The organism is Chroococcidiopsis cubana SAG 39.79, assembly GCF_003991895.1.
In the GTDB taxonomy this organism is placed as follows: Bacteria; Cyanobacteriota; Cyanobacteriia; order Cyanobacteriales; family Chroococcidiopsidaceae; genus Chroococcidiopsis; species Chroococcidiopsis thermalis.
The window spans coordinates 1-57,671 of sequence record NZ_RSCK01000009.1; the positions used below are offsets into that span (position 1 = coordinate 1).

Here is a 57,671-nt window from a genome sequence, read left to right on the forward strand (position 1 = left end):
CTGTAGGGGGCTGCCATACTAATTCCCAATTGCTCTGCTATCCCTACTATAACGTCCTAATTTAACTTCGTAGTGCTATAACTGTTTATAGCGATTCTCGTTATGATGCGATACATTCGTAGGGGCGCACAGCTGTGCGCCCCTACAGATCTTGTATTTCATCGAATTGAAAAAGGCTATAAATAAAGCTTTTGACTGAGTTATTCTCTTCCTTTCAGTAGGTTTGAGAGAATCACTTTATTAGCTATTTTTTTAGTGAATAGCAGTATAAAAGTGAAAAGAAAATAATGTTGGCTAGCGTACATGCATTCCTTAACTTATATTAATGTTATTGCTGAAATATTGCATTTGCATCAAAACCTTCGCGTTAAAAATAATACCTGATTTCACCAATTCAAGCCAGTCGATTAGTTAAAATTACCAAAAAACAGCAATTTTGACAGAATTTTTTAAAAACCATGTGTATATTGTTGCCCGCTGTTTTATTTCACACCACCGTTAATCTCAAGTCAAATCACTACCTTGTTTCTACCCTTAGAGGGATAGGTTTAGCTCAAAGGTCGATCGCAATACAATATATGGTCAACCCGCTGCTGCAATCTCGATTGGTGGAGGTGTAAAATGGACGCGAGGCTATTTAATCAAAAAATAGAAACCACATATAAACAGGCAGCCCAACTATACAAGCGCACTCAAGTAGCATCGCCAGAGCAACGGGCAGAATTGCTAGAACAATCGCTAGAAGAACTACGGATAACTCTAGAGGAATTGCACGTAGCAGAAGAAGAAATATTAGCCCAAAATCAAGAATTGGCGATCGCTCAGAATCAAATTGAGATCGAGCGCCAGCGTTATCTAGACTTATTCGAGTTTGCTCCCGATGGCTACATTGTGACAGATGCAACGGGAAAAATTCGCGAAGCTAACCGCGCTGCTGCAAAGCTACTCAACGTACCACAGCAATTCTTAGTCGGTAAACCTCTGACTAGCTACGTTCCCTACGACCAACGACAAGTTTTTCGCACTCAGTTGCAAAAAATGTCTCAAATGCAACAGATGCAAGAATGGGAGTTGACAATTTGTCCGCGCCATGCTGTAGCTTTTGATGCTGCCGTGACGGTATCAAGCATGTACAATGCAAGTGGTATTCCTATGGGATGGCGGTGGCTGATCCGAGATATCACTGCCCGCAAACAGGCGGAAGCAACGATTCGCACCATTCAACTGCAAAACTTGCAATTACAAGAAGCCGCAAAGCTGAGAGCGCATTTTTTGGCAATTATGTCTCACGAGCTACGCAGTCCCTTAAATGCGATCGTGGGGTTTTCTCAGTTATTACTGCGTCAGACTCAAAGTGCCTTGCCTCACAACCAAGAAAATATGGTGTCGCGTATCCTTAGTAGTGGAAGGCATTTGTTAGTTTTAATTGAGGATATTCTCGACTTTTCTAAAGTTGAGGCTGGCAAGCTGACTCTAAAATTAGAGCCTTTAAATGTCGTCGATTTAGTTATAGCAACAACAGAAGAAATGCACTGTTTAGCCGAGCAGAAGCATTTGGAGTTACAGAGATCGTTTGCTATTCAATCCTCCATAATTACTAATGACAGCGTTCGCCTGCGGCAAATCTTACTCAATTTGCTATCGAATGCCATCAAGTTTACTGAAGTGGGTAAGGTTGAAGTTAGGGTGTGGGAATTAGGTTCAGACCGGATTGCGATCGCGGTAGAAGATACGGGAATTGGTATTGCTCCAGAAGACTTGCAATTGATTTTTCAACCATTCCGCCAAGGGAACCAAACTCTAACCCGCCAGCATGGAGGTACGGGACTGGGATTAGCAATTACAGATTCCCTAGTCAAGATGATGGGAGGAAAAATTTCGGTTGAAAGTCAACTAGGTGAAGGCACGACATTTTACGTCGAGTTACCCCGTCAGGTTGGACAGCAATAGACATCGGGTAAAACGCACAGTCCTTGGGAGATCCCCCAACCCCCTTCAAAAGGGGGCTATTGGTTCCCCCCTTAACAAGGGGGGCTAGGGGGGATCGAGATCTTCAACTTCAAACACAAGGGGGCTATTGGTTCCCCTCTTAACAAGGGGGGCTAGGGGGGATCGAGATCTTCAACTTCAAACGCAGAACTCCCACCGACTCTTGTACGGGCGGGTTTTTAAACCCGCCCCTACGACTCCCGACTCCCTTAATTAACAGAACTCAACTCTTTACCCACAACAGCCTCCGGCGTATCAACTTCAGAAGGTGGTACGACTTGCCAGAATTTAGGCAAATATTCCGACCAATTCGCTAGAATAGCTTGCGCTTTTGCAGAGTTTGTGCGTTCGGCGTGCGTTTGAATCAGCTGGCGTAACTGTCGTTCTCCCGCAGGCGAGCTGACTTTTTGCAGCTTGACGATTTCGTGGTTGACTAACTCCGAGAAATTCCCCTCTTCGTCAAGGAAGTAAGCTAATCCACCCGTCATCCCCGCACCGACGTTTCTGCCAACTTTGCCCAAGACGACAATCGTACCACCAGTCATGTACTCGCAACAGTGATCGCCCGCACCCTCAATAACTGCAACGCCTTTGGAGTTACGGACTGCAAAACGCTCGCCTGCAATCCCGTTAGCAAAAAGTACTCCACCCGTCGCCCCATACAAGCAAGTGTTACCGACGATAACGTTATCAGCCGCTGCATAGTTAGCTTCTGGAGGAGGCGTGATGACAATTTCGCCACCATGCATCCCTTTACCTACGTAGTCGTTGGCTTCCCCGACGAGTTTCAAAGTCATTCCCGATAAGTTGAATGCACCGAAACTCTGTCCGATTGCACCCGTAAAGTTAAGGTCGAGTTGTCCTTCAAATCCATCATCGCCATAAAGGGAAGCGATCGCCCCTGCAATTCTTGCGCCTACGGTACGGTCGGTGTTGACGACATTATAGGTTTTGCTAACGGCAGATTGATTTTGAATTGCGGCTTGGATTTCTGGATCGGCAAGAATCTCGTCATCCAGTACGTGTCCGTTGCTGTGGACGCTTTCATGCGACAACCAAGCGCGATCGCTTTTCGTATCGGGTAACTTGGTAATGCAGTCGAGATTTAAAGTTTGTGTCTTAGTTAAACGCACTTCTTCTCTCACTTTTAACAAGTCAGCACGACCGACAATTTCATCGAGAGAACGATATCCCAACCGTGCCAATAAGCTACGTGTTTCTTCCGCGATAAATAAGAAGAAGTTGACAACGTGTTCTGGAATCCCTGGGAAACGCTGGCGCAAGTCTTCCCGTTGGGAAGCAACACCCACAGGACAATTGTTGGTATGGCAGATTCTCGCCATAATACAACCTTCGGCAATCATGGCGATCGAACCGAAGCCGAATTCCTCTGCTCCCATTAACGCACCCATTAGCACATCCCAACCGCTCTTAATTCCGCCATCAACGCGCAGAATTACGCGATCGCGCAGACTGTTTTGCATCAGCGATCGATGCACCTCCGTCAGTCCCAATTCCCACGGCGTACCCGCGTGTTTGATCGAACTTAAGGGTGACGCACCCGTACCGCCATCATGACCAGAAATTTGAATGATATCGGCGTTAGCTTTAGCTACCCCCGCCGCGATCGTCCCAATGCCAATTTCGGCTACCAATTTCACCGAAACTTGAGCTTTGGGATTAATTTGGTGCAAGTCAAAAATTAGCTGCGCCAAATCTTCAATCGAGTAGATATCGTGGTGGGGTGGCGGCGAAATTAAAGTGACTCCTGGTTTAGAACGGCGCAGCATGGCAATGTAGGGGCTGACTTTTTTGCCTGGCAGTTGTCCGCCTTCCCCTGGTTTTGCCCCTTGAGCGATTTTAATTTCGATCTGCTTGGCGTTCATCAGGTATTCTGGTGTCACGCCAAATCGACCGGAAGCAACCTGCTTGATCGCGCTGGATGCTGTGTCGCCATTTTTCAAACCCTTGAGATGCGGTAGCAGCGAGGAACGCCCTTCGCTCACATCTTCTAGAACCTTGAACCGAACTGGATCTTCTCCACCTTCACCAGAGTTAGATTTACCACCAATCCGGTTCATGGCGATCGCCAATACTTCGTGCGCTTCCCGCGATAATGCGCCTAGAGACATGCCACCCGTACAGAAGCGCTTGACAATAGCGCTAGCTGGTTCGACTTCCTCAATCGAGATGGGACTGCGATCGGATTGGAAGTCGAGTAAGTCTCGCAAAGCAGTTAACGGACGGTTTTGCAAGTGTTTTTTGTAAATATTGTAATGATCCTGATTCTCTGGACTAGCAACGGCTTTGTGCAATGCTTTTGCCAGTTCGGGGCTATTCATGTGATATTCGCCCCCTGGACGGTACTGGACGAAACCGAAGTTTTCCAGCTTCTTCACCGTCACTTCTGGGAAGGCGCGAGTATGGAAGGATAGCACTTCGCTTGCCAATTCCTCAACGCTCAAACCGCCCAAACGCGATGTCGTGCCGTAAAATCCAATCGCGAGTAGATCGTGTCCGATGCCGATCGCCTCAAAGATTTGCGCTCCTTGGTAGCTCGATAGCAGCGAGATCCCCATCTTGGAAAGAATCTTCAAAATCCCTGCTTCGACAGCTTTTTGGTAGTTAGCCAGGGCTTGTTGTAATGTCAAGCTCGTCATCTTACCCCGTTCCATCATCTGCTGGGTCTTCGGGTCGCCATGCCAACTTTCCACTGCGGCTAAGGTGAGATAAGGACATACAGCAGATGCACCGTAGCCAATCAGACAGGCAAAGTGATGGGTACTCCAACATTGTGCCGTATCGACGACTAGCGAAGCTTTCATCCTCATTCCAGCTCCGATCAGGTGGTGGTGTACTGCTCCTACGGCTAGTAGGGGCGGAATATAGCTAGTTTCGGCGCTAATTGGATTGGGCGTGCGATCGCTCAGAATTAAAATTTGCTTGCCAGTTTTGACGGCTGCAACTGCATCAGCTTGTAGCTTTTCTACAGCTTTTGCCAGTCCGGCGGGACCCGTTGTAATGTCGTATTGCGTCGAAAGCGTAGCGCACTCAAAACCAGATTGGGTAATTGCCTCTAAATCTGCTTGCTGTAATACAGGAGAATTTAACAGCAAGCGTCGGGCATCTTCCGCTTGCGGGTCGAGCAAGTTACCACGAGCGCCCAATTCTACTTTTAATGACATTACCAAGCTTTCCCGCAACGGATCGATCGCGGGGTTAGTCACTTGGGCAAACCGCTGTTTGAAATAGTTGTAAAGCAGGTGCGGCTTGCCTGAAAGGATGGCTAAGGGGATATCATCACCCATACAAAATGTCGGTTCTTTCCCTTCCGCCGCCATCGGCTGAATTGTCATTTCTACGTCTTCGCTGCTAAAACCGAAGGCGATTTGGTGACGCAGGAGAGTTTGTCTGTCGGTGTAGGGGTGAGGAGTGAGGAGTGAGGAGTGAGGGGAAGAACCGTTACCGTTGTCCTGGTTTGCGGTTTCTGTAGGGGCGCACAGCTGTGCGCCCTTACCTAGTTCCACGCGATATTGTTTCAGCCACTCGCCATATGGATGTGCTTTGGCAACACGCTGTTTGACTTCCCAGTTTTTGAGGATGCTACCTTTGTTTAAGTCTAGAGCAATGGTTTGTCCTGGTCCAAGTCTGCCTTTTTCCAGAATTTCGCTTTCTTTGAGATCTACCACTCCAGTTTCGGAAGCAACCACTAGCATTCCATCTTTAGTCACGACGTATCGCGCCGGACGCAAGCCGTTGCGGTCTAGCGTAGCTCCTATAGTTTTACCATCGCTGAATACGAGTAAGGCGGGACCATCCCAAGCTTCTTGGATACCGCTGAAGTATTCGTAAAAGTCTACAATTTCAGGATATTGTGCTAGTTCTGGTTGATTTTGGTAAGCTTCGGGAACCATCAACATCAAGGCTTCCGAGGGGCTGCGACCGGAACGCACCAGCAATTCAAATACGTTGTCTAAGGTAGCAGAATCGCTATTATCGAGCTGTACGATTGGATTCAAGGCATCCAAATTCCCTTGCCATACAGGGTGGTTCAAGTCAGCTTGTCTCGCCCGCATCCAGTTGATATTACCCAGTAGCGTATTAATTTCGCCGTTATGTCCCAACAAGCGCATCGGTTGGGCGAGGGGCCATTTGGGTAAGGTATTGGTGCTGAAGCGGCGATGATAGACGCAGAAAGCACTTTGATAAGCAGGGTTCGTTAAGTCTTGGTAAAATTCGCCCAAGACCTCGGCGCGTACCATACCTTTATAGACGATGGTACGGCAGGAGAAGGAACAGATATAACAGTGTTCCGACCATTGAAGTTGAGTTTGTTGCGCGATCGCCTTACCGATGCGACGGCGGGTAATATAGAGTTGTCGTTCCAGTTCTTCGCCTGTTAGCTCGGAACTGACAATTATTTGCTCGATTTGCGGTTGGTTTTCCCGTGCTTGAATACCTAAAATTTCTGGTTTTACGGGGACGACTCGCCAACCCAAGACTGTTAGTCCAGCAGCAGTAGCAACTTGTTCGATGACTTCTCTAACAGTTTGGGCTTGTTGTGGTTCTTGGGGTAAAAATACCATTCCAATTCCCGTGTTTTCCTGCGGTGGAATGGCAATATTTTGCTCTTTCATCCAAGCATGAAACAGTTCCCACGGGATAGCGCTTAAAATTCCCGAACCATCACCGGAGTCGTTATCGGCGCTGCATCCACCTCGGTGTTCCAAGCATCCCAGTGCTTTGAGTGCTGCACTTACGATACCGTGGCTGGGAATATTTTGCTGCTGGGCAATCAGTCCAACTCCACACGCATCTCTTTCTTCTACTAGCCATCTAGGTTCCACGTAGGAATTCACTGATTCAATAGTATTTGTATTATGTAGATCTCGATTCATACGCTTGCCATCCATAGACTAGTCCTAAAATGATGTTTTTATTGGTAATGGGTAATGGGTAATTGGTAGTTGGTAGTTGCTTGCTCAGTTCTCTTCTCCCCGACTCCCGTACGGGCGGGTTTGGGAACCTGCCCCTACTACGACTGCTGCATTTTCTCTCGTGCTGTTGCCAATGCTTTTCGTACTTGCTCGAATCCCGTACCTCCGTAACTATTACGGGCAGCAACGACTTGATGAGGAGCGATCGCCTGGTATATATCAGTATCAAATGCTGGATGTAATTCTTGCCATTCTGCTAAAGTTAAATCCTTTAAAAGTTTGCCTGCGGCGATACAGGTTTTAACGACCTTACCTACCAAGTTATAAGCTTCCCGAAATGGTACGCCTTTTGTAGCTAAATAATCGGCGACATCTGTAGCATTAGAAAAGTCTTCTGCTACTGCTTGAGCGAGGCGCGGAGTCCGAAACTCCAATCCTTCAGCAAACAAAATTGTCATTGCTTCCAGACTTGCTCTAACGGTACGAACGGCATCAAATAACGCTTCTTTATCTTCTTGTAAATCCTTATTGTAAGCTAAAGGTAAACCTTTCATCAGTACCAATAATGCCTGTAAATGTCCGCAAACTCTCCCAGTTTTACCCCGTACTAATTCCGGCACGTCAGGGTTTTTCTTTTGCGGCATGATACTAGAACCAGTCGCGCAGCTATCTTTGAGTTTGACAAAACTAAATTCTTCTGATGCCCACAAAATTACTTCTTCAGATAGTCGCGACAAATGCACCATAATGATGCTTGCTGCTGCTAAGAATTCTATGGCAAAATCGCGATCGCTCACTCCATCTAAGCTGTTAGCATAAACTCCATCAAATTCTAATAATTTCGCCGTGTAATGGCGATCGATAGGGAAGGTAGTTCCAGCTAACGCACCGCTACCCAAAGGAGAAATATTCACTCGCTTATAGACATCACCAAGTCTTTCTTTATCCCGTTGCAGCATCTCGAAATATGCTAGCAAATGGTGAGCTAAACTTAGAGGCTGAGCGCGTTGTAAGTGAGTATAGCCAGGAATCAGCGTTTCTATATTCTGTTCTGCTAGATCGAGCAAAACCGTTTGCATTTGCTCAATTTGAGCTTGAATTTCTTGAATTCGGTGACGCAGGTAAAGGCGAATGTCCGTACCGACTTGATCGTTGCGCGATCGCGCTGTATGCAGTTTTTTCCCCGCATCGCCTACAATTTCTGTCAAGCGTCGTTCTACCGCAAAATGCACGTCCTCTGCTTCAATTCCAGGCGTAAACTGTCCGTTACGATATTCTTGGCGAATTTGTTCTAAACCCGATACCAGTTGTTGCGCTTCCTCTTGGGTAATAATACCTGTATGCGCCAGCATTTGAGCATGAGCGATCGAACCTGTCAGGTCGTATTCAATCAGTTCGATGTCAAAGCCAATGCTAGCGTTAAAACGGGCGATCGCGGGATGCAAAGCCGTTTCAAATCGCTGACTCCAAGTTTGGTTGGTTGCTGCTGATTTCGGGAGGTGCGTATTCAACTTTCCTTGACCCTGTGTTACCTAAGTGTGAAGATGTATTGCGATCGTTACAGAATTACTTCCGACTCTAAAAAAAAGCTGTGAATATTTTGTGAATGAACCCTAACATTGCCAGTTTTGGATTTTAGATTTTGGGTTTTAGAAGGATTATTAGTTAATAGTTTTGTCGTTTCAGCTAACGCATAATTAAAACTGAAAAACTGTATTTAAAAATACAGTTTTTCCAAACAAGACAGAAAAACTGAAAATTTAGTTTGCAGTTCTTCATAAATATATTTTGCAGCTAATACCTGAAACTGTGTGCTTTGTCACAGGCAAGTCACTCTCTAGAGGTGTTCCATGTTTGGGGCAAAAATCAAAAGTTATATAACCCGACTGGATTGATGCGTTGAATTTCTCTATTCATCCTTTTGACTCCGAATAACAGATGGAATACATATGGTTCGTAGGAGCGCACAGAGAAAGCGCCCCTACTATCTGAATTGCGATCGCCAGCAATCCTATTTGGCAAAATCTTTTGAAACCACGTAAATCATGCAATACGAAATTCGTACTTGCCTTCACTTTCTAAAGATCTTTCGTTATAAACTAGAGTTTAAAAGACAAAACCAACTTTGTAAAGACTTTTTTTTATTTTCTGCCTCCTGCCCTTATCCCCATGAAAACCGAGTCACAAAATCAAAACATTCGTACAAGACGAGCGATTGTTAAGCTACTAAAACAAGAGGGGGCAATGGATGCGGCGGCGCTTGCCTCTCATTTTGGCATCTCAGCAATGGCAGTGCGTCAACATTTATATGCATTACAAAAAGAGCAACTAGTTACCTATCAGGAAGAACAACGGGCGATGGGTCGTCCGGCAAAATTGTGGCAACTCACACCCGCAGCAGACCGCTTTTTCCCGCACGGATATGCCGAGTTAACGTTGAGTTTAATCAATTCAGTCACAGAAGCTTTTGGATCGGAGGGATTAGAACGGTTGCTAGAAATTAGAACTCGCCAACAAATTGAAGCATATCGAGAGCAGATTCATACCACTAGCAGTATTCAGCAGCGGCTAGAAGCCCTAGCGAACCTACGCACCGACGAGGGGTACATGGCAGACGTTGAATCTCTCTCAGACGGCTCATTTCTCTTAATTGAAAATCACTGTCCGATCTGCGCCGCCGCCACAGCTTGCACGGGACTGTGCAGCCAAGAACTAGAAGTCTTTCAATCGACTCTAGGTGAAGACGTGGCGATCGCCCGTACCGAACATTTAATTGCAGGCGGACGGCGTTGTGTATATCGAATCAAACAAATGTAGAGACATGACATGTAACGTCTCTACATGTAACGTCTCTACATTTTGAGCGCAAAAATCTTCTCTACCACGTCAGCCACAACTTTATCGGGTGTGGAAGCACCAGAGGTAATACCTACGGTAATTTTGCCACTGGGCAACCAATCTTCTGTAGCTGTAATCTCGCCACTGAGTAAGCGATGCTCGATCTGATTCGCTGTACCGATTCGGTTGGCACTGTCGATGTGATACGAGGGAATTTGATGCTCGATCGCAATTTCTTGTAAATGAGTCGTGTTAGAAGAGTTGAAACCACCAATGACGACCATCAGGTCTAACTTTTCTTCAACTAACTGAAACATCGCGTCTTGCCTTTCTTGGGTAGCATCGCAGATGGTGTTAAAGCTGATAAAGTGTTGGTTGAGTGTATCGGGACCGTACTTTCGCATCATCGTGCGCTCGAATAGTTTACCGATTTGCTCAGTTTCGCTTTTGAGCATGGTGGTTTGGTTGGCAATCCCAACTTTTTCGAGATCTGTATCGGGATTGAATCCTGCCGAACAAGCACGGCTGAATTTTGCCATAAATTCGTCGCGATTACCACCATTCAAGATGTAATTGCACACGTATTCGGCTTGTGCCATGTTTAGCACGACTAAATACTTATTTGCAAAAGAACTGGTGGCAATTGTTTCTTCGTGATTGTACTTGCCGTGAATAATCGAGGTATACTCGCTTTTCTTGTGCTTTTCGACAGTATTCCAGACTTTAGCAACCCAAGGGCAAGTCGTATCGACAATCTTGCAATTTTTCTCTTGAAGCAGCTGCATTTCCTGCACGCTAGCCCCAAAAGCGGGTAGGATCGCCACATCTCCCGATTCCACAACTGAAAAGTCTTTAACTCCGGCGATAACTGGAATGAACCCAACCTGCATTTCCTGCAATCGCTGGTTAACAGAGGGATTGTGGATGATTTCGTTGGTAATCCAGATCCGCTGCGTGGGGAAATGTTGGCGCGTCTCGTATGCCATTGCTACAGCTCGTTCTACCCCCCAGCAAAAACCAAATGCCTCTGCTAAGCGGATCGTTACGTCACCTTGTTGCAGAGTATAGCCGTTATCTCGGATTTGCTGCACCAGATTGCTTTGATATTCCGACTGCAACATCCCAGAAACTTCAGCTTCATGACCGAACCCTTTACGATGGTAGTTTTCCGAGTGTTGGAGCGATCGTTTAAAAGCTTTCGTATCCATGCAGTGTTTCCCCATAAGCGTCTCTATTCTCGATCGTAAGCTGTTTAGCTACCTTTCTCAAAGCGCGATCGCTCTAATGTACCAATCGGACTGCTACATCAACTCATCGTAATTGCCGCGTTGTTTATCATCTAATCGATCGCATCCGTGTAGAAGAGAATTTACCCACGCTCTTTGTGAAGTTTATTACTAGTTTAAAGCGGATGAAAATCTGAAGCAATCCATTATAGCACCTGACCTGCTAATAGATTTGGACTGTCTATCCATTACTAAAAAAGTTAGTTTAGTAAAGTTTAGGTATAATATGATACTGTAGGACAAAAGTTATAGCGTTACAAAGTTGTAAAAACAAGTCCGTAATTACTACGAACTACTGGGGATTGCAGTCAAAATCTCCAAATTAGTTGAGGTAAATACTAATTCTGTTCTGAAATGAAGTTTATCGCGAGATAGCAGTGAGGAAAATTCTAGTAATTGATAATGATGCATATTCTCTACTATTAATTTCTGACTTTCTCGCCTTGAATAACTTTCAGGTTTTGACCGCAGATAATAGTCGCTCGGGCTTACAATTAGCCAGAGGAGAACAGCCAGACTTAATTATTTGCGAACTGGAGCTGCCAGAACAAAATGGATACGAAATTTTAAGACAGTTGCGTGATGAACCGATTACAGCTAGTATACCTATTTGGTTTCTTTCATTTGAAGCAGATATGGCAACTCGTCGCCGTGCTTTACAACAAGGGGCTGACGGTTACTTTCATAAACCAGTAAACTTAAACGAATTGCTCTTGGCAATTAACAATCTCTTAAGTGAGTAATGGGTAATTGGTAGTTGGTAATTAGTGGCTGGAATTACTCCCTTGTCCCCCTTGTCTCCCTTCGCCCCCTAATCCCCACTCCCTTCGGTCGTGGGGTCCCCGAGTTCCCCCTTGTCCCCCTTGTCCCCCTTGTCTCCCTTGTCCCCCTTATCTCCCTTGTACCCCTTGTCCTTCCCTGCTCGTGCGCTCGATCGCTCCCCATGATCTGGAATCGCCATCACATTTTGTCTCTAGAAGATTTTACGCCGGAAGAATACAACACGGTGTTGCAGACCGCTGCAAGTTTTCGAGAGGTGTTGACGCGGCGGACGAAGAAAGTCCCAACCTTACAAGGACAGGTGGTAACGAATTTATTTTTTGAATCTTCGACTCGTACCCGCAGCAGTTTTGAATTAGCAGCCAAACGTTTATCGGCAGATACGCTAAACTTTACCGCCTCTACCTCTTCTTTGACGAAGGGGGAAACAATATTAGACACGGCAAAAACCTACTTGGCAATGGGAACCGATATGATGGTGATCCGCCATCGAGAAGCGGGAGTTCCTCAAGCGATCGCATCTGAAATGGATCGCTTGAATGTCCGCGTCGGAGTCTTGAATGCTGGGGACGGACAGCACGAACATCCTTCTCAAGCTTTACTCGATCTATTTACAATTTGCACTCTGCTCGATCCCGATCGTCCGCGCTTGGAACTGTTACAGGGGAAAAAAATTGCGATCGTCGGGGATATCCTTCATTCACGGGTAGCGCGATCGAATATCTGGAGCTTAACCGCTAGCGGGGCAGAAGTCCACCTTGCTGCACCACCGACATTGTTACCGCAGATGTTTGGGGAGTTCGTTGATACGAGGAGTGAGGAGCGAGGAGCGAGGAGTGAGGGAGATCGGGGAAACCATAATCAACCGTCAACTGTAAACTGTCAGCCAAATCGCAAATTATTTTTACATTGGCAAATCGAACCCGCATTACAAGATGCAGATTTTGTGATGACGCTGCGGTTGCAAAGGGAACGCATGGCGCAGCACCTCTTACCCAGTATTAGAGAGTACCATCAGTTATTTGGAATTACGCGCGATCGCCTACAACTTTGTAAACCTGATGTTAAAGTTTTACACCCAGGTCCTGTCAATCGTGGCGTAGAAATTAGTTCCGATCTGATGGACGATCCCCAGTTCAGTCTAATTTCCCAGCAGGTGACGAGTGGGGTAGCGGTGCGGATGGCGCTGTTATATCTCATGGGTGGTGGTAAGGTTTAGATCCCCCAACCCCCTTAAAAAGGGGGCTAAGTAGTTTGGTCAAATCTATTGACATTCTTTTTATTTCGACTAAACTAGAAATATGGAAAATAAAGATACGGCTCAGTACGCAGATATTTTTGCGGCGCTGGGATCGGAACCTCGGTTGGAAATTATGCGGCTGCTGTTTGCTGCTTATCCAGAAGGGAAAACGGTAGGGGAAGTTCAAGCCGTGCTGAATATTCCTAATTCCACCTTGTCGCACCATTTGGAAAAGTTACGACATGAGGGTTTAGTAACTTCCAGACGCGATAAACAGTTTCTCTGGTATTCAGCCAATGCCGCAACGATGGAAGATTTATTGTCCTTTTTGTACAACGGTTGCAGTATTCGCCCACAGGCTTTATCTACAAATAAGGCTTACGAGACTGCGGAATTAATTCACAATGAATCTATTCAGGCAGGATTTATGTTTGAAGGATTTTTGCGATCGCTAGAAAGTTTTTTCGGCAGTGTCTTTCATAAAATTGCTCTACCTATAGGATTTGAAAGATTTACCCAACAGTCAATTCAAGCGATTATTTTGGCTCAGTACGAATCGAAGCGTTTAAAACATCATTATATCGGTACAGAGCAGTTATTACTCGGTATAATCGGCGAACAAAGTGGAATGACTGCAAGAGTTCTGACTGCAATGGGAGTCAATTTTGAGAATACTAGAGCTGAAGTAGAAAAAAGAATTGGTAGAGGCACGGGTTCGCCGCCAGAAATTCCCTTTACCCCAAGGGCAAGACAATGCTTAGAACTCGCCCTAACAGAGGCACGAGAATTCAAACATCGTCATATTGGTACGGAACACTTATTACTAGGAATTCTCCGTGAAGGGCAAGGAATGGCGGTAATAGTGCTGGGAAATTTAGGCGTAGATCTGCAAAATTTGGAACAGCAGTTGAGAACGGAAATGGGCAATTGAGAGAGACTAGAGGCTAGGGGAAGAATTACCAATTCACAATTCACAATTAATAAACCTCTTGCCTCTCGCCAACTACTAACTACCAACTACCAATTACCTATTGCGATCGCTCTTGAGTGACGGCGGCGAGTTTTGTTAAAGACTCTGCCATTGCCATTGCTTGGGCTGAAGTTTTGCTAGCGATGCTTGCTGCTTCGACAATAGCTCGCTCGGCTGAAGTTGAAACTTCTGACTGGTTAGCTGCAACTTGAGAAACTTGTTCAAAAAAGGCAATCATCTGTAGGCTGAAGGCAACAATTCGATCTAGCTTTTGCTGAGTTTCTGCCCTTAATTGCGGATTGAAAATTGCTTCCGAACCGTCAATTGCGATCGCGGCTTCTTTTGTTTCCGCTTGAATGTTGGCAACCAAAAGTTTAATTTGGCTAAATTCTGTCTCCAATTGCTGAAGTGAAGAGAGTATCTTCTCTGACATAGAAGTAAATTCTTCACCTCTGCCGTTGCTAGTGCGGGAGACAGCAAACTTAATATTCATCGTCTGCAACTGAAGTTGATACATCACCTGAGCGATCGTCTCCATCATCCTCGGTAGCTTTTGAGTGGCGCGATCGAGGCGATCTAACTTCTGGGTAACGTCTATAATTGCCGATTGGGCAGCAACAATCGTATCTACAGCTTGACTGACAACCCGATCGCCAGTTTCTACTGTTGGCTTGGCTTGCTCAACCTGCCGTTCTGTTTGTTGAACGGTAGCAACGATTTTTTCCGTGACTTGAGCCACAGCCTGGACGCGATCGTAGGCAAGTGTAACCGAATCCATTTGAGCGATCGCTTCTTGGGAAAGAGTTTTGACAGAGGTTTGGCTACTTCGCAGCAGTTCTGATATCTGACGCTGAAGTCCCTCTTTTTGCTGGCGTTCCTCTTGAGATGTCGCTGTAGCCGTTTGATAGGCTCGATCGATTTGGTTGAGCAACCTAGCATGGTCGAGGGCAAATCCGACTTGAGTAGCTAACTGGGTAAATAGATCGATCTCCCATTGCTGCCAATGGCGCGGCTTGGCACACTCATGAGCGATTAACAGACCAAATAAGCGATCGTCCTTCAAAATCGGGGCAACTAAATTCGCTCTGACGGCAAACGGTTCTAGTTGTTGCAAATAGCATTCGCTCAAATCCGCAGCATAGATATCATCGATCGCGTTTACCCTTCCCTGCTGATATTTTTCAACATAACCATGTGCAAAACACGGGTCTTGAATTTGCGCCCACATAGCTTTGGGAAATCCTGGTAAGACCGATTCGGCGATGACCGTACCGTACCAGTCAGCGTCAAAACCATACACCAGCACGCGATCTGTTTTTATCGCTTTACGGGCTTCCTCAACGGTAGTTTTGAGAATGTCCTCTTCGTTGAGCGAGGCTCGAATTCGGCGCGTTACCTGGGCGAGTAGTTGGCTGCGAGAACCCTCAGCATCGATACGTTGTAACAACCTAGCATGGTCGAGGGCAAATCCGACTTGAGCGGCTAACTGGGTAAATAAATCGATCTCCCATTGCTGCCAATGACGGGTTTTAGCACACTCATGGGCAATTAATAAGCCAAATAAGCGATCGTCTTTGAGTATGGGTGCAACTAAATTTGCCTTGACTGCAAATGGTTCGAGTTGTTGTAAATAACACTCGCTTAAATTAGCAGCATAGATATCTTCGATCGCATTTATCCTACCCTGCTGATACTTATCTACATAATCTTCAGCAAAGCACGGGTCTTGAATTTGCGCCCACATAGCTTTGGGAAACCCTGGTACGACTGATTCAGCGATAACCGTACCGTACCAATTGAAGTCAAAGCCATAAACGATAACCCGATCTGTTTTCATCGCTTTACGGACTTCTTCAACGGTAGTTTTAAGCATATCCTCTTCGTTGAGCGAAGCTCGAATGCGGCGGGTAATATCGATCGATAGCTTGGCTTGCTTGGCTTTCGTATCTATTTGTTCGAGCAAATCAGCGTGTTTGAGCGCAAACCCGACTTGTGTTGCTACATGGGCAATTAAATCGATTTCCGAGTGCTGCCAGGAGCGGGACTGCTTACACTGATTGGCGATTAATAAGCCATATAGCCGATTGTCTTTGATGATTGGAGCGCTCAATTGTGACGCGATCGCGAATCTCTCTAGTAGTCCAATCCGAGCATCAGGCAGATCCGCTTGATAAATATTATCAATTGCCTGCACGCGACCGTGGCGATATAACTCGATGTTTTCTCCTTGGAAAAAGTTTGTATCGATTGTCGCCCACAGCATTTTGGGATAGCTCGATGCTACCGATTCTTCTACAAAAGTTCCATCCCATAAAGAGTCATTATGACAGCGAAAGATCGCGACGCGATCGACTTTAAAGGCTTTACGGACTTCTTCTACAGTCGTTCTAAGGACATCTGCTTCCGATAGCGATTCCCCGATCTGGTGCGCGATCTTCATCAAGATTCTGGCACGTTCGGCTTCAGCTTCTTGCTGCCATAACAGTTTTGGCAATTGTTGTTCGATCGCACTGATATTTGACTCTAGGGCAACTAATTCGTCTTGACCAGCAACGCGATCGCGAGCATCTAGATCTTCTTGACTCAATCTATTGACTAATTTAGTAGAAACTGCTGTAGCATCTAATACTGGACGAATGGCACGATGCACTAAAAAAAATGCGATCGCCGCCGCCCAAGCTGCGATTAATCCAGTTTCCAGGACTTGCGATTGTAGTTGCCGTTGCAGGGCATTTTCTGTTGTGGTTAACTCAGTGACATTTTGCTGTCTGGCTTGAGTAACTTGTTTGTGAATTGCCTGAGTTCCCAAGTAATTCGTCGTACCAACTACTAGTGCTGGAAGGGCGCTAGCAACAACAGCCGCGATCGTTGCTTTCAATTTCAAATTCCACGATCGCATCTGCTGAATTGGTCGTACCGTGTTACTTTTCTTCAAGTCCCCTTGATGAGATTCTGTACCCAGAGTGTTACTAGAATTTGCCTTACCATTTTTGGACTGAGGAAAGGGATCTTGAGTCTTAGGCATATTCTTTCAGTTGTCAGTTACCAGTTATCAGTACAGACGTTACATGTAACGTCTGTACAAAGTTGTCAGGTGTCAGTTATCAGTTGGGATAATTCATGCTCAGTTGTTAACAGTCTTGACTTTTAACTTTTGACTTTTAACTTTTGACTTAAAAATAGCCTATCGCTTTAATCGGTCGCTGGTTATCAATATGGTTGTCGATTCTTTATTTGTTTGTTGGCAATTTTTTAGGTTAAACGACCGTCTTCCATATCGACAATGCGATCGGCAATATCGAGAATTCTGTTGTCGTGAGTCACCATCAAAATAGTACATCCTTGTTCTTTAGCTAGAGATTGCATCAGTTCGACGACATCGCGTCCCGATTGCTTGTCCAATGCGGCTGTAGGTTCGTCTGCTAGGACGATTTTTGGATGGTTTACCAAAGCACGCGCGATCGCAACTCGTTGTTTTTGTCCTCCAGAAAGATTGTCTGGATAGTAATCAATTCGATGACCCAAACCTACAGTTTGTAATATAGTTATCGATCTAGCCTCAGCAGATGATGGAGATAGATCGCGGTTTAATTCCACTGACATTTGTACGTTTTGTTTTGCTGTTAAAAATCCTAATAAATTGTGAGCTTGAAAGATATAACCAATTTGCCGACGAAATTTTACTAGCTGTTTTTCACTCGTACCAAAAAGTTCTTTGCCTAAAATTTTTAAACTTCCTTCTTGCACGGAACGCAAACAGCCAATTAAAGTTAGTAATGTCGTCTTACCCGATCCTGATGCTCCAGTTACAAGGGTAATTTCTCCAGGGTTAATTTCTAAATTAATATCAAATAATATCTGTTTTCTAAGCGCCCCTTTACCGTAGTAGTGATTGAGATTATGGATAGCGATCGCAGGTTCTTTTTTCATTTGCTTAGAAAATATCTGCTGGGTCGGCAGAACGTAGTTTACGCACCGCAATAAAACCAGAAATAAAACACATGAGAACCGTTAATAGAAATACCATGACTGCTCGACTAGCAGTCATAAAAATTGGCAGCAAAGTTGCGTTTCTAGCTAAATTGTATTGTAAAATTGCAAAAGCGAACCCAGGTACATAACCCAAACTGGCTAAAATCAAAGCTTCTTGAAAAACGACTAACAATAAATAGGTTTGCGTATATCCCATTGCTTTCAAAGTGGCGTATTCAGATAAATGATCGGAAACTTCACTATAAAGAATTTGATAAACGATGACGGTTCCGACAATGAAACCCATAATTGTTCCCAAGGTAAATATAAAGCCAATTGGAGTACTGCGCGCCCAGTAGTCTTTTTCGTAATCGATAAATTCTTGTTTAGAAAAAACTTTGACATCATCAGGTAAATATTGCCTTAGCTTTTCTAAAACTATCTCAGCATTTGCCGCTGGTTTTAATTTAATGACACCTAGATCGATTAAGCCATACTTTCGATTTTTGAATAAGCGCAAAAAATTTTGATCGCTGGTAATCAAATTTCCATCAGAACCAAAAGATGCTCCTAATTCAGCTATTCCTCCTACCTTAATTCGTCTTCCGCCTACCTCGGCTGTAATCTTTTTCCCTTGCTCGAACTCAGAAGCGATCGCGCCAAACTCCGGTCGAGAACCGCGATCGAAGAGGACGACATCGGGCAATTTAATTTTTTCTATATTTTGTTGTATCCCTGGTAAATTGAAAACTCGATCCCTGGGATTAGTTCCAATAACTAAAACCTCAGCTAGCGCTCTAGTCTCGGGGTTTTTCCATTCAGTCAAGCCTAAATATATAGGATGTACGGATGCAACTTCTGAAAGTGCTAAAGTTTGATACAAGCGTCTTTGAGAGAAGCTTTCTAAAAAATTGATGGCGTTAGATTGAGGGTTGATTAAGACAATTTCGCCATCTAAACTAGAATGCAAACGCACGTTACTATCAAATAAAGCTTGCTGAAAAGCCAGTTGCATAAACATGAGAATATCAGCAAAGGCAATTCCAGCTAATGCAACTAGCAGCCGAGGCTTTTCCCTAGTCAATTGCAACCACGCTAACGGAATTTTGCGTTGAATGAATTTTCTCATTGGTAATTGGTAATTGGTAATTGGTAATTGGTAAAATTCTGATGATTTGGGTATGAAAGGGTTTAAGTGCAAAACTCTTTGTTTTTTCAGGGATATTCGAGAAACTCGCTCCTACTTGGATAGGGTGGATTTACCACGCCTAATTCGCTATGAAAAGAGATTTTAGGTGAACCCGCCCCTAAGATTTCTTTCCCATTACCCATTACCTATTACCCATTTCCAAATCAAATATTAATTTTGACGATAACTTTGGCGTAGGTAAGACCGGAAACTCGTTGGCTGGCTTCTGGGGGTAGACCGACTTTGATTTCTACAACTCTGGCATCGACATCGGCGGCGGGATCGCTGTCGAGTGCATCTTGTTTACCGATCTGCCTGCCAACGTCAATGACTGTGCCTCTCAGTTCACCAGCGAAGGCGAGATTCTCGCTACTAATAGCGGCTTTTTGACCGAGGCGGATTTTACCAATGTCTTCTTCTAAGACTTCGGCAATGGCGATCATTTGCTCGGTGCGTCCCATTTCTGCAATGCCTGCGGAACTGATTTTTTCTCCGGCGCGAGTGTGAATTTTGAGAATTTCGCCGCCAGTTGGCGCGCGCACGTAGGCGAGTGCCAAGTCTGCTTGAGCTTGTTTCATCGCCGCGATCGCTCTGTCAACTTCAGATTGTGCCAGTTGTACGTCCACTGGACGAACTTCCTGAATTTTATTTAAAGTTGCTTTTGCTGCTTCAATTTGCCTTTGCAACGTCGCGATCGTCTGTTGGCGAGTCGATTGAGTTTCGTTTAATTGTTCGGTAGCAGATTTAGCATTCAAACTGCGGCGATCGAGTTCTTGAGAGGAGATCGCACCGTTTTGATACAACTGCTGGTATCGTTGCAAATCGATCGCGGCGTTACGCTGCTCGGCTTCTAGGCGGGCGATCGCTGCTCGTAAGATTTGCTGTTGTCCGGTGAGTTCGGCTTGCAGACGGGCGATTGTTGCTTGCTGTGCCTCAATTTCTCCAGTTTGCGCCCCTGCTTTGACTTTGGCTAAATTTGCTTGAGAGACTTTGACATCTTCCTTGGCTTTGGCTAAAGCTGCCAAAGCGCGATCGCGGTTATCTAAAACGGCTATAACATCACCGCTACGTACTCTTTCACCCTCTCTTACCATCAACTGAAGTACTCTAGCTCCTTCCAGAGCAAAGGAAGAACTAGGGGCAGATAATTGAATCACATCTCCACGCGGCTCTAAACGTCCCAAGGCACTAACAGCATTTATCTTTGGGGGTTTTTGAGTTACGGGTACAGGTGCGGGGGTTTGACTCTGCTGCAATTTACTCAGCGCCAAAGCTCCCGTTGCTATTCCCAGAATTAGAGCTAAGGCAATCCGCCACCAACCCTTGGGTTTCGCACCTGATTCCTCCTCGAACTGAGTTTTCTTTTCCCTAACGGTTGACATGATGGATCGATTGTTACGCTCGGATATTGTTTTCCCGCGCCACAAAGCTAAGATGAAGCAGGCTGCGATCGCTTCTGTCTCATCGTAGGGAATGTCTGACTACAGTAACTATGCAAATTTTTCTACCTTATTTGATATTTTTTTCGCTGTTGCGGAGGAACGCAGATAAATCCAGAGCCAATTACCAATTACCAATTACCCGTTAAGTGATAAGAACTAGAAAACAATTTGCCCAGCACTGGCTTAAGAGCGAGAAAGCTTTGGATCGGATCGTACAGGCGGCGGAGATTCAACAAAGCGATCGCATTTTAGAAATTGGTCCTGGTACAGGTGTTTTAACTCGGCGGCTTTTACCCCTCGCCTCATCTGTAGTAGCGGTGGAGATTGACCGCGATCTCTGTCAGTTGCTAACACAAAAATTAAAGAAAGTAGAAAATTTTTTACTATTGCAAGGTGACTTTCTAAATTTAGATTTAGCGACTTTATTAGCTCCACTGCCAAATTTTCAAAAGCCAAATAAAGTTGTTGCTAACATTCCGTACAACATTACTGGTCCAATTCTAGAAAAACTCCTGGGTACAATTGCCGAACCTAACCCAGAGCCATATGAATCAATTGTATTGTTGGTTCAAAAAGAAGTGGCAGATAGACTATATGCTAAACCTGAATCGAAAGCATTTGGGGCTTTGTCTGTCAGAGTGCAGTATTTAGCAGCCTGCGAACAGATTTGTATTGTCCCAGCAGGAGCTTTTCAACCACCACCAAAAGTAGATTCTGCCGTGGTACGGTTGCGTCCGCGAACGTTGTCAATTGTAGCCAACAATCCGAAGCAATTGGAAGCTTTAGTCAAAATCGGTTTTAGTGCCAAGCGGAAAATGTTACGAAATAATCTAAAAGCAATAGTCGATAGCGATCGCCTCAACCATTTACTGCAAGAATTGAATATAAACCCCCAAGCCCGCGCTGAGGATTTAAGCGTGACTCAATGGGTAAATTTGAGTAATGGGTTAGGTGATGGGTAGTTGGTAGTTGGTGGTTGGTAGTTGGTTGATGGTGAGTGGGCTTGTGGCTGGTGACTAGTGGAACCAGACTCAATTCTTGTCACTAGTTCCACTAGTCACTGATAACTGAATAACTGATAACTGATAACTGATAACTGAATGCGTTCCTATTCTCTGATTGCTCCGGCAAAAATAAATTTGTATCTGGAAATCTTAGGCGATCGCCCAGACGGATATCACGAATTGGTCATGATCCTACAAAGTATCGATCTGGCTGACAAAATCGATCTGCGGGCAATTAGTACCGATACAATCCGCGTTCACTGCGATAATGCCCAAGTTCCAGCAGATAAGAGCAATCTCGCTTATCGCGCCGCCGAACTGATGGCGAAACAATTTCCCGAAAGTTTTGCTCAATATGGCGGGGTAGAAATTACGATTCACAAAAAGATCCCAATTGCTGCTGGATTAGCAGGAGGATCTAGCAATGCTGCTGCCGTTTTGGTCGGCATAGATTTATTGTGGAAACTGGGACTCACGCAATCGGAATTGCAGGAACTCGCAGCCCAAATTGGTTCTGACGTACCTTTTTGTATTGCAGGCGGAACAGCGATCGCCACAGGACGGGGAGAACAGCTTTCTCCTCTCCCCAGTCTCGATAATTTATACATCGTTCTCGGTAAACACCGTAGTTTGGCAGTCTCTACAGTTTGGGCGTATTCAACCTATCGCGCCACCTTCGGTCATACCTACACGAGAAATATTCAAAACTTAGAATCTCGCGCTCAAGCCGTCCACTCAGGTTCGATGGTGAAAGCGATTATTCATGAAGATGGGGCAGAAATTGCCCAAAAACTGCACAACGATTTAGAAAAAGTCGTGTTACCAGAATACCCAAAAGTTTCGCAACTGCGACAAGCATTTCAAGCCAGCGGCGCTAATGGTGCGATGATGTCTGGTTCTGGTCCCACAGTATTTGCTTTATGTACTTCTTTAGAACAAGCTCAGCAGGTACACCAGCAAGTCCGCCAAATCATCCCCGATCCCGATCTAGACTTATGGATTGCTCGAATGTGTAGTGGGGGAATTCAAGTCAGTTAATAGGGAGCGCACGAGCGCACGAGCAGGGAAGAAGGGGACAAGGGGGACAAGGGGGACAAGGGGGACAAGGGAGCGGTCAACCAACTACCAATTACCAATTACCAATTACCAATTACCAATTCCAACTACCAACTACCAATGTCAGACGATCGAACCACACAAACGCCAGAACCCACTCCATTACGCTGTCTGAGTGGCGCAGTTATTTCGGCAGGAATTGCTTTTGCAGCCTATTCTCTCACAGCCGCGATCGCTCAAACGTTTGCCCGCAAACCAATTCATTCTGATAATTTTACTGTCGTTAATATTGCTGCTGCCGTCCGTACTCTGGTTGTAGGAATCATGGCACTAGGTACGGGTATATTCGGTATTGTCGCTATTGGTTTAGTTGCACTTGCGATTCAACTTTCAATTCAAAAACTGACGAAAAAAGAAGAGTTGTAGAGGCGCGTGCGCCCCTACAAGATGTTACTTATCTCATGTGCGTCTTTGCTCTTAGCCCCCTTTATAAGGGGGTTGGGGGATCGCAGCACTGCGCCACTCACGGAAAGAAGATCCCCCCTGGCTCCCCCCTTAAAAAGGGGGGAACAAAAGAAAGATGCCGCGTTACTTCCGAAAAAGCCGCATAGCATGATAGCAAACTTTTTCGCGCAGACGATAAACATCTTTAGTCGTTAAATTTAACTGAGAAGCGATCGCTTGCTGCGATTGTCCTTGGAGGTATAAGCTTAACCACTCTACGGCTAAACGTCCTAACTTCTGCTCTAAGTATTTCGATAGCTGCTGTTTGATTTCATCTCGCTGCTGCTGTTGTTCGACTGCTTCTTGTTGCTCGCGATCTTGCTCGATTGCTTGGGCATCTAACAAACTGAAACTGCGATCGCTGTCTTCTGTGGGAATTTGGGCAAAGACAATCCGAATCTCTCCATGTTTTGGAACTTGCGTGACTCCTCCTGGCGAGAGGCGGCGCATGTAATTGATCAAGCGATAAACGATCAGCGGTTGATTGCGAACTGGTCGCAAGCAGTATTCTTCAATCGTCGTAAATAGTAAGGCATGTCGTAGGCAAATATCGTCCGTACATTTAGCGATCGCCGTCATTTGTTGTTGTAAGTAGCAATCGCGTTGCAGTAAATCTTGCAAAAATTCTTGTAGTACTTCCGTTACCTGACGGCGGCGATCGCGGCTGAGATCTACCATCATCCGAATCTTATTTTGCAGCACGGCTAGGCTACCTAAGCGAGTCATGAGACGACAATAGCCTTGTTTTGGCGCTTGTCCCAAATAACGATTCTGCAAAATCCGATAGCGATATGCCATCCCTTGCTGGATCAGTCGGATTTGCTCTGCATCAAGCTGGTCGAATTGCGCGAAATGGTTTCCGATTAGCCAGCAAACAATACTGTCTCTAGTAGCTACACGGCGATCGGGATAGTCGAATGCCAATTGCCAGTGCCAAGCTTGCAATATATTTTCAAATGTAGCGTTTTGGCTAGCTGTAAATTTTGATTCTAAAGGTAATGTGACAACCTGCATTTGCGACTCCTTACTTTACTCAATACTGCTGGGTCAATCGTGCTTAGTTGGACGAATAGCGCGATCGCGGCAGTTGTATTCTGGTTTTTACCCCTATCGGGAGCGCAACAATTGCAGTTTTGTCGTTCCTAGCAATCCTCCCAAGGGTGGTCAGTTAACAGTGTAGAGACGTTACATGTAACGTCTGTACAAAAATCATTACTTGAAACTTTTGGTAACTGCTTCAAGGCTGATGTGACCATGAATACAGATTAAAATACGGCTTCGATTTTGCCAGCATGAAAAAGTCAGAAATAGACAGCACTTCGCCAAACGACGCTAAATGGCTCCCTAATTGACTAGTGAGGAAAGGTCTGAAAAAGTCAGATTTGTTAGTTGCTAGTTGCTAGTGACTGGTGGCTAGATGTTTCTCTAGTCACTAGTCGCAAGTCACCAGCCACTATCATTCATCTACTTGACCGACGCGGCGCAGGTCGATAATGTCGCTCATTTTGCGGATTTGGTTGAAGATCTGTTCGAGTTGATGGCGATCGCGAATATCTAAGCCTAATTCAATGATTGCTGGCTGACCGTTGGCTGTTTTGACGGAAGCGTGACGAACGTTGATACTTTGGTCGCTCAGGCGCGATAGTATGTCTTTTAATACGCCGACGCGATCGATCGCTTCAATTTGGACGTTGACCTGGTAAGTCTGCGGACGGGGATTGCGATCGCCGTTAGCGTTCCAACTGACGGGGACGAGGCGATCGTAAGGGATGTTATCGACGTTCTGACAGCCTTGACGGTGGATCGAGATCCCACGCTGAGAACGGGTGGTTACGACACCAATAATGGATTCTCCTGGGATTGGACTGCAACACTTTGCCAGGTGGTAAAGCAATCCTTCCACACCTGCGATCGGCGATTCGCTAGCGCGAGATTTAGGTGCAACTGCTGCTTCGCGGGGTGATTTTGCATTTGCAGGTATTAAACTGAGAGGAACTTCTGGTTCGGCAGGAATGAGTTGCTGCCCCTTCACGATCTCTCGCCAGCGGTTGAGAACGAGGTTTAACGTCAGTTCCCCGTAACCCAGGGCAGCAAGTAAGTCTTCGACGCTATGATAGTTGCAGCGTTCGGCTACAGCTTGCATCGGTTCTGACTTGAGTAAGGCTTCAAAACCTGTTTTCCCTAATTCTTTTTCTAACAATTCCCGTCCGCGGGCGACGTTTTCTTCCCGCCGCGATCGCTTGTACCATTGGCGAATTCTGTTTTTCGCTGCTGAAGTTCTGACAAAATTCAGCCAATCTAAGCTGGGATGGCTGTTTTTCTGGGTTAAAATGTCTACAATATCGCCATTTTTTAGGGCTGTATCCAGCGTTACCATTCTGCCGTTAACTTTCGCCCCCGCGCAGTGATTTCCCACCTCTGTATGAATTCGGTAAGCGAAATCTATTGCTGTCGAGCCGGGGGAGAGAGGCACGACATCACCCTTGGGAGTGAAGACATAAACTTCGTCTTCAAATAAATTATCCTTGATACTCTCTAAGTACTCTTGAGCATCTTTGAGGTCGTTCTGCCACTCCAAGAGTTGGCGCAACCAGGTGAACTTCTCATCTACAGGCGTAAACTTGGTATGGCTAGAGCCACCCGTTTCCTTATACTTCCAGTGCGCGGCAATCCCATACTCGGCAATGTGGTGCATATCGATCGTGCGGATTTGCACTTCCAAAGGACGACCTGTAAAGCCGACTACTGTAGTGTGTAGAGACTGGTAGCGATTGGGTTTGGGTAAGCCGATATAGTCTTTAAACCGACCGGGAATCGGTCTAAAAGCGTCGTGGACTACAGCTAAAGCGCGGTAGCATTCTTCGTTAGTTTTGACGATGATCCGAATTGCAGCTAGATCGTAGATTTCGTGGAATTCTTTTTGCTGCCGCTGCATTTTTTGGTAGATACCATATAGATGCTTGGGACGACCGCTAATATCGATACATTGAATGTGTGACTGCGCCATTCCCTGCTGCAAAACTTCAATCACCCGCGTCAGCCTTGCTTCTCGGTCTGTGCGCTTCTCCGCTACTAAGTCTTGAATTTGACGATATGCTTCTGGTTCGAGGTATTTAAAGGTTAAATCTTCTAATTCCCATTTAAATGTTCCAATACCTAGCCGATTTGCCAGTGGAGCGAAAATCTCTCTTGTTTCTAAAGCGATGCGACGGCGTTTTTCATCGGGTAAGTGTTCCAAAGTTCGCATATTGTGCAGGCGATCTGCAAGTTTCACGACAATGACGCGAATATCTTGCGCCATCGCCAAAAACATGCGTCGAAAATTCTCTGCTTGCCGTTCCGTTTTACTCGAAAAAGTTTCGGAAAACTTAGATAGTTTTGTAACACCTTCTACTAAATGCTTGACTTCTGCGCCAAATTGTTGCTCTATGTCCTCTAGGGTTACATCCGTATCTTCTACTACGTCATGAAGAAATCCGGCTGCAATCATCGCGCTACCACCTCCCAGATCTCTGAGCAAACCCGCTACAGCTACGGGGTGACAAATGTAAGGTTCTCCTGACTTGCGGTATTGCCCTTGATGCAGTTGGTAAGCAAAGTTAAAAGCACGACAAATTAGCTGATTATCTGTCGCAGTAGGTTGTGTCTCTAATTCCGAATTCTCTACAAGGCAGGTTTGTAACCAGTCAGGTATAGTACATTCGTAGGAATTACAAACAGTGGTGGCAGTAGCAGTCAGGGTGTTCATGGGGGCGGCTTCAAACACTCTTTAATTTTGGGGGATGAGTAAGCGTAGCATAAACTACAATCTTGTGGCTGAAATTATTGCCGAAGTGTACATATGGCAATAGATCTATGAAATCGGGGTATTGAGAAAATATCTTGCCAAATTGCACGCAATAAGACAAATTTCAAAGCGGTTGAATTTCAAGCTGGTTCAATCTCGAACTGGTTTAATCTCAAATTTATTCGCTCAGGTAGATTAATGGACTTTATGCTTTGAAAAATAATTCTTTACACTAATAATATCTTATTAATCCGCTCTATGTTGCCAGATCTTTATTATCAGTGCTATCAGAAACTGAGCGAACTGCTAAAGGGAATACAACAAGCAGCGACAGCACCAGAGGTGAACTCCCCCAGACTGCGCCAGAATGTATTAGCAGCACAACAATACTTTCAGCAACAGATTGCCAGTTTAGATAGTCAAGATATCGATCCAGCGGTAGAGTCGAGAGTGCGATCGCTGCAAACGGAAATTAGCAAGCAATTCAACTTGTTAATCATGGATGTGACATTTTTGCAAGCTGCTAGACAACCTCAGACCTTACAAACCCGCCAGCAGCAGATGACTCAACGCCTTCAGATGCTACTGAGTTATTGTGAGGCGATTTTAAGTTTGGACAAGGTAGACAAGGGAGACAAGGGAGACAAGGGAGACTAAATACTATATTCTTCCCCTACTTACGACTTACGACTTGCTCATGAAAAGTAGGTGGCAACCCCAGTTAAGAATCGGTGACGAAATGGAAGCAGAACAACGTCGTGTGACATGGATGGAACTGTTTTACGACTTAGTGTATGTTGTCGCGGTAGCTCAACTGGCTCACAATCTCTACGAAAATACTATTGAATCCGTAGAAAAAAATAGATGTGAATTAGTAATTTTAAGCTCTAGGTGCGTACGCGATATAAGAAAGATAAAAATTCCCCCGCAAGCAGCATAGACGCACAGACAGCTATCAGGTTGTAATGTGGGAATGATTTAGGATGAGGTAGGGTGGTTTTTGGCAGTAACAAAAGCGTGAGTGGCTATAAGTTTACCTGGTTCGATCGGTTTTGCCTTTGGTATCCTCCCGGCTGGCTGATCCTATTTAACCGTCACTGGCAACACTATCACGCCGATCCTGATGGTTGGAATTGGTTAGAGTATGGATTATTTCTACTCCCAGGTGGATTTTACATCGCCTTGTTACTGCGGTGGTTGCGCTTGGGTTGTCGATTTCCGCGTCAACAAGCGGTGCAATTCGATCGCAACTATCAACAGGCTTTTCGCGATGAAGTCTTAGCGCCAATTGCCAAATATTACTACCGCGGCGAACTGAGGCAAATCGAAAACTTGCCGGAAACAGAATCGATGATTGTGGCGATGAACCACGCCGGAATGTCTTTTCCGTGGGATTTTATCGTACTAGCTTATCTACTAGGTACGGCACGGGAATGGAACGTTAAACCATTAGCCGGAGTTTCTTTATTCGATCATCCTTGGATGATTTGGTGGTTACCCCCTGGATGGTCGCAAGTTTTAGGCGGCGTGAGGGCAGAAAAAGAGGAATTTGAGACAGCGATCGCCCAAAAAACTGTATTATTATACGCACCTGAAGGACTGCGGGGACCTAGTAAAGGCTGGCAGCAAAGGTATCAATTGGCAAGTTTCGATCCGAGTTTTATTCGTTTGAGCGATCGCCACCAAATCCCAATTCTGCCAGTTGTTTGTCTTGGCAATGAACTTTTACATCCATTTGCCATTAATTTGAATTTGCAACACATTGGTAAGATATTCGGCTTACCTTTCTTACCTCTATCGCCTTTAATGCCGTTGTTCGCATTATTTCCTTCTATGGGAGTATGGGCAATGCGATCGCGTTTGCGTTACTTTATCCAACCTGTATATCGAGTAGACCTCAAAGATCGTACCTCTCGTCGCGAGAGAGTTGCAGCATATCAAGAAGCTCAAGCATTCAGAGATAAGTTGCAAAATGCGATTAATTGTATATTAAGCAGCAGTGATGACAAGTAAAGATTCGAGCTTTTCTACCTTTTGCCTGTTTATACTAAGTTATCTGACGGGAGAAGAGTATCTGCGTGAAACATCCCAAAACTAAAGCTCGTGATTTTACCTGGCAAACCACGTTTTCGGTACTGATGTATTTATTCATGTACCTGCCGATCTTCGTTCTTGCTTTCTATAGTTTCAATACTTCTCCCTACAGTGCTGGCTGGCAAGGGTTCACACTCAAATGGTATCAACAGTTGCTTCAAGATAGTCGCATCCTGACAGCACTACAAAATAGTTTGGTTGTGGCTGTATGTGCTGTCATCATTTCGGCTGTTTTGGGAACCCTGATGGCAGTGGGGTTAGGACGATATCGATTTCCTGGGAAGACGATCTATCGCGGTATTTCATACTTACCAATGATTGTTCCCGATATTGCGATCGCCGTAGCTACTCTCGTCTTTCTGGCTACGTTTGCCATTCCATTAAGCTTGTGGACGATTGTAGCCGCTCATATTGTCTTTTGCCTTGCCTACGTGGGAATTGTGGTGACAGCGCGACTAGCAAAGTTAGATCCCCACCTAGAAGAAGCCGCACTCGATCTCGGTGCTACACCATTGCAAGCTTTTGTCAAGGTTTTGTTACCGCAGTTAATGCCTGGAATTGTTGCTGGTTGTTTGCTGGCTTTCGTTTTGAGTCTAGATGATTTTCTCATCTCTAGTTTTACGGCTGGAAGCGGCATCAATACTTTACCGATGGAAATTTTTAGTCGCATTCGCACGGGAGTCAAACCCGATATTAATGCCTTGAGCGTCATCCTAATTATTATTTCTGGGTGCGTTGCTTTCTTGGCAGAATATATTCGCGATCGCGGTGAGAAAGAGAATTCGTAAGAAAGTCAAAAGTCAAAAGTTAAAAGTCAAAATTTAGGGTACAAGCTCTGAAGAAATGACTTTTATGCAGGGTTTTCAGAGTTCCTACTCATTTCTATAATCGCAGATATTTGCGATACAGCGACGATGGGAGCGGTAACTGCGCGTAAGATCCGTTTACCCAAGGAGACGGGTTGAAATCCTGCCGCGATCGCATTTTCGACTTCGTTTGTCGTCCAACCGCCTTCTGCACCTGTGGCAATGACGATAGATCCCCCCAACCCCCCTTGTAAAGGGGGGCTAGAGTTGCCTTGCGAAGGAGGGCTAGAATTTTCTTGTAAAGGGGGGTGAGAACTGTCTAATTCCCCTGATAAAGCGGGGAGAGAATCCTGCAACCCCCCTTTTGAAGGGGGGCTAGGGGGGATCGATTGCAAACTTGTAAATAAATGAGGCGAATTTCCCCGCGCCACACAGATATACTTGCGATCGCCTGTCACCGACAACAATCCCGTACTAAACGGGACGGGATCTAAAATCGTCGGTACGATTTGTCGTTCCGATTGTTCCGCCGCCTCAATTGCAATTCGCCGCCAACGGTCTAGTTTTTGCGGGCTGGGATGGAGTAAAGTGCGATCGCTGGTTACTGGAGCAAAACAATTGACTCCTAATTCAGTACAAGCGCGTACCACTTCATCAAATCCATTCCCTTTGGGTAGTGCCACCATCAGAGTTATCTCTACAGGTAACTCAGTTTGCACCTGCATTTGTTCTAAAATTTGTGCTGTTGTCTCTGCTAATACCGCTAGCCACCATTGACCTTTCCCATCCATCGCAATAAAGCGATCGCCCTGCCGCAGCCGCAAGACTCGCGTGAGATAATGCTGTTGCTGCGATGTGAGGGCAATTTGCTGCTGTTGCAGTTGTGCGGGAGCGATGACGATTCGTTGCAGTTGAGACATGAAGTATATTTACAGTTTGACAGAATATTTCGATCCCATCATCCATTGGCAGTGCCACCGAGATAAAGCCATTAGCCTGGTTGTTCCTCAGATTGACAGAAGAAGGCTAAACATTAGCTAGCTAACTTTCTTTGCCTTCTAGGAGTCACTAAACGCAGCACCATAACCCCGATTAACAAGACAACAAAGGGTGAATAAATCAGTGGTGAATTGGCAATTTTGAAGCTGAATTCAACCGTAAAAGCCAGCCAGAAAAAGTGCATCCCTGTAGTATGTAAAACTTTCCATCTTCTCTGTCCCAACAAAGCAGCTGGGCGATCGAAAGATGTTATCGTCATGGCAATTAGAAAGACATAGCCTAGTATGGCGAGCGCTGTGAAAGACTCAAACTTAGGCGCAGTTCCAGCAGTGACATACCATAAGCCAAAAATTGCGATCGCGTGATAGGTATGAGAAACTGCCATTGATACCCCAAAATAACGCCGATTTTTCAGCAGCCAGACTGAAAGAGGAGTAGATCGCATTCGATGCAGTGCCGAAGCGACAAACGCGCAGAGAAACAGAAGGCAAGAAGTACGAGCAGTGGCTCTAATTGCCATCCGCATCCCTTGTTCGTCTAATCCATCGATCAGCCAGATGGTAGCAACCATCGTACCAACTACCAGTGCCGACCAACCGACAATACCCCATTTTTGTAATGGGAGTTTAGTATCTGTCATAGTTTACGACTCCAACTGAGGATACCAATTGGTAGTTAATTTAGCGATCGCCTTTAGGTACTGTCTTGTCTGTTGTTCCGAAAAATGTTCTATTCTTCCAAAAACTTTTCCCGTAATACTAATTCTTTCTGACTACGCTGCTAGAAGATCCCCCCAACCCCCCTTAAAAAGGGGGACTACAATGCTGAGTTTATTGCAAAGAAAAACAGAAAAAGCAAAACAGAATTGATGTAAAAAGCTTTTTAACTTTTAACTTTTAACTTTTGACTTATCTCTGCTTGTCTCGATAAATTTTTGGCGTAGTCTTGACGTGTTGGCGAAATATTCTCGTGAAGTGACTTTGATTTTGGAAACCTACTTGCTGAGAGATTTCTACGATTGTGAGTTCCTGCTTGGCGAGTAAATGCTTTGCTGTCTCAATCCGGCATTTCGTAATGTATTGATGCGGCGATTGTCCGGTAGATTGTTTGAATAAAGTCGCAAAATAATGGGGACTCATGTTAACGACATTACTGAGTTCTGTCAAAGTGATGTTGCGATCTAAATTTTCGTGAATGTAGGCGATCGCCCGGTCTTGCTTATACTTGGGTAATCCACCTCGATAATCTCTAATTGTCTGCTGGCGAGAAGTATAGCGGCGTAACAAGTGAGCCGAAAGCGCCGTCACCATCGATTCTGCATATAACCGACTCTCCGCACCTCCTACCGCTAACTCAGCTTTCAACGCTAACCCTATCTGCTGAATCAACGGATCGCGTAATTGCAACTGGGGTATGAGTTCGATACAATTTTCCTCGATAGATTCATCAACAGCACGGTATAGAGTGGCAGGAGCGAGAAATAGATCTAAAATAGGGACTTCGCGATCCACTTGCGTTCTGGGGAACAATTGGCTGGCTGGAAAAATGCCAATATCGCCTTGAGCGTAATCTATATGTTGCCAGCTGCCATTGAAATCGAAGCTTGCCCGAAAATTGTCTAAAGCAATAATCACGAGATGCTGACTCATGTAGCTCGCAGGCATTTCATCAGCGGGTTCTAACTCATAGATGAAATGAAAGCCATCCCATCCCGCCTCTAAAAGATGTAAATGCTCGGGATGTTCGCCATGAGACATAGTTTAGTATTGGCTCTACTGGTGTCTGCTATTAATGTATCAGGGGATGTCGTTCTAGGTAGCGCGGCTCGTCTCATACCTACCAGGAGAGCCTAAGTTTTTCATAGAAAGAGCAAGTCAGCAATTAAAGGGAAAGGGGAAAGGAGAAACAATCGTTCCCGTTTCCCAGGCAATCCCCTAAAGTGACTATCGTTGGTATAAAGGAACGCAACTGGACACAAGGTATCCTCTTTATTGCGATCGCTCCAAGCGCATTTTTACTGAGGAATTTATTTTATTTGTGAAGTCATGCCTAATGTCTCAGTAGTTTTACGTTAAGTTGGTCATTGGTCACTGGTCACTGGTCACTGCTCCCTGCTGCTTGATAACTGACAGCTTTGTGTCAAAAGCTACTTAATTTCTATATAAACCCAACATAGGGAGGAGTGTGAATTCAAGCTGTTTTTTGTAGAATTTTCTACAAGTCATCAAACAGACAAATACTCGTACTTACGTTCTCAGTTTTTTGCTTTTTGGAGTTTTTGTGTTGCAATTCATCTATTTTGTCATTCAGGCTATCCAACCAATTTTAGTTCCGGTTTGCTTTGTTAGTGCTTGGGCAATTGTAGCTCTCATCGTTTGGAGTCTCTATAGCGCCGTGCGAGACAGTGTAGCTACCAGTCAAAAATTGCACCAAATTCCCTGTACGAATTGTCAATTTTTTACAGGAGATTATCGACTGAAATGTACAGTACAACCTACGATTGCTAATACCGAGGCAGCAATTACTTGCATGGATTACCAAGCGAAAACCAATCCCTTGCTGTACTAAATTAGCTCAATCTCGATCCATTTCTAACAAGACCTTCATCACACCGCGTGTTTGAGCGCGTTCAAAGGCGGCTAGTCCTTGACTCAACGGATAACGAGCGTGAATTAGCGGTTGAACGTCTACTTTTTGAGTGGCGAGTAAATTTAGGGCAGCGGGGAAAGGTCCGCAACGGGAACCGATGAGGGTAATTTCGTCTACAACCAAAGCGGAAGCGTCAAAACTCAAGTTACCTGCATAGGTGCTTTTGAGTACTAGCGTACCGCGAGGACGCAACGCACGACGGGCGATCGCAAATCCTGCTGGATTGCCCGTACACTCGACGGAAAGATCGAAAGATCTGTCGGTTACGGTTTCAGCTAAGCCTGTTTTAATCCCTCTTGCTTCTAAGTTAGCCAGTTTTTCCTGATGTCTGCCTACAGCTAATAAATCGCAACCAGTTAAAGCTAAGGTTTGGGCGACTAGCTGCCCTAACTTACCATCTCCCACTACTAACACGCGATCTGCTGCCTGAATTTGCACCTGCTGCTGAATTTCTAATGCTGCGGCGATAGGTTCGGTAAATGTAGCAGCTTCCGTAGAAACGTTGTCTGGTACGGGATGTAGGTTTGTGGTTGGTAAGGTGAGATAGTCGGCAAAGGCTCCATCACGGTTGACGATTCCCAATACGGTGCGGTTTTCGCAGTGGGTTGGCTGTCCGTTGCGACAGAACCGACATTGACCGCAGGTAGCATTGATTTCTCCTACTACCCTTTGGTTAACTAGATGAGTGGGTCCTTGTTCGACTACGCCAACAAATTCATGACCTAGAATACCCGTGTAAGGATAGTAACCCCGGATCAGTTCTAAGTCGGTGTTACAAATACCCGCTCGTAGGACGCGCACTAAGGCTTCTCCTGGGGAAGGTTCGGGAGTGGGGATATCTGTACGCAGTTGTAATTGGTTGTTTTCGAGCCAGAGTCCTTTCATTTTGATAGCTGGTTGATAAAAGCTGAGATTTATTTTAATGTCACGCATAGACGCGCAGCGGCTTCTCGTAGAGTAGACGCGAAGACGCTAAGAAAGACCGCAAAAGGTTGTTTGCATGTTTTATAAATAGCTCAAAGAAGAAGATGCAGCAGTTAATCAAAAAGTGGAAATGGCGAAGTTCGATTTATTTATTAATTTGCGTGTTAAGTATTTTTTTGATTTGCAATTGGTCTGTAAATGCTCAAAAAACAGTCAACAATTGTCGTCCACAAATTATTGTACCAGACTTCTCTAAGGTAAATGTCTCTATTCAGAATCAAAGTTGTAGTATAGAGGACGTTACGATTACTCAGTCAAGGGCTTTACAAGAATTAGCAAAAGCACGTGTGCTGTATTTGGGAGAAACTCACGATCGCGACCGAGATCGCAAAATTCAGTTAAAAATAATTCAAGAGTTACAAAAAAGAAATCCTCAAGTTGCGATCGCGATGGAGATGTTTCAAATACCATATCAAGATGCGATCGATAGCTATTTAGCTGGTAAGTTGACTGAAAAAGACTTGCTAGAACAAACTGAATACGAGCAAAGATGGGGATATTCTTGGGAGTCTTATGCGCCTATACTCAGATTTGCGAAAGAGAAACAATTGTCAGTTTTAGCTGTGAACACGCCTTCTGAAATTACTCGTCAAGTTGCAAAAGCAGGTTTAGATAGTCTCACACCTCAACAGCGAAAAATTATTCCTCCTGCTTCAGAAATTCGGACTGATAATGCTGCTTACCGTCAGATGTTAGCTAAAACTTTTGCACAGCATCAACATTCCAATCGAGGTAATAGTAGCGGGTTCGATCGCTTTTTTTTAGCACAGGTTTTATGGGATGAGACTATGGCAGCAGAAGTTGCTAAGTTTGTCAAAGCTAATCCTAAGCATCAAGTTGCCGTGATTGCTGGGCAAGGACATATTATTTATGGTTATGGTATTCTTAGCCGCGTAGCTAGAAGAATGCCTCCGCAATTCTCACAGGTTTCTGTGTTGTTAAGTCTTCCTCAAGATCCTGCTACTAATTCTAACCAACCGATAGCAGATTATATTTGGCAGTAAGATTAAATTGTACTATCTCGACTAGCCTCCCTTTTTAAGGGGGGTTGGGGGGATCGTCTTATCTGAATCAAACTGAATTATACGGTGCTAATTTAGGTTTTATGATTAGCAAAATTTAAGACTTTATTTCTCAACCAAAAAGGAATTTTCAACTTCAAAATTAAGGTTGTAGAGGCTGTCATCAGCATACCAAGTAAAATATTTGCTATTTCAAAGCTTCTACCACTACTCATTGCTAAGATTGTTTCTACAATCAGAGTTGGCAATAAAACACCAGCATAAAACAATGTATAACGGATGAATTGTTGTTTTGCTAGTGTAATAACAATTGCTAATAGCGCTCCTAAAGGAATGAATATCAAGCCATAGTAAAGAATTCGATCTTCTTTTGGTAATACTTCTAGAAGGTTAATATTGTATCGGTTTTGTAAGTTATCTACATAGACATGCAAACCTGAATTAGCATATGTTATAACTAGCTTGTGAAACTGTTTATCTGTAAAAACGTTATGCACGTTTGTGTCTAAATACTGAGCATTAACACCGTTGATCGGTGTTCGCAGTCGCAGGTTTAAATTATTGCCTTGTTGTCCTAAAGTAAAATTGCGCCTACCATTACTATCTGAAATAGAAATAATTCGAGCTGGTCCTTTTTGTTGAAACTTAGCAGTTGCAATTGTTGTTATTATTGTAAACTTAGAGGTTTCTTGTAATCTTTGATTGAGTCGATTCACAGGAGTATCTGTTTGCAGCCAATGGCGATCGCTTAGAAAGACTCCTCGATCGTCTGTTATTTCTGGTAGTTGCCCTCGCCAGCTCAAATCGGGCAAGTTTCCCGCGCGATCGCTGTAATTTTGTCTGTCTAACTGATAGTTTCCTATCAAAGGTGTATCTACATTATTCCACCAGTTTTGGCTGGCAAACACGCGCTCTATTTCTGCTGAAGAGAATGCTTTATCTGCAAAAGCGACTTCTGAAATAAATCCTTCCCAAGGACGTTCGCCTGTACGTTCGTTGCCTAATATGAGAGGATAATTTAAATCCCAAGTACTTAAGTTATTTGCGGATTGTAACGGAACTGTAAACAGGATAGATGTAGCTAAATAACCTAAAAAAGCAATTGCTACTATAGGAAAACTAAACCGATTTTTGTTCTTTTCAATTAAAGTTAAAATATAACTAACAAATTTAAATTTCCAGATATAAAAACATAAAAACCCGATAAATCCACCTAAGCTATTAGTGAAGAGATCGGCAGGTGAGGTTTCTCTAGAAGGCAAGAAAATTTGGAGCGTTTCTACAACGAAAGATAGAATAAAACTAAGAAATATAACTGAAACTAGTTTTAATAATAAACTGAACTTTCTGACCTGCAAAAAACAGGTTAGACTAAAGCCAAATGGAATAAATAAAAATATATTCTTAATCTTATCGCCCAAATGACTAGAATGTTTGAAATTGCTAAAAAAATATCTCAGAGAGCCACCTTCATCCCTAGAGAAATTGAAAGGGAAAAGAGTGGCAATAACTACAAGAAGAATGCTAGCAATAACAATGTAGGGCGCACTTTTAACTAAGAATTGGCGCAGACTACGTATAGTTGAGTTGCTGGCAGACGGATGAACGTGCATATGTTAAGTAATGTACGGCTTCTGGTACATCTTAGCGCTTCATCCGTAGTTTGACGGAGTGTTTTTTTAAAGATTTCAAGTTGTCTGTAGTTAATTAGTGCTGCTATTTTAAAGATTCTAAGAAGGGTTGAAATACTGAAATCAGTTCGCGACGACTGACGACAAGAGAGGGGAAAGAGATATTGCTGTAATCGTTCCCAGGTAATAAAGGAAAAATAGATGGCGATCGCAGCTCTACCCAAGTTCCTCCAGCTGCATGTAAAATTACCCAAGCCCCTGCTAAATCCCAAATTTTCGGTGTCGCTTCTACCCCACCCAGTACAGCACCCGCAGCAACGGTGAGAAAGTTGTAACTGGCAACCCCCAGCATCCTAATTTTGCAGGGAAAGCCAGATTGCATGACAGCAGTGCTGCGGGAACAGAGATTGAAAAAGTGATTTTTGCTAACCACATCGGTACTAGCATGGATCGGATGATGGTTGAGAAATGCCCCTGTAGGTGTTGCTAGCCCCGAATCTCCTGCCCAAAAGCCGTGAAAACTTTGTCCTAGCGGTGGTAAGTGGACGTAGCCAAAAACAGGCGTACCTCGGTACAGCAGTCCTAAAGAAATACCCCAGATGGGAAGTCCCCGCGTAAAGTTTGTCGTTCCGTCAAGCGGATCGATAACCCAGCACCATTCAGCATCAGGAAAAATTGTCTCTCCTTCTTCGCTCAAAATACCATAGCCGTTGAAGTTGGAGGCGATCGCATCTTGAATTTCTCGATCTGCCCATTTATCTGCTTGGGTAACGAGGCTACCATCAGCTTTCTGAGAGGCTTGTACCTGCCCGAAATCCTGCATCAGTTGCGCCCCTACCCTCTGGGAGGTGGTAGCGGCAAAATCGAGAATCGTCGTCCAGAAATCAGTCATGAATGAGGGTGTGGGGTGTGGGGTGTAGGGTGTAGGGTGTAGGGTGTGGGGACAAGGGGGCAAAGGGGGACAAGAAAGCAACTACCAATTACCAATTACCAATTACCAATTACCCATTACCCATTACCCATTTATCAATCCAATTCGTTTTCAAATACTGAAGCGATCGCTTTTTTGGCGTTGCTGCGAAATTCGACTATATCTACGCGACTGAGTAACCAAATTGCTAACACCATTAACAACGCTTGAATGGTAAATACCAAACCGTAAGCTAGCACTGGGGCTGAAAATAGCTGTTTGCCTACGTCTAATATTGCCCCTCCACTGACTGTTGCCGTTGCCCGCGCTAATGCCTGCGCCAGCCCCCACGCGCCAATAAATGTCCCTGCTGTTTCTGCTGCCGTAAAGTCTAGCATTAAACTTAATGCACCTGTGGTAGTCACGCCAGAAGCCAAGCCGAATAGGACTAATGCTCCCTGCAAAACTTGGCGATTTGCAGTAAAACCCGATGCAATGACGAGTCCTACACTCAGAGCAACTAGGATACAACCGATTTGAGTCGTTTTTTGCTTGCCAATCCGTGGCACGATTAAAAAGCCCGTGCTACCAATTCCTAGTAACGTACCCGTACCCCAAAAAGCATTCAGCCTCGTAGTTTCCGCAACGCACATTCCGAAGACTTCCCCGCCATAAGGTTCCATCACTGCTTCTTGCATGAATAAGCTAAGTGTCATGGCGAGGAGAAAGGTGAAGAATAAACCCGTTTGACGGCTGGCGGTTAGGACTTTCAGCGCCCTAGATATGGTAATTTGGTCTTCTCTATCTGCGACTATCGATCGCGAAGTGTAGCGAGAATACTTTTTTTCTACACCAAACGTTGATAGTAGAGCTAACCCAGTGACAACTCCCGGCAAAATGAAAAATAAGCGGTTAATCGAGCTTTGTAGGATAGCAAGTTGAGCGGGTTGACTGTAAAGCGATACTGTTCCTACAGCTGACTCTTGACAAGTGGAGGCAGCGGGCAGAAGTTTGGAGCTGATAATTGCCCCAATCACAATTCCTACCATGAGCATCGACCACACAACACCTACGAGTTTAGAGCGGTTGTCTTCATCGGAAACATCGACGAGCAAAGCAGCAAATGGGGTAGAACTAGAACTAAGTGCCAACCCGTACAAAGCAAAGATTCCCGCTAATAACGCTATCCAACCATAGGTAACGAAACTCCAGCCTTGGTTGTATATACTGCTGCCAAGTTGCCACATAACTTGGACTGCAAGAAAGGCAGCGATCGCAAATAATGCCGCACCAATCCAAATGTAACCCGTGCGGTGATTGCTCCACATCTTTTTGGCATCAGACATTTGCCCGAACCACAGGCGCGAGGGAGCCACAAACTGATGCATGGCGATCGTTCCTGCTGCTAGGGTAGCCGGAATTGCCAATTCTTTAATCGCAATCCGATTGAGGACTCCCAGAGTGAGAACGGACATCATCCCCAGTCCCATTTGAAATAAGCCTAACCGGAACATAGTCAGGATATTAATTTTAGGAGGTAACTGTTCTCGTTCGGACAAGCTACTTTTCGCCATATTTTTTATAAAAACAACTATTTATCGATACATTTTCTGCTTTCTTTAGGATAAACCTTAGCCAGAACTGCGATCGCGACGGCAACGCTACACTAAGAGTGTGTAAAGAAGTGTAAATAGGTACGGTAAAATTGGAAACTATCAAATTAGGTCAGGATGGCGCTGCTGTTTGTCCTTTATGCATTGGAACGTGGGCGTGGGGCGACAAACTATTTTGGAACTATGGCAGCGATGAGGAGGATGCCAAGCAGCTACAGGTAGCCTTCCAAGCCGCACTAGATGCGGGTACGACATTTTTTGATACGGCAGAAGTCTACGGATTTGGATTATCGGAAAAGTATTTGGGGCAGTTCATCCAACAAAGCGATCGCCCCATTCAGATTGCGACGAAATTCGGTCCCGCGCCTTGGCGGTTTACAGCTCAATCCGTCTCTGATGCGCTGACGGAAAGCCTCAAGCGTCTGGGTTTGGAGCGAGTCAGCCTCTACCAAGTCCACTGGCCTTTCAGCTTTTTCATGAGTCAAGAAACGCTGATGAATGCCCTTGCCGATGAAGTGCAACGGGGCAGAATCGAAGCAGTAGGAGTCAGCAACTATTCCGCAGAACAAATGCAGCAAGCATACAAAATTTTGGCAGCCCGTGGAGTCAAGCTGGCTAGCAATCAAGTCCGCTACTCGCTTTTAACGCGGCAAATTGAAACGAACGGCATTCTCGACACGGCACGACAGCTAGGCGTAACAATCTTGGCTTACAGCCCTCTAGCACAAGGCTTGTTAACTGGAAAATACACGGCTAGTAGTGCCGAGAAGCCTACAGGCGCACGCCGGATCGATCCTCGTTTTAGCAAAGAAGGTTTGCAAAAAATCGAACCAGTGATTTCGATCTTGAAAAAAATTGGCGATCGCCACGGACGCACCCCCGCTCAAGTTGCCCTTAATTGGTTAATTGCTCAAGGTAACCTAGTTGCGATCGCGGGTGCAAAAAATGCCAACCAAGTCCAGCAAAATGCTGGCGCTCTCGGCTGGCAAATGACGGACGAAGAAATAACTCAGTTAGAGCAAGTAACTCGTCCGTGGCTTTATTAGGGAGTCGGGAGTCGGGGGTTGGGAAATTTTGGATAATGGAATTGAATTTCTCCCTTGTCCTCCTTGTCTCCCTTGTCCTCCTTGTCTCTCTTATCTTTAAAAACCCTATGCTCTAGTTTTCTCGTGCCGTGCGCAGTTTGGGTTTAGCAACTGAGCGCTTGTCTGAGCTGGAAAACTCTTTTTCTCCGTTGCGATCGCGTTTGGCTAAACGAGGCTTGGGAGTGGAGCGCTTTTCGTCTGCTATGTCGTCTTCAGCGGAGTCGAGCCACGCTGGACGGGTTTTATCATAAGCCATTTGTAAAGCGGCTGCGGCGATCGCGTGTGCGTCGTATTCTTCACTCAGTTCGCGCACGATTGGCAAGAAGGAGGCTAATCTTTCCCCAGAGAGAACTTCCCGCAGTTGTTCTTGCAGTTTTTCAATTTGCCGCGCTTCGATTTGCGCTTTGGTGGGGACGTAGCTAACTTTCAAGCTTTGGCGAACGTGACGTTCGATCTGCTGCTGTTTGCGGCGATCGAACGGTTGGATGAGGGAAATTGCCGTGCCTTCTTTTCCGGCTCTACCCGTGCGTCCGATCCGATGAACGTAAGTTTCTACGCTGTCAGGTAAATCGTAGTTAATAACGTGAGTTAAATGATCTACGTCTAAACCGCGTGCGGCGATGTCTGTTGCAATCACCCACCGTACTTGCTTGTTGCGGAACCGCGATAGCAGGCGCTCCCGTGCTTGTTGGGTTAAATCGCCGTGATATTCGTCGGCGCTATAACCCGATGCTTGCAGTTGACTGGTGAGATCTGCTGCTGTTTTGCGAGTTTTGACAAATATGATTGCAGATTCTGGGTCTTCCAATTCTAAAATTGGCTGCAATGCTCTTGCTTTTGTCCAATGACGCGGTACGAGGTAAGCGACTTGACTAATTTTAGTAGGAGCAGCTTTTGGCTGGTCTACCGTAACTGTGACGGGCGAGTGTAAAAACTTCCCGACTAACATCTGAATTGCGCTTGGCATTGTTGCCGAAAACAAAGCTGTTTGTCGCTCTTTTGGTGCGGAAGCAAGAATTTTTTCCACATCATCAATGAAACCCATGCTCAGCATTTCATCGGCTTCGTCAAGTACGACAAATTTCACTTTATCTAGCTTAAGATTGCCGCGATCGAGCAAGTCAATCACTCGCCCTGGCGTACCAACCACAATTTGTACGCCGCGATTGAGCTGCTGAATTTGGCGTTCAATTGATTGCCCGCCGTAGATAGCTAGAATGCGGCTTTCATTTCGATCTACAAAGCTTTTCATTGCTTGGCAGACTTGTACTGCTAATTCCCTCGTAGGAGTGAGAATCAGCGCTTGTACTGCCTTACTTTGATGGTCGATTTGCTCTAGAATCGGCAAAGAAAATGCGGCTGTTTTACCCGTACCTGTTTGAGATTTACCAACGACATCGCGCCCTGCTAATAATTGGGGGATTGCCTGTACTTGTATATTGGTTGGTGTAGTGAATCCAATTTTTTCTAATTGTTGAATACGGCTTTCTGAAAGACCTAAGCTTTCAAAGGATAAATTCATTTAAGCTCCTAAACTACTCTGTTTTTTCTACTTTTGTTATCGATTGTTATCGATCGATAGCTATGCGCTATTAGCTACTCACAACCTCACCCTTGAGATCGTATGGCTCAGCCTCGGTAATTTTGACTGGCACGATTGAACCTAACCTAGCTACACCTTTGACGTAGACTAAACCATCTACTTCTGGTGAAAACCGAGCTGAACGTCCGATATATTCTCCAGTTTCAGGATTTTCTTGCTCGATTAAAACATCCACAACTTTGCCTTCTTGCGCCTGATTTCTCTGCCAAGAAATCGGTTGCTGGAGTGCCATTAAAGCATCTCGTCTTGCATCCATAATTTCTTGAGGAATTTGATTCGGCAGGCTGTAAGCTGGAGTTTCCTCTTCTGGAGAAAATGTAAACACACCCACATGGTCAAATTCGTGGCGTTCGACAAACTGCATCAGATGCTCGAAGTGCGCGTCTGTCTCGCCAGGAAATCCTACTATAAATGTTGTCCGTACAACTGCCTCTGGGATTGCCGTTTTAATCCGTTCGATAATACTGTCATTGACCCGACCTTGCCAAGGGCGGTTCATCGCACGGAGAATTTCAGGATGGGAGTGTTGTAAGGGTAGGTCTAAATACGGTAAGACATTTGGCGTGGCTCGAATTGCCTCGATGACTTTCGGTGTCAACCCTGTTGGATAAGCATAATGCATCCGAATCCAAGGAACATCGACTTTACCTAAAGCAACTAACAGTTCCGCTAATTTTGGTTCGCCGTACAAGTCTACACCATAATTAGTGGTAATTTGGGAAATCAAGATAATTTCCTGTACCCCTTGAGCGGCGAGTTGCTTTGCTTCTGCCACAATCGATTCGATCGAGCGCGATCTTTGATTTCCCCTTAAGTGAGGAATAATGCAAAAAGCGCAACGGTAATCGCATCCTTCTGCCACCCGCAAGTATGCAACTCCTTCTGTCGTCGTGCGATAGCGAGGTGTAGTTTCGTCAGCGATATATGTTGGTTCGGGCGAGACAAGCTTTACTTTTTCTCCCTTTTCTACCCGCTCAATTACGTTTACAATTTGGTGATAGTCTCCCGTACCGATCGCGGCTACCGCTTCTGGGATCTCTTCTAGCAGTTGTTCCTGAAAGTGCTGCGCCATGCAGCCCATAATGACAATTTTTTTATTTGCTTCTGCTAGCTCGACTATAGTACGAACCGATTCTTGACGCGCTGCTTGAATAAAGCTACAAGTATTGACGACAACATAATCAGCTAGTTCTTCGTCGTTATCGACTTCGTATCCAGCTTGAACGAGGAGTCCGATCGTGTGTTCCGTATCTATTCGATTTTTCTCGCAGCCTAGATGAGAAAATGCAATTGTTGGCTTTTTGCCCATGAAATCAATTTAAGTGTAAGTAGAGACAGGGTTTTTCAATCGTTCTATTGTAGCGATCGCTTCCAAAACGGCTTATCCGTTTGATGCTACACCCCTATGGCTCTCTGCTCACCGGATGCGGTCAATGCAATCGCTCAACCTATGCAATCTATATAGTAGCGTAATGAATGAAAATTTACAATATTTTACAAAAATTATGCGGTAACTAGTGGTTAGTGACTAGTGACTAGATTCTTCAAATCACTAGCCACTAGTCACTAACCACTGATAACTGATAACTGAAAGAAGTTATGATTTGTCTTAGCCTACTTCTAAATAAGTGCGTCCGAAGTATTGTAAAGACGTGGATCTGAATCAGACATTTAAAACCGATCGCCCTATCATTGGAGTCGTACATTTATTACCCCTGCCTACCTCGGCTCGCTGGGGTGGAAGTTTAGCTGCTGTCATTGACAGGGCAGAACAGGAAGCTACAGCTTTAGCTTCTGGTGGAGTAGATGGAATTATTGTCGAAAATTTTTTTGACGCACCTTTCGTTAAAGAGCGAGTCGATCCAGCAGTCGTCAGCGCCATGACACTGATCGTACAGCGGCTCAAACAGCTAGTAACTCTACCGATCGGACTGAACGTATTGCGAAATGACGCTCATAGTGGATTAGCGATCGCCAGTTGCGTGCAGGCACAATTCATTCGCGTCAACGTTCTAACAGGCGTGATGGCAACAGATCAAGGCATTATTGAAGGACAAGCTCACAGCCTTTTGCGCTATCGGCGAGAACTTGGTAGCGATGTCAAAATCTTTGCGGACGTATTGGTAAAGCACGCTCGTCCTCTCAGTTCTACCAATTTAACCAATGCCGTACAAGACACGATCGAGCGGGGACTAGCCGACGCAGTGATTCTGTCTGGTTGGGCAACGGGTAACCCGCCCAACTTAGAAGACCTAGAACTGGCGACAGCAGCAGCCAACGGCACGCCAGTTTTTATTGGCAGTGGTGCGGATTGGGAAAATATTTCTACTTTAATGCCAGCCGCAGATGGAGTGATTGTTTCTAGTTCTCTCAAACGTCACGGACGACGGGAACAGCCAGTCGATCCGATTCGCGTCAGCCAGTTTGTCGAAGCCGCACGTCGTAGTTTTACAAAAGTAGCTAGTTTGAAGGGAGTCGGGAGTCGGTAGGGGCGGGTTTCTAAACCCGCCCGTACGGGAGTCGGGAATAAGTGGTGAGTGGGGAGAATTCGGAAGCGCGGAATTCGGAATTGGTGATTTGGAATTGGTGATTTGGTAATGGGTAATGGGTAATTGGTGGTTGTTGGTTGTTGCACCTGAAGCTCACCTGCACACAAAGCCCACCTGCCCCTCTGCCCCTCTGCTCCCTACTCCCTGCTCCCTACTATGTAACGGAGTTGTGATATTGCCCAAGGGTCGTAAAAAGGTTCCGTTATGATTGACAAAGCTAATAATTAGTTGTCATTTATTAATTATCATTTGTCATTTGTTTATGATACGCCGACGTTCTACACCTTGGATTCATCGCTGGTCTCGCCCCGCGATCGCTGCGATCGCCGGAGTGGGGGCGCTGGTCACGGCATACTTAACTATAGAAAAGTTGATGGGACGCACGCCTGGATGTCTCGCTAGCGCGGGTGCTGAGGCGAGTTCTAGCTGCGCGGATGTCCTTTCAAGTCCTTGGGCAACTGTATTTGGCTTACCTTTGGCTTTATTCGGTTGTTTGGCTTATACGAGTATGGTCGTGTTTGCCCTGACTCCCCTAGCAGTTAATCCAACTCAAAATAAAGCACTCCGCTCTCAGTTGGAGAATGTGACGTGGATGCTGCTATTAGCAGGGGCGATCGCCATGTCCGTTTTTAGCGGCTACTTAATGTACGTGTTATTTGCTAAAATCAACGCCTTTTGCTTGTACTGTATTGCCTCGGCGCTCTTCTCGGTTAGTATGCTAACCCTGACACTATTAGGTCGCTCCTGGGAAGACGTAGGGCAAATATTATTTACAGCATTGATAGTAGGAATGGTCACGCTAGTTGGTACGCTTGCCGTTTATGCGGACGTAGAAAAACCAAATGATACTACTACTGCACAACAAGTCCAGCTAGAGCCTGCGGGAGATCCCATCCCAGGAGTTGGTTGGCAGATTACAACGACTTCTGGAGAATCAGAAATCGCACTGGCAAAACATCTCAAAGAGATTGGAGCTAAAGAATACATCGCTTGGTGGTGTCCCCACTGTCACGAACAAAAGCAACTATTTGGCAAAGAAGCCTACAGTTATATCAACCATATTGAGTGCGCTCCCCCTAAAGCCAAGAAGCTAGCACCCGAATGCGAAGCAGCCAAGATTCAAAGTTTTCCCACTTGGGAGATTAACGGTAAACAATATGCAGGTGTGAAGTCTTTGAAGGAATTAGCAGAAATTTCAGGCTATAAAGGACAGACGAATTTCAAGAACTTTCCGAATGCATTTCAGTAGTTAGTTATTAGTGACTAGTGACTCGTGACTAGTCACTAGAACAAAACTCAGAATTTAGCCACTCACCCCTCACTCCTCACTCCTTAACCCTCCTTTGCTATCTCGTAAACAGCGAGTTTGGATTACAATTTTTAGCGCTGCTATTTGCTTGTTGCTACGCTTCAGTGGTTTACTACAGCCTTTGGAGTGGGCGGCTTTAGATCGGTTTTTTCGCCTGCGTCCTTGGGAAGCGCAAGACACTAGGATTGCAATTGTGGCGATCGATGAGGCAGATTTACAGCAAGTCGGGCAGTGGCCCTTACCAGATCGGGTAGTTGCCGAATTGTTGCAAAAAGTGAGTGTTGCCAAGCCTCGCGCTATAGGTTTAGATATCTATCGCGACTTGCCCGTACCTCCAGGTCAGCAGGAATTGCGCCAAGCTTTGACGATCGTTGACAATTTAATCGGTATAGAACAACTGGGCGATCGCTCTAGAGTCGCCCCATCGCCCTTTTTGGATCGACTGGATCGCGTTGGTTTTAACAATGTTGTCTTAGATGCTGATGGTAGGGTGAGGCGAGGGTTGCTGTACTGGTCTACACCTACAAAACTACATGAAAGCTTCGATTTGAAATTAGCTTTAACGTACCTGCAAGCAGAAGCGATCGCGTCCCTATCAATCGATAAGAATTTTCAGGCGTTGCATTTGGGTCAAGCCGTGTTTCACCGCTTTCAGCCTCACGATGGCGGTTATGTCGGTGCTGATGCTGGTGGATATCAAATCCTCGCTAACTTTCGTCATCCCAGCACGAATTTTCTCCGAGTGTCGATGAGTGACGTACTGGCTGAGCGAGTACCAGCAGAAACATTTCGCGATCGCATTGTCATTATCGGTTCTACTGCCCCTAGCTTAAAGGATTTTTTCTATACTCCCGATAGCGCCAGTCCCCTATGGGGAGCAGCTCAACCGATTGCCGGAGTAGAACTACATGCTAATTTTGTTAGCCAAATTGTCAGCGCAGCTTTAGGAGAACGCCCCTTAATCCACGTCTGGTCGGATTTTTGGGAAAGTGCGTGGATAGTGGCTTGGATCGTGGTGGCAGCAAATCTCAGTTGCCGTTGGCAGATCGTCTATTCCACAATTTACGTGCTGCTGGCGGCTTTAGGCTTAATTAGTATTACTTATCTTGCTTTTTTTCAAGGTTGGTGGCTGCCTGTTATCCCACCTTTACTGGCGCTATTTGCTGTATCCGGTCTGATGACTGCCTGTAATGCTCAGTTACAAGAGGAGTTCAAGCGCTCTAAAGATTTTTTGCAGGGGCTAATCGATACGATTCCCGATCCGATTTTTGTCAAGAATAAAAAGTATCGTTGGATCGTATTGAATGAAGCTTACTGTCGCCTGATTGGTTATCCGTTAGCAGAATTAATTGACAAGTCGGAAGTCGATTTTTTTTCTCCCCAAGAAGCAGAAGTTTTTCGCCAGCAGGACGATCTGGTTTTTCGTAGTAACATGACTATGGAACACGAAGAAGAATTTAGCGATGCCAGCGGGACGACTCATTTAATTTCTACGAAGCGATCGCTCCATCGAGATGCGGCTGGCAATCTATATCTCGTGGGTGTCATCCGAGATATCACGGCACGCAAGCGGTTGGAAGAGGAACTGAAGCGTCAGACAGCGGATTTAGTCCAATATAATACCGAGCTACAGCTTTCCGAACAAAGACTCCGCCATCTGGCTTTACACGATCCACTGACGGGTTTACCAAATCGACAGCTATTCCTCGAACATCTGAACCAGTCAATTGCTTGGGCGCAAAGCCATCAGTTGTTGGTAGGACTATTGTATATCGATCTAGATGGCTTTAAACAGGTCAATGATACTTTAGGACATGACTGGGGCGATCGCTTGTTAGTTGCTGTTTCCCAAAGACTATCTGGGTGTTTGCGTCACAGCGATATTGTTTCTCGTTTGGGTGGTGACGAATTTACCGTTATCTTGCCTGCAATTCCAGAAGTCAGCGTTGCCGAAAAAGTAGCAAATAAGATTTTGGCAACTCTGTCCGAGGTTTTTGCGCTTAACGAACAAGCTCTTTCAATTACAGCTAGTGTGGGAATTGGCGTTTATCCCCTGCATTGCAATACTATTGATAGTCTGATTAAGCAGGCTGATACTGCAATGTACCGAGCAAAGCAGCTAGGAAAAAACTGCTATCAAATAGCAGTTGCTATCTCTAGTCAAACTAATTTGTAAAGCTAATTTGTATTAACGATCGCAACACGTAAATCCTGCTAAAGACGGATTAGCTTCAATTGCCACAGAACAAGCATTTTATTTATCTCTGCTGTGAGATAGATGCAAAACTACGTTACCTTTAGCTGAAAGGGCTTTCTAGCTCTAACAACTTAACTTGAACCATCAATTTTTACTTCTCTCTTTGGAGAGACTAGTTCTTCTATCTGTAGACAGAGTGAAATTTAATTTGCGGCTGAATAAAATCATGTCTGTTCCGTAAATTGTCTGATGTGATTGTAGTAACTATAAGAGATGTCTCTACATTCTGTTTATCAATGTATAAAAATTACATAAACCAAATTAAAAACTAGTAATACCACTGAGGAAGTCAGATAAAATACGAGGTATTTAAATGCGTAGTAGTTCAGCAACAGCCATGTCCGACAGCCTCAAGAATACTATTGTTACAGTCGTACTTGGCTTGCAATTGGTTGTTTTTTGGATTACTGTCAGTGTTGACACCTTAGTCAATTTTGTAACTAGTTTCTCGGATGCTCCTCCGGCGATCGCCCAAATCAGTCAGTACCAACCACCAATCTCAATCGGTAGTCCTAGTAGAACAATCGGATCTGGTACGAGGTAAGCAAATTGGTTGTTAAGTTGCGGTCGGTTCGGATTTCCACCACTGTTCGTACTGGATCAGAGTATGAGCTTGCCAGTGAGGATCGGTATGAGGATAATCTAAGCGGTAATGTCCGCCTCGGCTTTCGGTACGAAAGGCAGCACTTTTGAGAATTAAGTAAGCAATATCAAGAAGATTGCGGGTTTCGCTCCACAGACGCAAAGACTGCTCTATCTCAAGAGAATTTGCCGGAAGATTGGCTGAAAGATCGGAAACATTGATATGGGCTGGTTGTCCAGGCGGAAGTTGAAGCAAAAACTGACTCAAGGGCAGAGTAATAAATGCTTGTTGCCACAATTGTACCTGCGCGATCGCCCGCTCTAATCCTTGCTGTTCGCGGCAGATACCCGCACTCTGCCAGACCAAACGCGGCAGTTCGTAACGGATAGCTTCAATTGTGGTTTGCTGGCTCAGCCAATCAATCTCTGACAAACTAAACGACAAAGGGTAAAGACTAAAATCCGATCCGGTGTATTCATCCTTCCTCCCTTCTACTTCATCTTTCAATAGAGCCATCTGCGCCCCAAAGACGACACACTCCAGCAAAGAATTACTTGCTAAACGATTCGCGCCGTGGACTCCCGTACTAGCTGTTTCTCCGACAGCATACAAACCAGGGATTGAAGTGCGGTTTGTTAAATCTGCGGCAATTCCTCCCATCCAGTAGTGGGCGGCGGGAGCAACTGGAATTGGCTCCTGAAAAACATCGATGCCCCAGTGCTGACACACTTGAATGATATTGGGAAACCGCTGACGAATTTTTGCCTCTGGGATCGATCGCAAATCTAACCAGACGCAGGCAGTAGCAGGATCGGCTGAGGTACGCTGCAAATGGCTGTATATGGCACGACTAACAACGTCTCTGGGTGCTAGCTCTCCTGCTGGGTGATAGTCAAAAGCAAAGCGCTTACCCGTATCATCCATTAAATGCGCTCCTTCACCGCGTACCGCTTCGCTGATTAAGAATCGGTCTGCTCCAGGTTTGGTCAGAGCAGTCGGGTGAAACTGGACGAATTCTAAGTCTCGCAGCATGGCTCCAGCCCGCCAAGCGATCGCCACGCCATCACCCGTACTCAATTTGGGGTTGGTTGTCTGGGCAAACACTTGACCTCCGCCACCTGTTGCTAGGACGACAGCACGAGCGCGCAACCAGAGAATGCGATTGCTATCAAAGAGACTAATACCTTCACAGTGTCCAGTTTGGGGGTTAAGCCACAGACTTAAAACTATGGTTTGGGGAATAACTTGAATGTTCTGGCGTTCGAGAACCCGCGCTGTCAGGGTAGCAATGACCTGGCGACCAGTAGTATCGGCGGCGTGGAGGACGCGACGACGGGAGTGAGCAGCCTCTATGGTTAATGCTAATTCGCGATCGCGACGGTCAAAGGCAACCCCCATGCCTACCAAAGATTGAATGGATTCCGGTGCTTTGTGAGCCAGAAACTCTACAGATGCGCGATCGCACAACCCAGCCCCCGCTTGCAGCGTATCTTCTACATGCAACTGAGGAGAATCATCAGCCGCGATCGCCGCAGCAATTCCACCCTGCGCCCAATCACTTGCAGACAGATTTATCGTTTCTTTTGCAATTAAACCGACGCGAAAGTGGCTTGGTAGACACAGTGCCGTGTAGAGTCCAGCGGCTCCAGCTCCTACGACTATGACATCAAAATGGTTGAGGTTTTGTAGCAAGGGTTGTTGGTTGATAGTTGATAGTTGTTGGTTGACTGAATATCTTTGTAGAGACGTTACATGTAACGTCTCTACACAAATAACCAATAACCGAGTAAAAAATAACCCACTCTAGAAATAGGGTGGGCTGAGGCTAAATTGTCAATTCAAAAAGGATTTATCTGTAGATGCCGTTGTTATAGCGATCGTCACCCATTGTGTAGGCAGCTTCTACATCAGTAACGGTAAAGTTACCGATATTAGCTTCTAGAGTTTGTTTTTGACGCTCGGATAGTCCAGGTAATTCCATCACATCCTCTACGTTTTCGTAGGGAGCGTTTTGAACGATTTTACGAGCTAGAGTGGGATAAAGTCCTGGGTATCTCCGAAAAGCAGCAACGTTTGTGTTATTTAAATCGATTTTCTTGCCAAAGTCTGTTGCCAGCTTCGCATCTGCTCGATTGCTCGATCGAGCCGGAGACTCTACAGCTAGGATTGGTACGGTACGCAGGCTAAAATCGCTAAGATTAGCAGCGATCGCGGGTTGGGATATGCCCAGCCATCCCAAACAACCTACCAATACACTCAAAATTGTTAATAAACGGATCAATTTTTTCACAGTTTCTCTACCTCTTTGCATCCAACTGAAATCAGCACACAGCTAGTATCAGAAACTAATATATAGCTTATTGACTACCTGAGTATCAGACAAGGCGATCGCTATCTGCAAAAATTTAAGCTAGTGCCGCAGCTAGCCAGAATAAGCTATCTACTAAAATTGTACTCAACACTGCTCCACTAAATGCCCACCAGTGAGTCTGTCGAGCTCGCAAGGACAAGACTCCCCCTGCTAGCAACACCAACACTAAGACCGCTGCCCAACTCAACCCCCAGGGGGTATACACTTGTGCCAAGGCACTGCGAAGAATTGGTGCGACTAATGTTGGTTCGACCTGTACGACTTGCTTCCAGTAAGGAATTAGATCGGCGATGTAAAAGTAGAGGTCGGTGACGACTGTACCTAATAAAGAGCCTAGATAGAAAAAATTACCGACTTTGCCCCAATTACGCCGCAAACAGACGATCGCAAACGGTAGCCCGATCGCCTCAACTGGAAGATGTAGCAGTGGTTCCCAGCGCAACCATCCCCAATAAATCGAGCCAGCTAACCAACTCCAGCTAAACCCCAAGAGAATATCGCCCCATAAATGGCTAGAAGGACGAGACATCAATACTAAACTCAGCCACACCCAAATTAGGGTTATTCCCAAACTTAGTAGTGGTAGCGATCGCACCAGCGGCGCTTCAATAAAAACTGGTACAGATACCAAAAATACAGCCGCTCCAAATGCCCACCATGTTTGCTGCTTGGCTTTTTGAGCTGAGATGGATTGTACTAGATCTAAGTTTGACGATTCTAAATTTGATGGCTGGACGATGGTATCGCTCGTTTCAGTTGAGACTGAGCGAATCGTAGGTGTGGGACTGGTGTAGGTAGGCAAAGTAGAATTAATCAATTGAATATTAAAATTTGTTACTTATTTTAATCTTATTCAATATATCACAATGTAAATCCCCCCCTGGGGCATATATATACTATCTCAATAATCATTGTTTGAATAGTTGTTAGGGAGCAGGAGTTGTACGGGCGGGTTTAGCAAAGGATTCATGCCTGGGAAGAAGAAATCTTGGTTCAAAACCCGCCCCTGCACTGGTACGGGCGGGTTTTCTCGTGAATTGACTGATTTTGAATTGTATTGTCTCTTTGTTGATTTGGTACATTTGTACTATAATAATGATAGATGTTGTCGAGTTAGCTGAAGCAAAAAACGGCTTGATGGTAGCTCGATTTGATGCAAGATAAACTCAAAATTGCTCTATGACCAAGCACTATATTCTCAGCCTTAACCCCACTGCTAAGCATGACTGGGATCGGTGTATCCTGCGCGATCCAATTACTGCCAAGCGTCCAGAGATCGCAAAATTGATTGCTGAAGCTATTGGTGCGGAACCTGGTACGTATCTAGTCTCCGTCAATATTGAAGTCAAGGTTTTGGAACAAGTACCAGCTCCACAAGCAGAACAACTACCGCTTAGTGCCGTAGAGTACAATACGGAGCGCGCACAGTTGCAAGAATTAGCCGCCTAATCGAAAAGTTAGCAACCAATATTTAGCAATTGGCGTATTGCCATGAAGTGATTCAGAACGATTCAAAATTTCAAAATATAGATTTCGAGTAGCCTAGATAAGTCGCGAGCCATAAGTGAAAATACTTATTGCTTGCGGCTTTTTGCTGTTCTTTCTGTCTGAGGTGGAATCAAGGCGATCGCGACTGCGTGTTAGTATGAGAAACTCAAAAATAAGATAGAGCTATAAGGCAGATAGAGCGGGGTATAAAGTATGGCATCGTCTACACTAAGCGGCAAGAATACTTTAGGCGATCGCGCTGTGCTGGCAATTAAAAAGCACTTTGAAAAATTTCTCAAACACGAAGCAGACGTAATCGCAGATAGCGATCCAGAAGCATTGCATCAGATGCGCGTAGGAATGCGGCGTTTGCGGAGTGCGATCGCGGGTTTTGCTCCAGCCATCGACTTACCGAAACCAGTCCAAGAAAAAAAAATTGGTAAAATTGCCCGTATTCTGGGTAGTTTGCGAGATTTAGACGTACTGCGAGAATCATTAGAAAACAAATACAAACCCGCTTTACCTGCTGACGAACAAGAACAATTGGATACAGCGCTGGTTTACCTGTATAAGCGGCGGCGGAAGGCTTTTGCGAAAGTACATGAAACTTTAACAGGCGATCGCTATCAAGAACTGAAGCAGGCTTTAGAAAAATGGCTATCTCAGCCCCAACTGCAACCAATCGCCCAGATGCCAATTCAGGCGACTCTACCAGATCTACTTCTATCTGAGGTTGGTAGGCTACTGTTACACCCAAGTTGGTTAGTAGGAACCAAATTACAAGACGAACAGGTAGTAGTACAAACAGGACAAACACCAGAACAGGCAAAACAACAACTCATCGATAACGCCCCTCTTCTCCACAGTCTGCGTAAAGAAACCAAACGCGCTCGCTATCAAATGGAAGTCTTTGCTAACTTTTATGGAGCTTCTTACGAAACTTACCTTGAAGATCTCAAAGCCATTCAGAGTATTTTAGGACAATTTCAAGATAGTGCCGTACTGTCTGAGTTTTTAGCAGATGCTTTGCAATCAAAAATTGAAAAAAACATGCCAACTCTCGCTAATTTGTTAGCAGAGCATAATTACCAAGCTTGGCAACAATGGCAATCTCTACAACAGCGATATCTCAACTTGGAAAGTCGCAAAGGCTTGCACATGTCAATTTTGATGCCCACCTGGGAAAACGTCAAGAACGGGCAAAGTACAGAACACGATACTATTCTCAGCCAACAGAGTTAACATTCAAAATTCAAAATTCAAAATTCAAAATTCACACCCCTTCTTCACGCACCACGCACCACTTTCTCACTAACAACCAACAACCAACAATCAACAACCAATAACAAATGACCAATGCCAGATATAATCTTTACCACGATTGGGTAAAGACGACATGGCAAAACCAGTTACAGATGATATGCGTGACTTGAAAACACCGGATGATGTCATCATTCGGGCTGAAGCACGCAAACCGGAGACAGATCCCACTCTTGGTATTGGCGTACAAGTGAATAGGGAAGGTACGCCTCGGCATCGTCTAGTCACAATTGGTGATTCTCTAACGCAAGGCTTTCAAAGTGGCGCAATTTTTAATACTCAAATTTCTTTTCCAGCTTTAATTGCGCGGGAAATGGGTTGGACTGAGTTCCGCTATCCGACTTACAATACTCCTGGCGATGGGTTGCCGTTAAATTTAGAACGGTTGGTACGAGAACTAGAACAAAAAGTAGGCGATCGCATTGATGTTTGGAATTTTATCCCAACGCTATTGTTTTTACGCAACTATTTAGACAAGTTAGAAGATTATTGGGAAAGGGGCGAAGGGACTATACTACCCTCTCAAAAAGAGATTAACCACAATTTAGGAGTTTATGGTTGGGACTTACGGAATATCCTATCTCGTAATGCAAGTAGCTGTTTGGAATTAATGAGTCGCAAGATTCCGAGAGAAGATGTTTTTCGTCAATTGGTCGATTACCATAACGAACGAGCGGCGCTGAGGGTATTAAACTCGTCAGTGCGGAGTCAAACAGGTGAGACATTAACTCCTTTGCAAGCTGCAACCACACTTGGTGCTGAGGGAACGCCAGAAAATGGCGATGCTGATGGCATTGAGACGCTAATTATGATAATTGGTAGCAATAACGCTCTCGGTAGTCTCCTCACCTTCAAGATTGCTTGGAGCGATGAAGGTTACGATGATATGGAGATCAACGATCGCTATACAATCTGGCGACCGATTCATTTTAAAGCTGAGTTAGACAAAGTTGTGGCGGAAGTTAAGCAAATTCGCGCCCGTCACGTTATTTGGGCTACAGTTCCTCACGTAACGATCGCCCCGTTTGCCCGTGGAGTAGATACTAAAATTAGAAAAGATTCTCGCTATTTCCCTTACTATACATTGCCTTGGGTTAGCGATGCAGATTTCAATCAAGACCGACATCCAAACTTGACTGCATCAGAAGTCAGAGCGATAGACAGTGCGATCGACCAGTATAATGACTGTATTATTGATGCCGTGCGAAAAGCAAGAACAGAAGGTCGAGATTGGTATTTGTTCGATCTGGCTGGACTACTCGATCGCTTGGCACAAAGGCGCTATATTGAAACTCCTAGAGCTAGACCGAGTTGGTGGAAAGAAATTGGTGGTGAATATCAGTTACCGTCACAGTTGCAAAAATTAGATCCAAAGCCAGACTCGCGCTTTTCGATCTCTGATGCTACGGGACGCAAGCAAGGTGGGTTATTTTCCCTTGATGGCATTCATCCCACAACCATTGGTTATGGCATTATGGCGCAAGAGCTAATTGCAATTATGCAAACAGCTGGCGTGGAGTTTTATGACGATCGAGGTAACTTGCGCCAAGGTAAAGTTGAAATTGATTTTCGGCAGTTAATCGATCGAGATACGCTCATTTCTAACCCGCCAAAAGCGTTTGAAAATTATTTTAAGGCAATTGGTTGGCTCGATCGATACTTGAGTGTTTTTGGAAATTTGCTGAAGTCAAACTATTAAATTGAATCCGTGCAGTAGCCTAGTCCCTCAGTTTTTCGATAGAAGTATCAATGATTCCCATAATCGTCGCCATTGCAGATGCAATTCGCCCATGCAAGTTTAGTTGTGCGATCGCAGTTGGAAAATCGGCTTGTTTCAGGCGATCGCACAATGTTACCATTTCTGCCCAGGTAGCATCGCTGTTAACATACGCTAAAGTCAGGGAAATCAACAGATCGACGTGTTCGTTTCCTTCTGCTTGAGTCATCATGTTATGGGGAATATCCCACACATCATCAAAACAGACATACCAAGATTTAGGTTGTAATTGAACTGCGGCGTTAAATAACTTTTCGTGTTCTCGATTTCCTACAGCGCGATCGCTTTCACTCGATACAATTAACATTGGTGCAGCCTTTTGAGTTTGGGCTTTTTCTAATACCTCCGTTCCCATATCTAAAAAAACTCGTAAAGCTGGCATGGCAAAACCATCATAACCAAAACTAGCTACTTGAGGGTCTTGCCACCATTCAAAATAGATATTAAAAATTCTGACAAATAAATCGACGACTTTATTACTTCCACTTAAATAGGGTGCAAATATTAAAGTCTTATTTATTCGATCGGGATATTCTAAAGCTAACCATGCAGCTAAAGTACTCCCACCAGACAAACCGCCAATAATAATTTCTTTGCCTCCAGATCGAGCAATTTCTAACCAATGACGACCGAATTCTTGATAAATTTGGGGATCTTCTGGTAGTGGTGGTGGATTATCTCCATTCCATTCACCTGCAATACCATGTCCTGCTAGTAAGGGAATGAGAACGTGATATCCAGCTTGATAAAATGCTTTGCCTATCAGGGCAAATTGTTCTGGAACTGCCGTAAATCCATGAAAGAAAAGACAAATTTTTTCACTATTCGGCTGGATTAAAAATTGCGAGCCAGTCGTTTCTGCTATCAATGACAGTTTGCTTTCTGTAGCTTGAACTTCACGGGCGATCGCTAATAAATTATTGGAATATTCAGACATTTTTACGATTTAGAAAAGTTACGACGATTTTCAATATTGCCGATATTTGAAATTTTGTATTCTTCTATTCGTTAGCGAATTGCTGATTTCCTTGGCGATCGCTCTTGACAAAATAAGTTGACTGGGACTTGCCAGTTAAAGTAATTTTGCGTCGATTTGAGGCAGCTAGAAACTTCTTCAGCTCTAGTGATAATTTTTCTGAGTTCGCTATAGTCAGGAATTTGACCCGCAATATATTTAGCTTTAGCTTTAATTTCTGGATTGGCGTTGAGCATGGCTATTTTGATTAATTCTCGATCGAAATTCAAAAGCCGAGGAGATAAATAAACTCCTACACCAGGAAGAGGCTGACTAATATAGATCGCTCGTAATGCTGGGTCGTCTTTAATAGCGGTATACAGACCAGCACCAATATCAACTTTTCCAGTCTTAACTAAATTTATCGCTTCTCTAGGGTGATAGCCTCTACCAATTTTAAGTGTTTTGCCATATAAAACATAAATTGGGATGAGAAAAGTTGGGACTGATGCGGAACTACCTAAAGCAATTGTCGTGTTTGGTTGAATATCGGCAATAGATTTAATCTTACTATCAGCTTTCACAAATAACGCTGCTCGATCGTAAAGTGGTCGATCGGGGTACATGACAGCCACACCAATATAATTATTATCCTCAGCAGCAATAGAAAAG

Annotated in this window: 48 protein-coding genes and 1 pseudogene (1 of these 49 running past the window's edge); 24 read left to right on the forward strand and 25 right to left on the reverse strand. The window is 44.9% G+C overall.

All coding sequences use genetic code 11. The annotated features are described in order from the left end of the window. The first annotated feature begins 621 nt into the window (after positions 1-621). Positions 622-1,950 (forward strand): PAS domain-containing sensor histidine kinase, encoded by a 1,329-nt coding sequence (locus DSM107010_RS08025; protein WP_127022730.1) that lies wholly within the window; start codon positions 622-624, stop codon positions 1,948-1,950. A 248-nt stretch (positions 1,951-2,198) separates the two neighbouring features. Here DSM107010_RS08025 and gltB read toward each other — a convergent pair whose 3' ends face one another. The 3 genes from gltB to DSM107010_RS38235 all read right to left on the reverse strand — a co-directional run bounded on the left by gltB (position 2,199) and on the right by DSM107010_RS38235 (position 8,948). Then, complete coding sequence (gene gltB, locus DSM107010_RS08030; RefSeq protein WP_127022733.1) at positions 2,199-6,902, reverse strand: glutamate synthase large subunit; 4,704 nt, start codon at positions 6,900-6,902, stop codon at positions 2,199-2,201. A gap of 122 nt (positions 6,903-7,024) precedes the next feature. Beyond that, positions 7,025-8,437, reverse strand: coding sequence for an argininosuccinate lyase (gene argH, locus DSM107010_RS08035; RefSeq protein WP_127022736.1), 1,413 nt, complete (start codon positions 8,435-8,437; stop codon positions 7,025-7,027). A 355-nt stretch (positions 8,438-8,792) separates the two neighbouring features. Continuing rightward, on the reverse strand, positions 8,793-8,948 hold the full coding sequence (locus DSM107010_RS38235; protein ID WP_158631750.1) for a hypothetical protein: 156 nt from the start codon (positions 8,946-8,948) through the stop codon (positions 8,793-8,795). A gap of 147 nt (positions 8,949-9,095) precedes the next feature. Here DSM107010_RS38235 and DSM107010_RS08040 point away from each other — a divergent pair, with 147 nt between their 5' ends. Beyond that, positions 9,096-9,743, forward strand: coding sequence for a helix-turn-helix transcriptional regulator (locus tag DSM107010_RS08040; protein ID WP_106168727.1), 648 nt, complete (start codon positions 9,096-9,098; stop codon positions 9,741-9,743). Positions 9,744-9,778: 35 nt separating this feature from the next. Here DSM107010_RS08040 and DSM107010_RS08045 read toward each other — a convergent pair whose 3' ends face one another. Then, on the reverse strand, positions 9,779-10,972 hold the full coding sequence (locus DSM107010_RS08045; protein WP_106168726.1) for a 4-hydroxy-3-methylbut-2-enyl diphosphate reductase: 1,194 nt from the start codon (positions 10,970-10,972) through the stop codon (positions 9,779-9,781). Positions 10,973-11,427: 455 nt separating this feature from the next. On the opposite strand from DSM107010_RS08045, the gene DSM107010_RS08050 reads away from it, so the two are divergent. Then, positions 11,428-11,793, forward strand: coding sequence for a response regulator (locus tag DSM107010_RS08050; RefSeq protein WP_015155466.1), 366 nt, complete (start codon positions 11,428-11,430; stop codon positions 11,791-11,793). Positions 11,794-11,861: 68 nt separating this feature from the next. On the opposite strand, the gene DSM107010_RS39500 is transcribed toward DSM107010_RS08050, so the two are convergent. Then, on the reverse strand, positions 11,862-12,011 hold the full coding sequence (locus tag DSM107010_RS39500) for a hypothetical protein (protein WP_199755439.1): 150 nt from the start codon (positions 12,009-12,011) through the stop codon (positions 11,862-11,864). Between DSM107010_RS39500 and DSM107010_RS08060 the strand changes: the two genes are divergently transcribed. Both DSM107010_RS08060 and DSM107010_RS08065 read left to right on the forward strand, forming a co-directional pair. Beyond that, positions 11,994-13,049 carry an aspartate carbamoyltransferase catalytic subunit gene (locus DSM107010_RS08060; protein WP_015155467.1) on the forward strand — a complete coding sequence of 352 codons (1,056 nt, stop codon included), beginning with the start codon at positions 11,994-11,996 and terminating at the stop codon, positions 13,047-13,049. The two genes, DSM107010_RS39500 and DSM107010_RS08060, sit on opposite strands and share 18 nt — an antisense overlap. An 82-nt stretch (positions 13,050-13,131) precedes the next feature. Beyond that, positions 13,132-14,001 carry an ArsR/SmtB family transcription factor gene (locus tag DSM107010_RS08065; protein ID WP_106169069.1) on the forward strand — a complete coding sequence of 290 codons (870 nt, stop codon included), beginning with the start codon at positions 13,132-13,134 and terminating at the stop codon, positions 13,999-14,001. Positions 14,002-14,098: 97 nt separating this feature from the next. Here DSM107010_RS08065 and DSM107010_RS08070 read toward each other — a convergent pair whose 3' ends face one another. The 4 genes from DSM107010_RS08070 to DSM107010_RS08085 form a co-directional block, all read right to left on the reverse strand. Then, positions 14,099-17,065 carry a GAF domain-containing protein gene (locus DSM107010_RS08070; protein ID WP_106169070.1) on the reverse strand — a complete coding sequence of 989 codons (2,967 nt, stop codon included), beginning with the start codon at positions 17,063-17,065 and terminating at the stop codon, positions 14,099-14,101. A 227-nt stretch (positions 17,066-17,292) separates the two neighbouring features. Continuing rightward, positions 17,293-17,970 (reverse strand): DevA family ABC transporter ATP-binding protein, encoded by a 678-nt coding sequence (locus tag DSM107010_RS08075; RefSeq protein WP_106169071.1) that lies wholly within the window; start codon positions 17,968-17,970, stop codon positions 17,293-17,295. 4 nt (positions 17,971-17,974) lie between these two features. Beyond that, entirely contained in the window at positions 17,975-19,141 is a 1,167-nt protein-coding gene (devC, locus tag DSM107010_RS08080; RefSeq protein WP_199755440.1) for an ABC transporter permease DevC, read from the reverse strand. Between the two features lie 224 nt (positions 19,142-19,365). Continuing rightward, the gene (locus DSM107010_RS08085; RefSeq protein WP_127022739.1) at positions 19,366-20,583 is read right to left on the reverse strand and encodes an HlyD family efflux transporter periplasmic adaptor subunit; all 1,218 of its coding nucleotides are present in this window, start codon (positions 20,581-20,583) and stop codon (positions 19,366-19,368) included. 206 nt (positions 20,584-20,789) lie between these two features. Here DSM107010_RS08085 and rsmA point away from each other — a divergent pair, with 206 nt between their 5' ends. The 4 genes from rsmA to DSM107010_RS08105 all read left to right on the forward strand — a co-directional run bounded on the left by rsmA (position 20,790) and on the right by DSM107010_RS08105 (position 23,129). Beyond that, complete coding sequence (gene rsmA, locus DSM107010_RS08090) at positions 20,790-21,605, forward strand: 16S rRNA (adenine(1518)-N(6)/adenine(1519)-N(6))-dimethyltransferase RsmA (protein ID WP_106171059.1); 816 nt, start codon at positions 20,790-20,792, stop codon at positions 21,603-21,605. A 138-nt stretch (positions 21,606-21,743) separates the two neighbouring features. Further along, complete coding sequence (gene ispE, locus DSM107010_RS08095; protein WP_015155475.1) at positions 21,744-22,685, forward strand: 4-(cytidine 5'-diphospho)-2-C-methyl-D-erythritol kinase; 942 nt, start codon at positions 21,744-21,746, stop codon at positions 22,683-22,685. After that, positions 22,663-22,878, forward strand: coding sequence for a hypothetical protein (locus tag DSM107010_RS38240; RefSeq protein WP_158631751.1), 216 nt, complete (start codon positions 22,663-22,665; stop codon positions 22,876-22,878). Before ispE ends, DSM107010_RS38240 begins: the two co-directional genes overlap by 23 nt. Then, positions 22,824-23,129, forward strand: a complete 306-nt coding sequence (locus DSM107010_RS08105) for a DUF3082 domain-containing protein (protein WP_015155476.1) — start codon at positions 22,824-22,826, stop codon at positions 23,127-23,129. Before DSM107010_RS38240 ends, DSM107010_RS08105 begins: the two co-directional genes overlap by 55 nt. A 162-nt stretch (positions 23,130-23,291) precedes the next feature. Here DSM107010_RS08105 and DSM107010_RS08110 read toward each other — a convergent pair whose 3' ends face one another. Further along, the gene (locus tag DSM107010_RS08110; RefSeq protein ID WP_015155477.1) at positions 23,292-24,221 is read right to left on the reverse strand and encodes a hypothetical protein; all 930 of its coding nucleotides are present in this window, start codon (positions 24,219-24,221) and stop codon (positions 23,292-23,294) included. Between DSM107010_RS08110 and DSM107010_RS42120 the strand changes: the two genes are divergently transcribed. After that, positions 24,222-24,353, forward strand: a complete 132-nt coding sequence (locus tag DSM107010_RS42120) for a hypothetical protein (protein WP_258183963.1) — start codon at positions 24,222-24,224, stop codon at positions 24,351-24,353. It begins immediately after the preceding gene. 310 nt (positions 24,354-24,663) lie between these two features. Here the strand turns inward: DSM107010_RS42120 and DSM107010_RS08115 are convergent, their stop codons facing one another. Continuing rightward, entirely contained in the window at positions 24,664-26,955 is a 2,292-nt protein-coding gene (locus DSM107010_RS08115) for a RelA/SpoT family protein (protein WP_015155478.1), read from the reverse strand. A gap of 297 nt (positions 26,956-27,252) precedes the next feature. Here DSM107010_RS08115 and patD point away from each other — a divergent pair, with 297 nt between their 5' ends. From patD to DSM107010_RS08135, 4 genes and pseudogenes are all read left to right on the forward strand, one after another. Further along, positions 27,253-27,651: a heterocyst frequency control protein PatD gene (gene patD / locus DSM107010_RS08120; RefSeq protein WP_106168850.1), complete on the forward strand. Its 399-nt coding sequence runs from the start codon at positions 27,253-27,255 to the stop codon at positions 27,649-27,651. Between the two features lie 40 nt (positions 27,652-27,691). Then, positions 27,692-27,832: pseudogene (locus DSM107010_RS42870) on the forward strand (low temperature requirement protein A); the annotation flags it as partial. A 155-nt stretch (positions 27,833-27,987) separates the two neighbouring features. Then, a complete protein-coding gene (locus DSM107010_RS08130) occupies positions 27,988-29,007 on the forward strand; it encodes a 1-acyl-sn-glycerol-3-phosphate acyltransferase (protein WP_015155481.1) in 1,020 nt (339 codons plus the stop codon). Positions 29,008-29,132: 125 nt separating this feature from the next. Next, a complete protein-coding gene (locus DSM107010_RS08135) occupies positions 29,133-29,876 on the forward strand; it encodes an ABC transporter permease (protein WP_181246443.1) in 744 nt (247 codons plus the stop codon). Between the two features lie 62 nt (positions 29,877-29,938). Here the strand turns inward: DSM107010_RS08135 and DSM107010_RS08140 are convergent, their stop codons facing one another. From DSM107010_RS08140 to DSM107010_RS08155, 3 genes are all read right to left on the reverse strand, one after another. After that, on the reverse strand, positions 29,939-30,814 hold the full coding sequence (locus tag DSM107010_RS08140) for an RsmE family RNA methyltransferase (RefSeq protein WP_106168848.1): 876 nt from the start codon (positions 30,812-30,814) through the stop codon (positions 29,939-29,941). A gap of 113 nt (positions 30,815-30,927) precedes the next feature. Then, on the reverse strand, positions 30,928-31,533 hold the full coding sequence (locus tag DSM107010_RS38245; RefSeq protein ID WP_015155485.1) for a hypothetical protein: 606 nt from the start codon (positions 31,531-31,533) through the stop codon (positions 30,928-30,930). A gap of 268 nt (positions 31,534-31,801) precedes the next feature. Further along, complete coding sequence (locus DSM107010_RS08155) at positions 31,802-32,650, reverse strand: AraC family transcriptional regulator (protein ID WP_015155486.1); 849 nt, start codon at positions 32,648-32,650, stop codon at positions 31,802-31,804. Between the two features lie 523 nt (positions 32,651-33,173). Here DSM107010_RS08155 and DSM107010_RS08160 point away from each other — a divergent pair. Then, positions 33,174-33,461: a hypothetical protein gene (locus DSM107010_RS08160; RefSeq protein WP_015155487.1), complete on the forward strand. Its 288-nt coding sequence runs from the start codon at positions 33,174-33,176 to the stop codon at positions 33,459-33,461. A gap of 6 nt (positions 33,462-33,467) precedes the next feature. On the opposite strand, the gene DSM107010_RS08165 is transcribed toward DSM107010_RS08160, so the two are convergent. Then, positions 33,468-34,427, reverse strand: a complete 960-nt coding sequence (locus tag DSM107010_RS08165; protein WP_106169325.1) for an MDR/zinc-dependent alcohol dehydrogenase-like family protein — start codon at positions 34,425-34,427, stop codon at positions 33,468-33,470. 143 nt (positions 34,428-34,570) lie between these two features. On the opposite strand from DSM107010_RS08165, the gene DSM107010_RS08170 reads away from it, so the two are divergent. Beyond that, entirely contained in the window at positions 34,571-35,530 is a 960-nt protein-coding gene (locus tag DSM107010_RS08170) for a ChaN family lipoprotein (protein WP_015155489.1), read from the forward strand. A gap of 92 nt (positions 35,531-35,622) precedes the next feature. Here the strand turns inward: DSM107010_RS08170 and DSM107010_RS08175 are convergent, their stop codons facing one another. From DSM107010_RS08175 to DSM107010_RS08190, 3 genes are all read right to left on the reverse strand, one after another. Continuing rightward, a complete protein-coding gene (locus DSM107010_RS08175; protein WP_106169323.1) occupies positions 35,623-37,161 on the reverse strand; it encodes a VanZ family protein in 1,539 nt (512 codons plus the stop codon). Between the two features lie 103 nt (positions 37,162-37,264). Next, entirely contained in the window at positions 37,265-38,071 is an 807-nt protein-coding gene (locus DSM107010_RS08180) for an inositol monophosphatase family protein (protein ID WP_015155491.1), read from the reverse strand. 134 nt (positions 38,072-38,205) lie between these two features. Continuing rightward, the gene (locus DSM107010_RS08190) at positions 38,206-39,663 is read right to left on the reverse strand and encodes a BCD family MFS transporter (RefSeq protein ID WP_106171399.1); all 1,458 of its coding nucleotides are present in this window, start codon (positions 39,661-39,663) and stop codon (positions 38,206-38,208) included. Positions 39,664-39,794: 131 nt separating this feature from the next. On the opposite strand from DSM107010_RS08190, the gene DSM107010_RS08195 reads away from it, so the two are divergent. Continuing rightward, a complete protein-coding gene (locus tag DSM107010_RS08195; protein ID WP_127022748.1) occupies positions 39,795-40,748 on the forward strand; it encodes an aldo/keto reductase in 954 nt (317 codons plus the stop codon). Between the two features lie 112 nt (positions 40,749-40,860). On the opposite strand, the gene DSM107010_RS08200 is transcribed toward DSM107010_RS08195, so the two are convergent. Beyond that, positions 40,861-42,309, reverse strand: coding sequence for a DEAD/DEAH box helicase (locus tag DSM107010_RS08200; protein WP_015155494.1), 1,449 nt, complete (start codon positions 42,307-42,309; stop codon positions 40,861-40,863). Between the two features lie 70 nt (positions 42,310-42,379). Beyond that, positions 42,380-43,699: a 30S ribosomal protein S12 methylthiotransferase RimO gene (rimO, locus tag DSM107010_RS08205; protein WP_015155495.1), complete on the reverse strand. Its 1,320-nt coding sequence runs from the start codon at positions 43,697-43,699 to the stop codon at positions 42,380-42,382. A gap of 343 nt (positions 43,700-44,042) precedes the next feature. Here rimO and btpA point away from each other — a divergent pair, with 343 nt between their 5' ends. The 4 genes from btpA (at position 44,043) to DSM107010_RS08225 (ending at position 49,049) form a co-directional block, all read left to right on the forward strand. Continuing rightward, positions 44,043-44,879 carry a photosystem I biogenesis protein BtpA gene (gene btpA, locus DSM107010_RS08210; RefSeq protein ID WP_041462514.1) on the forward strand — a complete coding sequence of 279 codons (837 nt, stop codon included), beginning with the start codon at positions 44,043-44,045 and terminating at the stop codon, positions 44,877-44,879. A gap of 322 nt (positions 44,880-45,201) precedes the next feature. After that, positions 45,202-46,188 carry a vitamin K epoxide reductase family protein gene (locus DSM107010_RS08215; protein ID WP_015155497.1) on the forward strand — a complete coding sequence of 329 codons (987 nt, stop codon included), beginning with the start codon at positions 45,202-45,204 and terminating at the stop codon, positions 46,186-46,188. A 94-nt stretch (positions 46,189-46,282) separates the two neighbouring features. Then, a complete protein-coding gene (locus tag DSM107010_RS08220; protein WP_106165950.1) occupies positions 46,283-48,424 on the forward strand; it encodes a CHASE2 domain-containing protein in 2,142 nt (713 codons plus the stop codon). 394 nt (positions 48,425-48,818) lie between these two features. Next, positions 48,819-49,049 carry a hypothetical protein gene (locus DSM107010_RS08225; RefSeq protein WP_106165951.1) on the forward strand — a complete coding sequence of 77 codons (231 nt, stop codon included), beginning with the start codon at positions 48,819-48,821 and terminating at the stop codon, positions 49,047-49,049. A 12-nt stretch (positions 49,050-49,061) separates the two neighbouring features. Here DSM107010_RS08225 and nadB read toward each other — a convergent pair whose 3' ends face one another. From nadB to DSM107010_RS08240, 3 genes are all read right to left on the reverse strand, one after another. Beyond that, positions 49,062-50,780 (reverse strand): L-aspartate oxidase, encoded by a 1,719-nt coding sequence (gene nadB / locus DSM107010_RS08230; RefSeq protein ID WP_041462515.1) that lies wholly within the window; start codon positions 50,778-50,780, stop codon positions 49,062-49,064. A 157-nt stretch (positions 50,781-50,937) separates the two neighbouring features. Beyond that, the gene (gene psbU / locus DSM107010_RS08235; RefSeq protein ID WP_181246272.1) at positions 50,938-51,378 is read right to left on the reverse strand and encodes a photosystem II complex extrinsic protein PsbU; all 441 of its coding nucleotides are present in this window, start codon (positions 51,376-51,378) and stop codon (positions 50,938-50,940) included. A gap of 115 nt (positions 51,379-51,493) precedes the next feature. Next, complete coding sequence (locus DSM107010_RS08240; RefSeq protein WP_015155502.1) at positions 51,494-52,276, reverse strand: DUF3120 domain-containing protein; 783 nt, start codon at positions 52,274-52,276, stop codon at positions 51,494-51,496. 362 nt (positions 52,277-52,638) lie between these two features. Here DSM107010_RS08240 and DSM107010_RS08245 point away from each other — a divergent pair, with 362 nt between their 5' ends. The 3 genes from DSM107010_RS08245 (at position 52,639) to DSM107010_RS08255 (ending at position 55,966) form a co-directional block, all read left to right on the forward strand. Further along, entirely contained in the window at positions 52,639-52,908 is a 270-nt protein-coding gene (locus tag DSM107010_RS08245) for a hypothetical protein (protein WP_015155503.1), read from the forward strand. A 252-nt stretch (positions 52,909-53,160) separates the two neighbouring features. After that, complete coding sequence (locus tag DSM107010_RS08250; protein WP_106165953.1) at positions 53,161-54,189, forward strand: CHAD domain-containing protein; 1,029 nt, start codon at positions 53,161-53,163, stop codon at positions 54,187-54,189. Positions 54,190-54,343: 154 nt separating this feature from the next. Then, positions 54,344-55,966, forward strand: coding sequence for a hypothetical protein (locus tag DSM107010_RS08255; RefSeq protein WP_106165954.1), 1,623 nt, complete (start codon positions 54,344-54,346; stop codon positions 55,964-55,966). A gap of 19 nt (positions 55,967-55,985) precedes the next feature. Here the strand turns inward: DSM107010_RS08255 and DSM107010_RS08260 are convergent, their stop codons facing one another. Together DSM107010_RS08260 and DSM107010_RS08265 are read right to left on the reverse strand one after the other, a co-directional pair. Next, positions 55,986-56,981: an alpha/beta hydrolase gene (locus DSM107010_RS08260; RefSeq protein ID WP_106165955.1), complete on the reverse strand. Its 996-nt coding sequence runs from the start codon at positions 56,979-56,981 to the stop codon at positions 55,986-55,988. Between the two features lie 71 nt (positions 56,982-57,052). Then, positions 57,053-57,671, reverse strand: partial view of a phosphate/phosphite/phosphonate ABC transporter substrate-binding protein gene (locus DSM107010_RS08265; RefSeq protein ID WP_106165956.1) — the 3' portion only. Its footprint extends 341 nt past the window's final position; only the last 619 of its 960 coding nucleotides appear in the window; the start codon falls outside the window, past its right edge — the gene reads right to left on this strand; the stop codon is at positions 57,053-57,055.

Excerpts from the sequence above, each read along its gene's own strand:
- DSM107010_RS08025 (WP_127022730.1), top strand. The coding sequence starts at position 622 with ATGGACGCGAGGCTATTTAATCAAAAAATAGAAACCACATATAAACAG.
- gltB (WP_127022733.1), bottom strand. The coding sequence starts at position 6,902 with ATGGATGGCAAGCGTATGAATCGAGATCTACATAATACAAATACTATT.
- DSM107010_RS08040 (WP_106168727.1), top strand. The coding sequence starts at position 9,096 with ATGAAAACCGAGTCACAAAATCAAAACATTCGTACAAGACGAGCGATT.
- DSM107010_RS08045 (WP_106168726.1), bottom strand. The coding sequence starts at position 10,972 with ATGGATACGAAAGCTTTTAAACGATCGCTCCAACACTCGGAAAACTAC.
- DSM107010_RS08060 (WP_015155467.1), top strand. The coding sequence starts at position 11,994 with ATGATCTGGAATCGCCATCACATTTTGTCTCTAGAAGATTTTACGCCG.
- DSM107010_RS39500 (WP_199755439.1), bottom strand. The coding sequence starts at position 12,011 with ATGGCGATTCCAGATCATGGGGAGCGATCGAGCGCACGAGCAGGGAAG.
- DSM107010_RS08065 (WP_106169069.1), top strand. The coding sequence starts at position 13,132 with ATGGAAAATAAAGATACGGCTCAGTACGCAGATATTTTTGCGGCGCTG.
- DSM107010_RS08070 (WP_106169070.1), bottom strand. The coding sequence starts at position 17,065 with ATGCCTAAGACTCAAGATCCCTTTCCTCAGTCCAAAAATGGTAAGGCA.
- DSM107010_RS08075 (WP_106169071.1), bottom strand. The coding sequence starts at position 17,970 with ATGAAAAAAGAACCTGCGATCGCTATCCATAATCTCAATCACTACTAC.
- devC (WP_199755440.1), bottom strand. The coding sequence starts at position 19,141 with ATGAGAAAATTCATTCAACGCAAAATTCCGTTAGCGTGGTTGCAATTG.
- DSM107010_RS08085 (WP_127022739.1), bottom strand. The coding sequence starts at position 20,583 with ATGTCAACCGTTAGGGAAAAGAAAACTCAGTTCGAGGAGGAATCAGGT.
- ispE (WP_015155475.1), top strand. The coding sequence starts at position 21,744 with ATGCGTTCCTATTCTCTGATTGCTCCGGCAAAAATAAATTTGTATCTG.
- DSM107010_RS08105 (WP_015155476.1), top strand. The coding sequence starts at position 22,824 with ATGTCAGACGATCGAACCACACAAACGCCAGAACCCACTCCATTACGC.
- DSM107010_RS08110 (WP_015155477.1), bottom strand. The coding sequence starts at position 24,221 with ATGCAGGTTGTCACATTACCTTTAGAATCAAAATTTACAGCTAGCCAA.
- DSM107010_RS08115 (WP_015155478.1), bottom strand. The coding sequence starts at position 26,955 with ATGAACACCCTGACTGCTACTGCCACCACTGTTTGTAATTCCTACGAA.
- patD (WP_106168850.1), top strand. The coding sequence starts at position 27,253 with ATGTTGCCAGATCTTTATTATCAGTGCTATCAGAAACTGAGCGAACTG.
- DSM107010_RS08135 (WP_181246443.1), top strand. The coding sequence starts at position 29,133 with ATGTATTTATTCATGTACCTGCCGATCTTCGTTCTTGCTTTCTATAGT.
- DSM107010_RS08140 (WP_106168848.1), bottom strand. The coding sequence starts at position 30,814 with ATGTCTCAACTGCAACGAATCGTCATCGCTCCCGCACAACTGCAACAG.
- DSM107010_RS38245 (WP_015155485.1), bottom strand. The coding sequence starts at position 31,533 with ATGACAGATACTAAACTCCCATTACAAAAATGGGGTATTGTCGGTTGG.
- DSM107010_RS08155 (WP_015155486.1), bottom strand. The coding sequence starts at position 32,650 with ATGTCTCATGGCGAACATCCCGAGCATTTACATCTTTTAGAGGCGGGA.
- DSM107010_RS08165 (WP_106169325.1), bottom strand. The coding sequence starts at position 34,427 with ATGAAAGGACTCTGGCTCGAAAACAACCAATTACAACTGCGTACAGAT.
- DSM107010_RS08170 (WP_015155489.1), top strand. The coding sequence starts at position 34,571 with ATGCAGCAGTTAATCAAAAAGTGGAAATGGCGAAGTTCGATTTATTTA.
- DSM107010_RS08175 (WP_106169323.1), bottom strand. The coding sequence starts at position 37,161 with ATGCACGTTCATCCGTCTGCCAGCAACTCAACTATACGTAGTCTGCGC.
- DSM107010_RS08180 (WP_015155491.1), bottom strand. The coding sequence starts at position 38,071 with ATGACTGATTTCTGGACGACGATTCTCGATTTTGCCGCTACCACCTCC.
- DSM107010_RS08190 (WP_106171399.1), bottom strand. The coding sequence starts at position 39,663 with ATGGCGAAAAGTAGCTTGTCCGAACGAGAACAGTTACCTCCTAAAATT.
- DSM107010_RS08200 (WP_015155494.1), bottom strand. The coding sequence starts at position 42,309 with ATGAATTTATCCTTTGAAAGCTTAGGTCTTTCAGAAAGCCGTATTCAA.
- rimO (WP_015155495.1), bottom strand. The coding sequence starts at position 43,699 with ATGGGCAAAAAGCCAACAATTGCATTTTCTCATCTAGGCTGCGAGAAA.
- DSM107010_RS08215 (WP_015155497.1), top strand. The coding sequence starts at position 45,202 with ATGATACGCCGACGTTCTACACCTTGGATTCATCGCTGGTCTCGCCCC.
- DSM107010_RS08225 (WP_106165951.1), top strand. The coding sequence starts at position 48,819 with ATGCGTAGTAGTTCAGCAACAGCCATGTCCGACAGCCTCAAGAATACT.
- DSM107010_RS08245 (WP_015155503.1), top strand. The coding sequence starts at position 52,639 with ATGACCAAGCACTATATTCTCAGCCTTAACCCCACTGCTAAGCATGAC.
- DSM107010_RS08250 (WP_106165953.1), top strand. The coding sequence starts at position 53,161 with ATGGCATCGTCTACACTAAGCGGCAAGAATACTTTAGGCGATCGCGCT.
- DSM107010_RS08255 (WP_106165954.1), top strand. The coding sequence starts at position 54,344 with ATGGCAAAACCAGTTACAGATGATATGCGTGACTTGAAAACACCGGAT.
- DSM107010_RS08260 (WP_106165955.1), bottom strand. The coding sequence starts at position 56,981 with ATGTCTGAATATTCCAATAATTTATTAGCGATCGCCCGTGAAGTTCAA.